Below are 46,118 nucleotides of genomic sequence, written 5' to 3' on the forward strand. Positions count from 1 at the left end.
GTCGCGCAGCGGGTCGAAGAGCGCCTTCGATTCTGCGAGCCCCGGTAGTCCAATTGGTCAGAGACAATGGATTCAAAACCCATCCAGTGTCGGTTCGAGTCCGACTCGGGGCACTTTTCCTTCGATTCCAAGGTCGCCAAGGAATAGCGGAACTTCACATGAACGTGTGAATGCTTGCTTATTCCACCTGCGGGTCGTCGAGACCCGGACAGGATCGGCCCTGTGTACGACCTCGATACGCGCAAGCGTGCTCTGGCACTCCTCGCCCAAGGCTTCAGCCAGAACTCCGTAAGCAAGCAGACCGGCATTTCGCGTGCCGCCCTCCGCTCGTGGCAGACGCGAATAGAACCCCTCGGTTGGAACCGCGCTGCGGACTGTCCGAGGTGCGGCGACGTGCCAAGCGATCCCGAAGACCCCGCCGCGTACGCCTACTTACTGGGCCTCTATCTCGGCGACGGCTGCATCAGCTCCGCCAAAAGGGGCGTGTACTTCCTCCGTATCGCTTGCGCCGATGCCTGGCCGGGCCTCATCGACGCCTGCGCCGAAGCCATGCAGATCGCGCGTCCCGGAAACAAGGTGTTCCGGGTTCAGCGTCAGGGCTGCCAGAACGTCACGTGCCACAGCAAGCACTGGCCCTGCCTCTTCCCCCAGCACGGTCCCGGCAAGAAGCACGACCGCAAGATCGCCCTCGAACCCTGGCAACAGAGGATCGTGGATGCCCATCCATGGGAATTCATCCTGGGCCTCATCCACTCCGATGGATGCCGGATCACCAACTGGACCACGAAGCTCATCGGCGGCGAACGGAAGCGCTACGAGTACCCCCGGTACTTCTTCACCAACAGGTCGGACGACATCCGCAAGCTGTTCAGCGACACACTCACCGCTGTCGGGGTCGAGTGGACGACCCTCGCACGAGGGAGCAACCCGCTCAACATCTCCGTCGCCCGACGGGCGTCCGTAGCCCTCATGGACGCCCACGTCGGGCCGAAGTACTGACGATCGGCTACTTCCCGCCGTCGTCCTCGCCGATGCGGTGCACCCGGACCAGGTTCGTCGAGCCCGGGACGCCCGGCGGGGAGCCGGCCGTGATGACCACGACGTCGCCCTTCTCGCAGCGGCCGATCTTCAGCAGCTCCTCGTCGACCTGGGCCACCATCGCGTCCGTCGATTCGACGTGCGGGCCGAGGAAGGTCTCGACGCCCCAGGTCAGGTTCAGTTGGGAGCGGGTGGCCGGGGCCGGGGTGAAGGCCAGGAGCGGGATGGGTGAGCGGTAGCGGGACAGGCGCCTGACCGTGTCGCCGCTCTGGGTGAAGGCGACCAGGAATTTGGCGCCCAGGAAGTCGCCCATCTCGGCTGCCGCGCGGGCCACCGCGCCGCCCTGGGTGCGGGGCTTGTTGCGGTCGGTCAGGGGTGGGAGGCCCTTGGCGAGGATGTCTTCCTCGGCTGCTTCGACGATGCGGGACATCGTGCGGACCGTCTCGATGGGGTACTTGCCGACGCTGGTCTCGCCGGAGAGCATCACCGCGTCCGTGCCGTCGATGACCGCGTTGGCTACGTCGGAGGCTTCGGCGCGGGTGGGGCGGGAGTTGTCGATCATCGAGTCGAGCATCTGGGTGGCGACGATGACCGGCTTGGCGTTGCGTTTGGCGAGTTTGATGGCGCGCTTCTGGACGATCGGTACTTGTTCCAGGGGCATTTCGACGCCGAGGTCGCCGCGGGCGACCATGATGCCGTCGAAGGCGGCGACGATGTCGTCGATGTTCTCGACGGCCTGGGGTTTCTCCACCTTGGCGATGACGGGGAGGCGGCGGCCTTCTTCGTCCATGATGCGGTGGACGTCCTTGATGTCGCGGCCGCTGCGTACGAAGGAGAGGGCGATGATGTCGGCGCCGGTGCGCAGGGCCCAGCGGAGGTCTTCGATGTCCTTCTCGGAGAGTGCGGGTACGGAGACGGCGACGCCGGGGAGGTTGAGGCCTTTGTGGTCGGAGACCATGCCGCCCTCGATGACGGTGGTGTGGACGCGGGGGCCGTCCACTTCGGTGACTTCGAGGGTGACTCGGCCGTCGTCGACGAGGATGCGTTCGCCTGTGGTGACGTCGGTGGCGAGGCCGTCGTAGGTGGTGCCGCAGGTGTGGCGGTCGCCTTCCATGGGTTCGACGGTGATGGTGAAGTCGTCGCCGCGTTCAAGGAGTACGGGGCCTTCGCGGAAGCGTCCGAGGTGGATCTTCGGGCCTTGGAGGTCGACGAGGATGCCGACGCTGCGTCCGCTCTCGTCGGAGGCCTTGCGTACGTGGTGGTACCGCTGTTCGTGTTCGGCGTAGGTGCCGTGGCTGAGGTTGAGGCGGGCGATGTCCATTCCCGCTTCGACCAAGGTCTTGATCTGGTCGTATGTGTCGGTGGCGGGGCCCAGGGTGCAAACGATTTTGGCTCGGCGCATGGTTTGACCCTAGACCTTACCTACGGGTATCCGTTTGGCGCTGCGTGACTACTCAACAACCTTTGGATGAAGGGTTATTGACAAGTGTTGAATTGTGCGGCGGGGTGCTCGGATGAGCATTCTCTTCATGGTTTTGGCGGTGACATGGTGAGGCGGGTTCGGGGCTGCGTCGGGGTGTGTCGCGCGGCCTCGGTTCCGGGGAGACGGCGGGTGGTCATCAGATCGAAACCTGGGAGGGGTGTTGCCGGGTGTGGCTCCTGGGTCATCATCTACGCGCGTTGTGTACTGCGAGAACTGAGATGTGGGAGACGAAATGCCGCTGAACCGTAGGACGTTCCTGGGCACATCGGCGGCCGCCGGTGCCGGTGTGGCGATCGTGGGTGGCTCTGCCGTTCCTGCCGCTGCCGACGGTCATGGGCACGGCCACGGGCGTCCGCCGAAGCGGTACTCGTTCACTGTGATGGGCACCACGGATCTGCACGGGAACGTCTTCAACTGGGATTACTTCACCGACAAGGAGTTCGACGACAAGGCTCACAACGATGTCGGTCTGGCGAAGATCTCCACCCTGGTGGACCAGGTGCGTCGGGAGAAGGGCCGCCACAACACCCTGTTGATCGATGCGGGTGACACGATCCAGGGCACCCAGTTGTCGTACTACTACGCCAAGGTCGATCCGATCACGGCGAAGCGTGGCCCGGTGCACCCGATGGCGCAGGCGATGAACGCGATCGGCTATGACGCCGCGGCGCTCGGCAACCATGAGTTCAACTACGGGATTCCGGTGCTGCGGAAGTTCGAGGAGCAGTGCGACTTTCCGCTGCTGGGTGCGAACGCGCTGGACGCGAGGACGTTGCGGCCGGCGTTCGCCCCGTATGTCATCAAGAGGATGCGTACCCCGCACGGCCGGGATGTGAAGGTCGCGATTCTGGGTCTGACGAATCCGGGCATCGCTATCTGGGACAAGGCGAATGTCAGTGGGAAGATGGTGTTTCCCGGTCTGGAGGAGCAGGCGGCGAAGTTTGTGCCGCGGCTGCGTTCCATGGGTGCGGATGTCGTGATCGTGTCGGCGCATTCGGGTAGCAGTGGTACGTCGTCGTACGGTGATCAGATTCCGTATGTGGAGAACGCGGCGGGTCTGGTGGCTGAGCAGGTGCCGGGTATTGACGCGATTCTGGTCGGGCATGCGCATCAGGAGATTCCCGAGTATTTCGTGGAGAACAAGCAGACGGGGAAGAAGGTGGTGCTTTCCGAGCCGTTGAAGTGGGGGCAGCGGCTGACGTTGTTCGACTTCGATCTGGTGTGGGAGAAGGGCCGCTGGGTGGTGGAGAGGGCGGGTTCGCGGGTGTTGAACTCCAACACCGTGGCTGAGGACCCGGAGATCACGAAGCTGTTGGTGGATGAGCACGAGAAGGTTGTGGGTTACGTCAATCAGGTGATCGGTACGTCGACGGCGGCGATGTCGACGGCGGAGGCGGCCTGGAAGGACGAGCCGATCATCGATCTGATCAATGTCGTGCAGGCGGAGACGGTGAAGGCGGCGTTGGCGGGTGGTGAGTATGCGGCGCTGCCTGTGCTCTCGCAGGCGTCGTGTTTCTCGCGTACGGCGCGGATCCCGGCCGGGGATGTGACGATCAGGGATGCGGCGGGGCTGTATCCGTTCGAGAACACTCTTGAGGCGCGGTTGCTGACGGGTGCGCAGATCAAGGATTATCTGGAGTTCTCGGCCCGGTATTACGTGCGGATTGCGGCGGGTGCTCCGGTGGATCCGGCGAAGCTGACGAATGCGGATAATATTCCGGATTACAACTACGATGCGGTGTCGGGTTTGACGTATGACATCGATATTGCGAAGCCGAGTGGTTCGCGGATCGTGAATTTGTCGTTCGAGGGCAAGCCGATCGATGCGGGTGCGCAGTTCGTGCTGGCGGTGAACAATTACCGGGCGAGTGGTGGTGGCAATTTCCCGCATGTTCCGGGTGCGAAGCAGTTGTGGGCGAATTCTGAGGAGATTCGTAACACGATCATCTCGTGGGTGAAGGCGAAGGGTTCGGTGGATGGTGCGCAGTTCGCTTCGGTGGACTGGCGTCTGACGCGGGACGGTGTGCCGGTGTTCTAGTGCCGGTCGCGGCAGTGGGTGGTGATCTGCTGGGTGGGCGGCCGTTCTCTCCTTTTCGGAGGGGGCGGCCGCCTTCTGTTGTGCGGGGGGTGGTCAGTTGCCTTGGGTGAGGGGGATGAGGTCGGGGTTCTGGGTGGGGATGGGTGGGGTTCGGGGGGTGAGGCCGAAGGTGGTGAAGGCGGTGCGTTGGGGGAGGGGGTAGGCGTTGGTGCCGGTGAGGTGGTTGAGGATGGTGGCGCTGCGCCAGGCGGCGAGTCCGAGGTCGGGGGCGCCGACGCCGTGGGTGTGGCGTTCGGCGTTCTGTACGTAGATGTTGCCGGTGATGGTGGGGTCGAGGACGAGGCGGAATCGGTCGTCGATGTGGGGGCGTGCGGAGGCGTCGCGTCGGATGTAGGGGTGGAGGCCGGTGAGGATGCGGTCGAGGGGGCGTTCGCGGTAGCCGGTGGCGAGGACGACGGCGTCGGTGGTGAGGCGGGTGCGGGTGTTCTGCTGGGTGTGTTCGAGGTGGAGTTCGATGCGGGTGTCGGCGGTGCGTTCTGCGGTGTGTACGGAGACTCCGGGGGTGAGGGTGGTGTCGGGCCAGCCGCCGTGGAGGGTGCGGCGGTAGAGCTCGTCGTGGATGGCGGCGATGGTGTCGGCGTCGATGCCTTTGTGGAGCTGCCATTGGTGGGGGACGAGTTCGTCGCGTACGGGTTCGGGCAGGGCGTGGAAGTAGCGGCTGTAGTCGGGGGTGAAGTGTTCCAGGCCGAGTTTGGAGTACTCCATGGGTGCGAAGGCCTGGGTGCGGGCGATCCAGTGGAGTTTTTCGTGGCCTGCGGGGCGGGCGCGGAGGAGGTCGAGGAAGATTTCGGCGCCTGATTGTCCGGATCCGATGACGGTGATGTGTTCGGCGTCGAGGAGTGTTTCTCGGTGGTGGAGGTAGTCGGCGGAGTGGATGACGGGGGTGGTTTTGGCTTCGGTGAGTGGTTTGAGGGGGTCGGGGATGTGGGGCTCGGTGCCGATGCCGAGGGCGATGTGGCGGGTGTATGTGCGGCCGAGTGCTTGGGCTTCGCCGTCGGTGTCGAGTTGGGTGAAGTCGACTTCGAAGAGGCCTTGTTCGTTGTTCCAGCGGACGGCGTCGACCTGGTGGCTGTAGTGGAGGCCGGGGAGTTGGTCGCTTACCCAGCGGCAGTAGGCGTCGTATTCGGCGCGTTGGATGTGGAAGCGTTCGGCGAAGTAGAAGGGGAAGAGTCTTTCGCGGCTGCGCAGGTAGTTGAGGAAGGTCCAGGGGCTCGCGGGGTTGGCGAGGGTGACGAGGTCGGCGAGGAAGGGGACTTGGAGGCTGGCTCCGTCGATGAGGAGGCCGGGGTGCCAGTGGAAGGCGGGGCGTTGTTCGTAGAAGGTGGCGGCGAGGGGGTGGGGGCTGTTGGGGATGTCGTGGGCGAGTGCGGCGAGGGAGAGGTTGAAGGGGCCGATGCCGATGCCGACGAGGTCGTGTGGCCGGCCGGTCTCGGGGGTGGGCAGGTCGGTCATCGGGGGGTGCTGCCTTCCGCGGGGTCGTGGGCGAGGTGGTTGACGAGGTCGAGGAGTGTGTGGAGGTCGTCGGGGGTGGTGTGGGGGTTGAGGAGGGTGGCTTTGAGCCAGAGGCGGTTGTCTGTGTGGGCGCGGCCGAGTACGGCGTGGCCGCGGGTGAGGAGGGTGCGGCGGATGGTGGCGACGGTGTTGTCGTCGGCGTCGGTGGGGCGGAAGAGGACGGTGCTGATGGTGGGGTGGTCGTAGAGGTCGAGGGTGGGGGTTTGGGTGATGAGGTCGGCGAGGTGGTGGGCGGTGGCGACTGTGTGGTCGATGAGGTCGGCGAGTCCGGTGCGGCCGAGGGCTTTGAGGGTGACGGCGATCTTGAGGGCGTCGGGGCGGCGGGTGGTGTGCAGGGAGCGGCCGAGGAGGTCGGGGAGGCCGGCTTCGGTGTCGTCGTCTGCGTTGAGGTAGGGGGCGCGGTGGTGGAGTGGCTCGAGGTGGGTGCGGTCGGGGACGGCGAGGATGCCTGCGGGTGCGGGTTGCCAGCCGAGTTTGTGCAGGTCGAGGGTGACGCTGTGGGCGCGGTCGAGGCCGTGGACCTTGCTTCGGTGGGTGGGGCTGAAGAGGAGGGGTCCGCCGTAGGCGGCGTCGATGTGGAGTTCGGCGCCGTGGGTGGTGCAGAGGTCGGCGATGTCGGTGAGTGGGTCGATCTGGCCGGTGTCGGTGGTGCCTGCGGTGGCGGTGACGAGGAGGGCGTGGTGGGGGCTGTGGAGCCGGGTGAGGGCTTCGGCGAGTGCGGTGGGGTTCATGACGCCGGTGGGGGCGGGGATGACGACGGGTTCGGGGAGGCCGAGGAGCCAGGCGGCGCGGGTGATGCTGTGGTGGGCGTTGGCGGCGCAGATGGTCTGTACGGGGCCGTTGCGTTCGCGGGCGAGGAGTAGGGCGAGTTGGTTGGCTTCGGTGCCGCCGGTGGTGAGGAGTGCGTCGGGTGAGGGCTGGTGGGGGTAGATCTCGGTGGCGAGTGCGGTGGTGATGTCGGCTTCGAGGGCGGAGGCTGCGGGGGCCTGGTCCCAGGAGTCCATGGAGGGGTTGAGTGCGGAGGCTGCGAGGTCGGCGGCGGCGGCGAGGGCGAGGGGCGGGGTGTGGAGGTGTGCGGTGCAGAGCGGGTGTGCGGGGTCTGCGGCGCCTTCGGCGAGGGCGCTGACGAGGGTGTGCAGTGCGTTGTGGGGGCCGGTGCCGTGGTCGGGGATGACGGGGTGGGTGGCGGTGCGCATTCGGGGGGTGACGGCGTCGGGTCCGCCTGCGGGGAGGGGGCCGTCGCGTCGGTGGGCGCCGTCGTGGAGTGCGGTGAGGACGGTGTCGATGAGGGGGCGTAGGGCGGTGGGGCCGGTGGTGGAGCCGGCGAGGGGTGGGGTGGGCATGGTGGTGGGGCCCTTCGGGTGCGCATGGGTGGACATGCCAGCTTGTCCGGGTTTTCGGGGGCGCGGCCGCAGAGCTTGGTGATCTGAACTCGAAAGGGGGACGGGTGAAGGGCTGGGGGTCGTTGTCGGGGGTGTCGGTGGTATGGGTGTGGCGTCGGATATGGGTGTGCCCGGCGCCTCCCTGTGTGGTGGGGGTGGCGCCGGGCACGGGTGGTGCCGGGAGGCTCTGAGGGTCAGTGGGCGTTGCGTACGGCGAGGGCGCGGCGCAGGTCGTCGATCTGGTCGATGAGCTGGCGGCGCAGGGCCGGGATGAGGGTCTTGTCGTTCAGTGCTTGTTCGCCGAGGTGGAGGTTGTCGGTGTCGACGGCGTACGCGGGGAAGGCGTACCGGCCGGCGGCTTCGGCGATGGCGGGGCCGCGGCGGGCGGCGAGGCGGGTCGCGTCGGGGTAGTAGCGGGGCACGTAGTCCCGTACGAGGTCGGTCTGTTCGGGTTGCCAGAAGCCTTGGGCGGTGGCGGTGAAGAGGTAGTTGGAGAGGCTGTCGTCGTTGAACAGGGTGTGCCAGGCGGCGGCCTTGGCCTCGGGGGTGGGGAGGGCGGCCCGGCAGCGGGCGGCGCCTTCGTGTCCGGTGGCGCTGGGGTCCTGTTCGAGTTCGGCGGTGATGGCGGTTTCGTCGGTGGCGCCGAGGACGGCGAGGCGGGTGAGGATGCGCCAGCGCAGTTCGGGGTCGAGTTCGGGTCCGCCGGGGACGGTGCCGTTGGTGAGCCAGTCCTGGATGGTGTCGGGCTGGGTGGCGGCGTCGATGAGGTGGCGTACGGCGACGAGGCGCAGGCCGGGGTTGTGGCCGTCCTCGGTGCGGCGGATGATGTCGCGGCACAGGGCGGTGAGGGTGGCGAGGGCGGCGGGGCGGTCGTCGGGGGTGAGGTAGCGGCCGGTGATCTGGGTGTCTGCGAAGGCGAGTACGCCTTGGGCGAGGGCGAGGTCGGTTTCGTGCGGGAGGTGTGCACGGGCCGCTGTGAGGTAGGTGGTGGGGGCGAGGTCGCCGTCGCGGACCATGTCGCGGGCGGTGTTCCAGATGACGGCGCGGGTCAGCGCGTCGGGGATGCCGGACAGGTCGCGTTCGACGGTGTCCCAGGACTTGGTGTCGAGGCGTACTTTGGCGTAGCTGAGGTCGCCGTCGTTGAGGACGACGAGGGCGGGGCGTCGGCCGGGCAGGGCCTTGACCGTGTCGTTCTGGGGGATGTCGATTTCGAAGCGTTCGCGCAGGACGAGGTGGTCGGGGCCGGGGTGGGCGTCCGGTGCGTGGTCGTATGCGCCGATGGCGATGCGGTGGGGGCGGCTGCCGTCGTGGTCGATGGTGAGGGACCACATGCCGTCGGATTCGTCGATCCGGGGGGTGAGGGTGTCGACTCCGGTGGTGCGGAGCCAGGTGTCGGCCCAGGCGTGGACGTCGCGGTCGGTGGCCGATGCGAGGTTGTCGATGAAGTCGGCGAGGGTGGCGTTGGCGAACTTGTGGCGGGCGAAGTGGGTGTTGATGCCGGCCAGGAAGTCCTTCTCGCCGAGCCAGGCGACGAGTTGGCGCAGGGCGGATGCGCCTTTGGCGTAGGAGATGCCGTCGAAGTTGAGCATCGCGGACGCGGTGTCGGGGACGGCTGCCGGGTCGGGGGCGACGGGGTGGGTGGAGGGGCGCTGGTCGGCGTCGTAGCCCCAGCCCTTGCGGGCGACGCCGAAGTCGACCCAGGTGTCGGTGAAGCGGGTGGCTTCGGCGAGGGTCTGGTAGCCCATGTACTCGGCGAAGGACTCGTTGAGCCAGATGTCGTCCCACCAGGCGAGGGTGACGAGGTCGCCGAACCACATGTGGGCCATTTCGTGGGCGATGACCATGCCGCGGGTCTGGCGTTCGGTGTCGGTGACGGCGGAGCGGTAGATGAACTCGTCGCGGAAGGTGACGAGTCCGGGGTTCTCCATGGCGCCGGCGTTGAATTCGGGGACGAATGCCTGGTCGTAGGAGTCGAAGGGGTAGGGCTCGTCGAATTTCTCGTGGAAGCGGTCGAAGCAGGCGCGGGTGATGTCGAGGATCTCGTCGGCGTCCGTGTCGAGGTGCGGGGCCAGGGAGCGGCGGCAGTGGATGCCGAAGGGCAGTCCGGCGTGTTCGGTGGTCACGGAGTGCCAGGGGCCTGCGGCGACGGCGACGAGGTAGGTGGAGATCAGCGGGGTGGCTGCCAGGGTCCATCGGCCGTCGCTCCGGTGCTCGGCGATGCCGTTGCCGAGTACGGTCCAGCCTTCGGGAGCGGTGACGGTGAGTTCGAAGACGGACTTGAGGTCGGGCTGGTCGAACGCGGCGAAGACGCGCTGGACGTCCTCCATGAACAGTTGGGTGTAGACGTACGTCTCGCCGTCGGTCGGGTCGGTGAAGCGGTGCATGCCTTCGCCGGTGCGGGAGTAGCGCATGGCGGCGTCGATGCGCAGTTCGTGTGTGCCGGCGGTGAGTGCGGTGAGCGGGTAGCGGTTCTCGGTGAGGTCGGCGGGGTCGAGGGGCTGTCCGTCGAGGCTGATCGAGCGCAGGGTGGCGGGCTTGAGCTCGACGAATGTGTCTCCGGCCGCGGCTGCGGTGAACTGGATGACGGTGCGGGAGTCGAAGGTCTCTTCCCCTGTGGTCAGATCGAGGTCGATCGTGTACCGGTGTACGTCGAGGAATTGGGCTCGGGTCTGCGCTTCGTCGCGCGTCAGTACGGACATGCGTCCATGCTGCCGTACGGGGTGGGCGGGGCGCAGGAGGGTTCTCGCAGGGCTGAGTGGGGCTGGGCGCCGGTGGTGCCGCTGTGGTCGGCGGTGTTACGGCAGGTGGGAGCGGGGTGGGCCGCTTCCGTGCGCGGGCCGAGGGGCGGCCTGCGCCGGGCAGCCACTCCTGCGTGCCGCGGGGGCCACTGTGCCGACGGGCCGGCCCGGCCGGCGCGCCGTCGGCGGGACGAGCGGCTGGTGCCGGCCGTGGGACGACGGCGCGCGGGTCGGCCTCGTGGTGTCAGTTGCCGGGTGCCGCCTCCTGCGGCGTCTTCGGATTCAGGAGGTCGAGTGCGATGTCGGTGATCATGTCTTCCTGGCCGCCGACCATCTTGCGGCGGCCGGCTTCGACCAGGACCGTTCGGGTGTCGAGCCCGTAGCGGCTTGCCGCGTTCTCGGCGTGCCGCAGGAAGCTGGAGTACACGCCCGCGTAGCCGAGGGTCAGGGTTTCGCGGTCCACGCGGACCTCGCGGTCCTGGAGCGGACGTACGAGGTCGTCGGCGGCGTCCATCAGTGGGAAGAGGTCGCAGCCGTGCTCCCAGCCCATCAGATCGGCGACGGCGATGAACGCCTCGAGTGGGGCGTTGCCCGCGCCTGCGCCCTGGCCGGCCAGGGAGGCATCGACGCGGGTGACTCCGTTCTCGACGGCGACGACGGAGTTGGCCACGCCGAGCGCGAGGTTGTGGTGGGCGTGGATGCCCAGTTCGGTGGTGGGGTTCAGTGCCTCGCGGTAGGCGAGGACCCTTTTCTGTACGCCGTCCATGGTGAGCCGGCCGCCGGAGTCGGTGACGTACACGCATTGTGCGCCGTAGGACTCCATCAGCTTGGCCTGGCGGGCGAGTTCGGCGGGCTCGGCCATGTGGGACATCATCAGGAAGCCTGCCACGTCCATGCCGAGTTCGCGGGCGGCCGCGATGTGCTGTGCGGAGATGTCGGCCTCGGTGCAGTGGGTGGCCACGCGCACCGAGCGGATGCCGAGTGCGTGTGCCTGCCGGAGGTCGTGCAGGGTGCCGATGCCCGGCAGCAGCAGGGTGGTGGGTACGGCGTGCTTCGCGGCGTCGGCGACGGCTTCGATCCATTCCCAGTCGGTGTGCGCGCCGACACCGTATGTGATGGAGGAGCCGGACAGGCCGTCGCCGTGGGCGATCTCGATGGCGCCGACCCCGGCGTTGTCCAGGGCGGTCGCGATGGTTCGGGCCTGCTCGATGCTGTAGCGGTGCCTGACCGCGTGCATGCCGTCGCGCAGGGTCACGTCCTGGATGTACAACGGGCCGCGGGGGCGGGGCTGTCCGGCGGTGGCCGCGGTGGTGGTCTGGTCGGTCATCGGGGTGCCACCTCGCTGGAGCGGTGAGCGGCCATGTGCTCCGCGGTGCGCAGAGCGGCCGAGGTCATGATGTCGAGATTGCCGGCGTAGGCGGGCAAGTAGTGGGCGGCGCCCTCGACTTCGAGGAAGACGGAGACCTTCACGGCTTCCTTTCCGGCGCGTGCGGGCAGCAGCCCGCGCAGCGGGTCGTCGGCGGCGACCCGATCGAACTGGACTTTCTGCTTGAGGCGGTAGCCGGGTACGTATGCCTGGACGCGGGCGGCCATCTCCTCGACGGAGGCGGTCACGGCGGTGTCGTCGCACTCACCGACCAGGCAGTACACGGTGTCGCGCATGATGAGCGGCGGTTCGGCCGGGTTGAGGACGATGATCGCCTTGCCACGGGTGGCGCCGCCGACCTTCTCGATGGCCGAGGAGGTGGTCTCGGTGAATTCGTCGATGTTGGCCCGGGTGCCGGGTCCGGCGGAGCGGGACGAGATGGAGGCGACGATCTCGCCGTAGTGGACCGGGGTGACGGCGTTGATGGCGGCGACCACGGGGATTGTGGCCTGTCCGCCGCAGGTCACCATGTTGACGTTGCCGGCGCCGAGGTGTTCGCCCAGGTTGACCGGGGGAACGACGTAGGGGCCGATCGCGGCCGGGGTGAGGTCGACGACGGTGCGTCCGGCGGCGCGGAGCACCTGGTCGTTGTAGCGGTGCGCGCCCGCGGAGGTGGCGTCGAAGACGATGTGGACCTCGGCGAACTCGTCCATCTTCAGCAGGCCGTCGACGCCTTCGTGGGTGGTGGCGACCTTCAGGCGGCGGGCGCGCGCGAGGCCGTCGGACTCCGGGTCGATGCCGACCATGGCCGCCATCTCCAGGCGGTCCGAGAGCCGTAGGACCTTGATCATGAGGTCGGTGCCGATGTTCCCGGAGCCGATCACCGCGACCTTGGTGCGGCCGCCGTCCGAAACTGCGCTGCTCAACTCAGGTCTCCCTGCTCGGGGGCGGCGAAGCCGACCCGTACGGAACCGAGGCCCGTGATCCGGGCCTCGAAGGTGTCACCCGGCGCCGCGGTGGCCATCGGGCCGAGGGCTCCGGTGAGGACGATGTCTCCGGCTCGCAGCGGGTCCCCCATCTCGGCGAGTGTGGAGGCCAGCCAGACGGCGGCGTTCAGCGGGCCGTCGAGGCAGTCCGAGCCGCTGCCCTCGGAGACCTTCTCGCCGGCGCGGGTCATCGTCATCCGGACCCCGCGCAGATCCACGGCGGTCAACGGCACGGGAGTGCCTCCGAGGACGAACAGCCCGGAGGAGGCGTTGTCGGCGATGGTGTCGACGAGGCTGATGTCCCAGTCGGCGATCCGGCTGTCGACGATCTCCAGGGCGGGCAGGGCGAAGTCGACCGCGCGGATCACGTCGGCGACCGTCGTCTGCGGGTGCGGGAGATCGGCGCCCAGCACCAGTGCCACCTCGGCCTCCACCTTGGGCTGGAGGAGCCGGTCCGCGGGCACGGTCCCGCCGTCGGGAACGGCCATGTCGGACAGGAGTGCGCCGAAGTCCGGCCGGTCGACGCCGAGCTGGCGCTGGACGGCCGGCGAGGTCAGGCCGATCTTGCGGCCCACGATGCGGCGGTCGCCGGTGAGGCGCGACTCGATGGTGCGGCGCTGCACGGCGTACGCGGAGGCCACGTCCCCGACGGCGAAGAGATCGCGTACGGGCGGACAGGGGATGCCGGACTGCGCGGCCTCGGTCAGAGCCTCGGCCGCATCGGTGACGGCGGCGAACGGTGCGGCGGTCACGGGGGTACCTCCGGGTGAGAGGAGAAGGAGAGGAAGGGGCGAGCGAGAACGGTCGGCGGCGCGGCGCATGTGCCGCCGGGACTCCGGTATAGACGCCCCGGCGGCGCCCGCGCCAAGGGTCGTTCCGCGACATGGAACAGCGTCGGTGAAATGCGACGCCGCTTCCCCCATTTGCCGGCGGGTCTATGGTGGTGCGGTGTCAAGAGGAAACGACGTGGTCGCGCGGAACCTTCGCGTTCTCAGGGAGCAGCGTGGGCTTTCGCTGGCCGAACTCGCCCGGCAGGCCGGTCTGTCGAAGCAGAATCTGTCCAAGGTCGAGCAGGGCACGGGCAACCCCACTGTCGAGACGCTGTTCGCGGTGGCGTTGGCTCTTGGCGTGCCGGTGACGCGGTTGGTGGCGGAACGCGAGCAGGTCATGACGGTACGCCCGGGTGACGAGGCCGTCTGGCAGCAGCACGAGGGGTACGAGAGCCGCAGTCTGGACCATGTCTACGGTTCGGGTGTCATCGAGAACTACGTCCTGCGCGTTCGCGGCACGGGTCGTTCCGGGCCGCATCCGGCGGGCACGCTGGAGCATCTGTATGTGATCAGCGGGCGGGTCAGGGTCGGCCCCGAGGACGGCCCGGTGGAGCTGGGTGCGGGCGATTTCGTCCGGTTCCCCGGCGACCGTCCGCATCTTTACGCCGCCCTCGAGGAGGAGAGCCTGGTGCACATCGTGGTCAGTGTGCCCCGCGTCCAGCCGGGCACCGGCGGCGGTGCGCGGGGCGGCACGCACGGAGCCGAGAGGGGCACCCCGCCCTCCTGAGACACCGCCCGAGTCCCTCCCGGCGTATCGCCCGGGCCCGTGGCGGCCTGCCGTATCCGCCGGGCAGGCCGCATGGGCTCGGAGCGGGGGGACAGTTCAGGCGGCGGCCGATTCCTGGCTCGTCCCGGGCTTCCTGCGGGCCCGCAGGCGCGTCGAGGCTCCGAGTTCCCTGGCGGCCTCGAACGCGACCCGGCGCAGTTCGGGCGCGACGCGTGCGGGTTCGAAACGTCCTGTCGCACCGGAGACGGAGACGGCGGCCACGGGACGCCCTCCGGCCCCCATGACAGGAACCGCGACGCAGGAGACGCCGGGCAGGATCTCCTCCCGGTCGTAGGCGATCCCTTCACGGCGGATGCGGGCCAGTTCGGCCCGGAAGTCCTCCGGATCGGTCACCGAGTTCTCCATCGGTGCGGGCAGTCCGCCGGCGATGGCCTGCTCGGCCGCGTCGTGGTCGAAGGCGAGCAGTGCCTTGCCGACGGCGGTGCAGGAGGCGGGCATCCGCGAGCCGATCCGGGTGGGCGTACGGGCGCGGCGGTGGCCGTGCAGCTTGTTGACGTACATGACGTCCGTGCGGTGCAGCACGGCCAGGTGCACGGTCTCCTGGGTGAGGACGTACAGCTCGGTGAGGAAGGGCAGCAGCCGTTCCTGAAGCATCAGCGGGGTCGGGCCGTAGACGCGGCGGCCGATGTCGAAGAGCTGGGGTCCCAGCCGGTAGCTGCTGCCCACTCGCTCGACGACGTCGTTGCGCTGAAGAATGCCGAGCAGCCGGAACGCGGTCGACTTGGTCAGCCGGGTGCGGCGGGCGAGTTCGCTGACGCCGACCTCGCGGTCCTCCTCGGCCAGCGACATCAGCAGGGTGAGTGCCTTGTCCACGGCGGTCTGCTGCTCACGGGAGGTGTCCGCCCCCGTCGGGCCGGTGTCATCGGTGATCGGGGTACGGTCGAGCATGTTCGCCTCCGCGCATTCCTGGGCGACCACTTCAGTGGACGTGCGTCCACCGTAGAGGACCGTCGCGCGTGTGTGAACAGTCAAGCCCGGGCAAAACCGAAATCTCGGTGCCTCGTACATCACAGTCGGGCCGTACGAGCCACCGTGACCGGCATGCCCCGATGCGCCAAGTCCGAGACCCGGACGTCACGGCTTGACGATCACCTTCCCGGTGACCTCGCCGGCGATCACGGCCCGGAAGCCGTCATGGATGGCGGACAGCGGGATCTCCCGGTCGATCCGGGGCCGTATCCCGGCGCTCTCCATGAACCGCAGCAGCGAGACGAACTCCTGACGGGTTCCGCCCGTGGAGCCCAGCACCCGCTGCTGGAGGTAGAAGATCCGGTTCAGGTCGGCCGGCGGATTGGCCCCGCTGGTCGCCCCGGCGACCACGACCGTGCCGCCCGGACGCAGCGACCGCAGCGAATGCGGCCAGGTTGCCTCCCCGACGGTCTCCACGACCACGTCGACCTTCTCCGGCAGCCTCTCCCCCGTCGCCAACGCCAGGTGCGCGCCCATCTCCAGGGCTGCCGTGCGCTTGTGTTCCGACCGGCTGGTCGCGATCACCCTGGCCCCGGCGGCGCGGGCCAGGGTGATCGCCGCCGAGGCCACCCCGCCGCCCGCGCCCTGCACCAGCACCCGGTCACCCGGCCGTATCCGGGCCTGGGTGAACAGCATCCGGTACGCCGTCAGCCAGGCGACCGGCAGACATGCGGCCTGGGCGAAGGACAGCGACGCCGGCTTGGGGATGAGGTTGCGGCGCGGCACGCACAGCAGTTCGGCGAATGCCCCGTCGTGCCGCTCCGACAGCAGCGCCCGTCCGGGGTCGAGGGTCTCGTCGCCTCCGCCCGCCCGCGGATCGCCGATCACCGGGTGGATCACGACCTCGTTGCCGTCCTCGTCGTACCCCGCCGCGTCGCAGCCCAGCACCATCGGCAGCCGTTCGGCGGGGTGACCGACACCGCGCAGCGTCCAGATGTCGTGGTGGTTCAGCGCCGCCGCGACGACCTTGACCACGGTCCAGCCGGGCGGTGCCACCGGCGCGGGCACCTCGCGCAGTTCGAGCCCGCTCAGCGGGTCGGCGGGGTCCTGGCGTACGGCGACGGCGGCGAGCATCGGTCCTCCGGGCGTGAGGGGGTACGAGACGGCGTGCGACAGCGCACGGCGGTCACGGTCTGCGGCTGCGGCCCTTCGGGGCAAGTGGCTGTGCCATGACGCGGCACACCGAAGCCGCCCCGTATCCACGGTTCCGCAGACCGGAAGCATCGCGTCGGAACGTGACGCGGGCGTGTTCCACAGGGCGGCACAGCACGTGGCATTACCCGGTCCCGAGGCGGTCTGCTGTGAAATGCCCGAACGGACCGCCGAGCCGTCCGGCCCTCACCCGTACTCCCCGAACACACCTGAAGGGACGGCCCGTCATGCAACTCAGCGGACTGGGATACTTCGGACTCCGAACCCGGCGCGTCAACGAGTGGCGTACCTTCGCCGAGGATGTGCTCGGCCTGTCGGCGCAGACCACCGAGGACGGGCTGCGGCTGCGCGCCGACGACCGCGCCTGGCGGATCGCCCTGCACGAGGCCGACTGCGAGGAGTTCGGCTACGTCGGCTGGGAAGTTCCGGGACCCGCCGAACTCGCCGCGGCAGCCGACGAGTTGACGGCGGCCGGCGTCGATGTCAACTATGCGGACGAGCAGACGCTCCGCGAGCGGGACGTTCTGGGGCTCTTCCACATCGAGGACCCCAACGGCGTACGCGTGGAGATCTTCTACGGTGCCCGCACCGCGACCACTCCGTTCGTCTCACCGACCGGCGCCCGCTTCGTCACGGGTGAACAGGGCCTGGGCCACGTGGTGTTCTCCGTCGAGGACTACGCGGCGACACTGCGGTTCTACACCGAGCTGCTCGGCTTCCGGCTCTCCGACTTCTGCGACCTCGGCCGCAAGCGGATCGCGTTCCTGCACACCAACCCCCGCCACCACTCGCTGGCGTTCGCCGGGCTGGTCATCGATCCCGAACGCAAGCCGCGCAAGGACGTGGAGCCGGGCGAGCTCTTCCACTTCATGCTGGAGGCCGACGCACTGGACACGGTCGGGTACGCGTACGACCGCTGCCTGGACGGTGCGGCGCCGCTGGCCCTGACGATCGGACGGCACAGCAACGACCGGATGCTGTCCTTCTACGCGGTCACACCGTCCGGCTTCGAAGTGGAGTACGGGTACGGCGCCATCACCGTCGACGACCCCTGGACCGCGACCCGGGTCGACGGCACCAGCCTGTGGGGGCACCACCGTACGGCGCGCCCCGCCACCCCGGCCGGCCAGGAAGGAACGAAGGCATGAGCCACCTCCACCGCACCCCCGCCCCGGCGGTCGACGTCACCGAGTACTTCGACATCGACAACGGTCTCGTCGACCGCGGGATCTTCGGCGACAGCGCCCTCTACCAGCAGGAGCTGCGCCGCGTCTTCGCACCGAGCTGGCTCTTCCTCGCCCACGCCTCGCAGTTCCGCAAGCCGGGCGACTTCTTCACCACGTACATGGGCGAGGACCCGGTCATCGTGACCATGGACAAGGACCGGCGGATCCGCGCCTTCCTCAACGCCTGCCGTCACCGCGGCATGCGGGTCTGCCGGGCGGACGCCGGCGCGACCAAGGCGTTCACGTGCAGCTACCACGGCTGGGCGTACGACACCTCCGGCAAACTGATCAACGTCCCCAACCGCGAGGGATATCCGGAGAGCTTCGACGAGAACCGCTGGGGTCTGACGGAGGTCGCCCAGCTGGACACGTACCGGGGGCTGGTCTTCGCGACCTGGAATCCGGACGCCCCCGCGCTCACCGAGGCGCTCGGCGGGATGACCTGGTACATGGACGCCATGCTGGACCGTGACCCGGAGGGCACGGAGGTCGTCGGCGGTGTCCACAAGTGGGTCCTGGAGGGCAACTGGAAGCTCGCCGCCGAGCAGTTCTCCTCCGACTGGTACCACGTGAACATCTCGCACGCCTCCGCGCTGATGGTCATGTCGCCCAGCGGCAAGGGCCCCAAGGCCGGGATCGCCCAGACCCCGGGACGCCAGTACACCGACCCGAACGGTCACGGTGCCGGCTTCCCGACCCACCCCAAGAGCCGTTTCGACGACCGGGTGGTGCACCAGTACTACGACTACGACCGGCTGCGCGAGCGCCTGGGCGACGCCCGTGCCGAGGGTCCGATGACGACCGGGCACGCCAACATCTTCCCCAACTTCTCGTATCTGCCGGTCAACGGCAGCATCCGGGTCTGGCACCCGAAGGGGCCGGACAAGATGGAGGTCTGGGCCTGGACCGTCGTCGACAAGTCGATGCCCGACGAGGTCAAGAACGCCCAGCGCCTGTACAACCTGCGCACCTTCGGGCCGACCGGCATCTTCGAGCAGGACGACGGCGAGAACTGGAGCGAGTGCCAGGCCACCGCGCACGGTTTCATGGCCGGCGGCATGACCCTCAACTACCAGATGGGCATCGGTATGAGCGCCGAGGACGGCGTCCACCCCGGTACCACCGGACACCTGTACTCCGACGGGGCCGCGCGAGGCTTCTACACCCGCTGGCGCGACCTGATGAACACCCCCGCCTGGCACGAGAAGGCAGCTGACGAACGATGACCACCGCCGAAACCACCGACACCGCTCACACCGCCGTACTCGTCGCCGATGCCGGCGGCATCGAGGAGGGCGAAGCCCTCCGGGTGCCCGCCGAACGGACCGGGCACCACGACGCCATCTCCGTCTTCCACGACGACGGGAAGTACTACGCCCTCGACGACACCTGCTCGCACGGCCAGGCGTCCCTCGCCGACGGCTGGATCGAGAACGGTGAGGTCGAGTGCCCCCTGCACAGCGCCCGCTTCTGCCTCAGGTCCGGTGAGCCGCAGTGCATGCCCGCCACCCTCGCGGCCCGGACCCACCGGGTCGAGGTCGTCGACGGCGCGATCTGGCTGCACCCCGGCCAGGAGCCGACGTCATGACGAGGATCGCCGTGGTCGGCGCCGGGATCTCCGCCGTGTCGGCCTGCGACGCCCTGCGCGGCGGCGGCTTCGACGGCGAGATCGTCCTGCTGAGCGGCGAGGACGGGCTGCCCTACGACCGTCCTCCGCTGAGCAAGGACGTCCTGACCGGTGCCGTGACCGCACAGCACGGCATCGCCCTGCGACCGGCCGACTGGTACGAGAAACAGCGCGTCGAACTCCGGACGGGCGCCGTCGTCACCGCCCTGCGCCCCGACGAGGGCGTGCTGGAACTGGCCGACGGAACGGAACTGACCGCCGACCGCATCGTGCTGGCCACCGGCGGCACCGCCCGAACCCTCCCGGTACCCGGTGCCGAAGACCCGGCCGTGCACACCCTGCGCACCTGGGAGGAGGCGCAGCGGCTGCGGGCCCGGCTCATGCCGGGCGCCAGGATCGCCGTCATCGGGGCCGGGCTCATCGGCGCCGAGACCGCGGCGGTCGCCACCGCGCTGGGCTGCTCCGTCACCTTGATCGACCCGGTGCCGGTGCCGCTGACCGCCGTCGTCGGCCCGGACGTCGCCGGGGCACTGCACAAGCGGCACCGCGCCGAGGGCATCGAAGTCATCACCGGCGGTGTGGAGCGCATCGACCGCGCGCCCGGCGCCGAGGAGGTCACCGTCACCGTGGGCGGGCGCCCCGAGCCCGTCACCGCCGACACCGTGGTCGTCGGCATCGGCATCCGCCCGGCGACCGCGCTGGCCGAGGCCGCGGGGCTCACCGTCGACAACGGCATCGTCGTCGACGCGGCGCAGCGCACCTCGCACCCGCGGGTGTACGCGATCGGGGACGTCGCCCGGCGGGACGGTGACCCGGTGCGGCACGAACACTGGGATGCCGCCCAGAGCGGCGGCCGGGCCGCCGCCGCCGGACTGCTCGGAGCGGCCCCGCCCGACCGGGGCGCCTCGTGGTTCTGGTCCGACCGGTACGGCAGCCGGCTGGAAGGGGTCGGTTCGATGGCCGACGCCGAGGAGACGGTCGTACGGGGTGATGTCGCCTCGGGTTCCTTCACGGTGCTCGGGCTGCGCGGATCGGTGGTGATCGCGGCCGCCGCGATCGACCGGCCCAAGGACATCAAGGCCGCCCAGCGGCTGATCGCCCGTGCGGTGCCCGTCTCCGCGGACCGGCTCGCCGACCCGGCCACCGAGCTGCGCGCCCTGCTGCGCGGCTGAACCGGCCCCGCCCCGTACCCCTGCGCCCTTCTCCCCCGGCCCCGTCATGGTGTGTGCCGCCCACCGGCACACCCGCTCCCCGCACCCGCCGCCGTGCGATGGGATGGCCGACACAGCGCGGCACGCAAGGAGGATCCATGAGCATCCACACCACGGAATCCGCCGCCGCCCCCGCGGGCGGGCCGGCCCTGGACGATCTGCTGCTCCACTTCGAGGTACAGCGCTTCTACACCCTCGAAGCCCATCTGCTCGACCAGCACCGGTACGCCGACTGGCTGGAACTGCTCGCCGACGACCTGCACTACTGGGCGCCCGTACGCACCAACCGGCTGCGCCGCCAGCAGTCGCTCGCCGACGGCACCCCGGGCGAGGTGGCGATCTTCGACGAGACGAAGGACAGCCTCGCCTGGCGCATCCGGCGCTTCGACTCCGGCATGGCCTGGTCCGAGGACCCGCCGTCGCGCACCCGGCACCTGGTCACCAACGTGGCGGTGCGCCCCGGCGACGAGGACGGCACGTACATCGCCGAGTCCGCCTTCCTGGTCTACCGCAACCGGCTGGAACGCGAGGTCGATCTGTACGCGGGTGGACGCACCGACCTGCTGCGCCGGGCCGCGGACGGTTCGTTGAAGGTTGTGCGCCGCCACATCCTGCTCGACCAGAACGTGCTGCTCGCCAAGAACATCAGCACCTTCCTCTGACACATCGGCGCCTCGCTGACACATCGGCGCCCGGCTCCGACAGGCGCGCCCGATCCTCCGCCCCCGTACACCGAAATCCCCCGCACCCCCTGGAGTTCCCCGTGACCTCTGCCCGCGACAACGACGCCGCACAGCCCGAGATCGTCACCCACACCGTTCAGACTTCGCTGGGCCCGATCTCGGTCAGCGAGGCGGGCGAAGGCCCGGTGCTCGTGATGCTGCACGGCGGCGGACCGGGGGCCGACGGCCTGGCCAACTACCGGCACAACCTTGCCGCGCTCGCCCCGCACCACCGGGTCGTCCTGCCCGACCAGCCGGGCTTCGGCGGCAGCTACCGCCCGACCGAGAACGATCTCGACGCCCGTTCCATCACCGAGATCACCGTCGACGCCGTCCTGCAGGCCCTGGACGCCCTCGGCATCGAGAGCTTCCATCTGCTGGGCAACAGCCTCGGCGGCGCAGCCGCGATCGCCCTCGCCCTCGCGGCCCCCGAGCGGGTCGAGAAGCTGGTGCTGATGGCACCCGGCGGCGGTTGGCTGCCCTTCGGCCCCACCCCCACCGAGGGGCAGAAGGCGATGTTCCGGTATTACAACGGCGAAGGCCCGACGGTGAAGAAGATGCGGGACTTCGTCCGCGTCATGACGGCCGAGCCCAAGCGGTGGGAGGACACCGTCCAGGCCCGCTACGAGGCATCTCTGGACCCGAGCCACATCGAGTTCTACCACCGCTACAACGCGGCGTTCGGCAAGCGGCACGGCATGGACCCGCTCTGGCGCGACGTACACCGGATCAAGGCCCCGACCCTGCTGTTGTGGGGCCGCGACGACCGGACCATAACCCTGGACGGCGCGCAGCTCATGCTCAAGCAGATCCGAGATGTCCAGCTTCATGTCTTCGGCGGCTGCGGCCACTGGGTGCAGCTGGAGCGGCAGGCCGAGTTCGAGCGTCTCGTCACCGACTTCCTCCAGGAGCGCTGAGTCATGGCCGAGTCCGTACCGAACACCGCGACCGCCCCGACCGCGGGCTGGCTCGACGGAGACGTCGCGCTGATCACGGGTGGCGCGAGCGGCCTGGGCCGCGCCATCACGCTGCGCTACCTCGCCGAAGGCGCGTCGGTCGTCGTCCTGGACCGGGACGCCGCGCAGCTCGCGGCCCTGGTCGAGGCCGCGGGCGGGCACGCGGACCGCGTACTGACCGTCACCGGTGACGTACGCTCGACAGAGGATCTGCACGGAGCGGTCGCGGGGGCCGTCGAGCGGTTCGGCAGGCTGGACGTCCTGGTGCCCAATGCCGGGATCTGGGACTACCACCGCAGCCTCACCCGGCTCTCGGGCGGGGAGCTGGCCGAGGCGTTCGACGAGATCTTCTCCGTCAATGTCAAGGGCTATCTGCTCGCCGTGGAAGCGGCCTGGCGGGAGCTGGTCAGGACCAGAGGCAGCATCATCATGACGCTCTCCAATTCCTCCTTCCATACCAACGGCGGGGGCCCGGTCTACACCGCGAGCAAGCACGCCTGTCTCGGCCTGGTCCGCGAGTTCGCCTATGAACTCGCCCCCAAGGTCCGGGTCAATGGCGTCGCCTGCGGCGGTATGCGCACCCAGCTGCGCGGTCCGGAGAGCCTGGGGCTGGAGGAGCGCAGGATCGAGGACTCGTTCGCCCGCGCCGAGGCCGCCGGCGCCCGTCCGCAGGTGCCGCTGTACGAGGCGAGCGTGGAGCCGGAGGACTTCACCGGGACCTACGTCCTGCTGGCTTCCCGCCGCAACAGCGGCAACATCACCGGTGCCGTGGTGCCCGTCGACGGCGGTATCGCCGTTCGCGGATTCCGCAGCGCGGCCGGTGGCACCGACCTCTGAGCCGAGCTCCGAGGCGACACCACCTGTCTCCCCCATCCACGCCCACCTGCCGACAGCCACCGAAGGAGCCGCTCGGGTCATGGTCGACATCAGTCCCGCTGCCGCCGTGCAGCGCAGAGCCCGGTACGACGCAGCCGCCACTGCCCTCGTCTACGAGGGCAGGACCATCACTGCGGGCACCCTCGCCACCACGGTGAGCCGACTGGCCGCGGGCCTCGCGGCACGGGGATTGCGACGTGGCGACCGGGTGGCATATCTGGGGCTCAACAGCGCCACCCTGTTCGAGGCGCTGCTGGCCGCCGGCCATCTCGGCGCGGTGTTCGTGCCGGTCAACCACCGCCTCGCGGCCGACGAGGTGCGGCACATCCTCGCCGACTCCGGCGTCCATACACTGATCGTCGAGGAGAACCACCGCGCGCTGGCCGAGTCGATCCTCGCCGAGATTCCGGTACGTCGGCCCGTCCTCGTCGACACGGACCCCTCGTGCCCGGCCGCACCCGCTCCACCCGCCGTATGGACACTGCTGTCGGAGCTGCTGTCGGCCGACGCGAAGCGGCCGGCCGCGGTGCCGCTGAGCGACGACGACCTGGCCGCTCTGATGTACACGTCGGGAACGACCGGCCGTCCCAAGGGCGTCATGCTCACGCACGGCAATCTGTGGTGGAACGCGGTCAACGTCGACTCCATGGTCGACACCCGCCCCGATGACGTGAACCTGGCCGTCGCCCCGCTGTTCCACATCGGCGGGCTGAACGCCCTCACGTTGCGCACCCTGACCCGTGGCGGCACCGTCGTCGTGCGCCGCGCCTTCGACCCCGCGCAGTGCCTGGCCGACCTGGTGGAGCACCGGGTGACCAGCATCTTCGCAGTGCCTGCCATGTTCGCGGCGCTCGCCCGCGTACCGGGGTTCACCGAGGCGGACCTTTCCGCGCTGCGTGCCGTCATCGTGGCGGGCGCGGCCGTACCGCCGCGGCTCATCGAGGACTACGCGCACACCCACAGGGTCCTGCTCCAGCAGGCGTGGGGCCTCACCGAGACCGCCCCGTTCGCCACCTACCTCCCGGCAGCGCTCACCCTGGAGAAGACCGGTTCGGCAGGGCTTCCCATGCCGTACACGGAGGTGTGCCTGATGGATCCGGAACGGGGCGGTGTCATCGAGCAGCCGGACGTGCGCGGTGAGATCTGCGTCCGCGGGCCCAATGTCGTCAGCGGTTACTGGAACAACCAGACCGCCACCCAGGAGGCCTTCGACGATGCGGGCTGGTTCCACAGCGGCGATGTCGGCTACCGGGACAGGGACGGCCACTACTTCATCGTCGACCGCCTCAAGGACATGATCATCAGCGGTGGGGAGAACATCTACCCCGCCGAGGTCGAGCGGGTACTCAGTGCCTTTCCCGGAATCCTTGAGGTCGCGGTCGTGGGGATACCCGACCCCAAATGGGGAGAGACCGTCGTCGCGGTCCTGGTCTGCGAGGCGGGAGTCGAGCCGTTGCTGGACGAGGTACGTGACTTCGCAAGCCGTCAGCTCGCCCGGTACAAGCTGCCCACCCGTCTGGTGGTCGCCCCGGAACTTCCCCGCAACGCGGGCGGCAAGCTGCTCAAGGGCAGGGTGCGCGACGTCGTCGTCAAGCAGGTCACGGTGGTTTCGGACTAAGGGCTGTCCCGTAAGTGGCGTTGTCCGCCCACTCCCCCTCGTACCCCCGTCGTCGCGGAAGGCCGCCGATGTCCCCCCACACCACGAGTCACGGCCCACAGCCTGTCCCCGCTCTCCCCGGCGCTGTCGGCGCGTGGACCCTGCGACCCGCACCGGCCGCCCCCGTGGAAGGCGGCCTCACTCTCCCTGCCCCCGCTGCCGGCACCGCCCGTGCGTACACGGCGCTGCGCGGCGGGTGCGCTCCCGCGTTCCAGGTGGAGATCCAGCGGGTGCTGAGCCACCCGCTGCGCGGCTGTTACCCGGTGGGTGCCCATGACCTGCTCCTCGCTGTCATTCCGCTCGCCCCGCAGCCCGAGCCGGATGCCGTTGCCCTGCTCGATGCGCTCACCCAGGCCCTCTTCGGCGCCGATCCGCGCTGCCGCCGCGTCATGGCGGCCCCGGACGTCGCGGATGTTCCCGCCTTGGAGCGGTACACAGCCGGGCGCTTCCGTACGGTCGCCGAGGCCGATCTGCACGAACGCACCGTGACTCTGATGGTGGTGGAACCTCCGCAGGTCATGGAGGTCTCCACCGCCTTGGACGACATGCCGCACTGAACCACCGCGCGCACCGAACTGCCGCGCGCCGGACCTTTTTCGTTCAGTCCCCGGCCGCCGCCTGCCCGTTCGCCGACTCCTCCGCGATCCGCTCGTGGTGGCGGATGACCTCCGCCACGATGAAGTTCAGCAGTTTCTCCGCGAAGGCCGGATCCAGATGGGCGCTCTGGGCCAGTTGCCTCAGGCGGGCGATCTGCCGGCTCTCGCGGGCCGGGTCGGCCGGGGGCAGGTGGTGGGCGGCCTTGAGGTGGCCGACCTGCTGGGTGCACTTGAAGCGCTCGGCGAGCATATGGACAACAGCGGCGTCAATGTTGTCGATGCTCTCGCGCAGCCGGTTCAGTTCCGCGCTCACGGACTCGTCGATGTCCTTCGTGGTCATGGTCAGCGAGCTTACGGCCTCACCCACGATTGGCAGCGGGAGAAGGAGCGGGGCCGGGTGCGGAGGCACCCCCGGTTGTGCCCGTCCGGACGGGCACAACCGGGGGTGCTCAGGGCTGATGCGGTGGGGCCGGTCGGGGCGTCAGAGCGTGGCCGCCGCGGAGGCGATGTTGGCGGCGAACGTCGAGACCTCGCTGTACACACCCGGGTAGCCGGGCCGGGCGCAGCCCTGGCCCCAGCTGACGATGCCGACCTGGATCCAGGCGCCGGTGTTGTCCTTGCGGAACATGGGGCCGCCGGAGTCGCCCTGGCAGGTGTCCACGCCGCCCGTGTCGATCAGCCCGGCACAGATCTCCTCGCCGGGGACGAGGTCGCTGCCGTACGCGCCCTGACAGTCGGCGTCGGAGACGAACGGCACGGTGGCCTTCAGCAGATACCGCTGCTGGCTTCCGCCCTCGGTGGCGGCGCCCCAGCCGGCGACGGTGAAGGTGCCGTTGTTGTACGTGGTGTTGGTGGCGATCTTCAGGGTGGGCAGATCGATGGGTTTGGCGAGCTTGATCAGTGCCCAGTCCTTGCCCTTGCCGTTGTAGCCGGGGGCCTGGAGGACCTTGGTGGACTTGACCTTGATCGCGCTGGAGGACTGGAGGTCGACGACGCCCGCGGTGGCGGTGATGGAGGTGTTGTTGCCCGAACCGTTCACACAGTGCGCGGCGGTGAGGACGATGTCCTTGGCGTAGAGAGCGCCGCCACAGCCCATCGACAGCCGGACCATGAACGGGAATTCACCCTGGGCGGCGCGGGTTCCGCCGACAACCGGGTTGGGGGCCGCGGACGCTCCGGCGGGCTGGAGGCTGACGGCCGCGAGGACCACGGCGGCTATGACGGAGCATCTCTTCACGGCGCGCAGAAGCTGCTTCAACGGAGTGCCTTCCTTCGTGGGGGGGGTCTTGTGGGGGGTTGTACGTGGGGGTGCGTGCCCTCGCTCGGGGTCCTGGCCACGGGCAGCGAAGCCCGATTGGTCATGCTCCCGACAAAGACATGGTCGGATTATCGGGAAACAATCACGGCCCCCACAAGGTGAACTTTTCGGCCAAGATCACCCACATCGCTGCGGCTACAGTGGAAACCGGTCGAGCGTCGCGGATGGGGGCGTGAACGTGAGGGACAGCAGCCGGGACAACAGCCAGGACCACGGGCGGGACCACGGCCGGGGCGGCGGAAGTCCGGTCGTCCACGGCTTCCCTCATCTCGACACCGTCCGGTCCGCGATCACGGCGCTGTACCGGAGGCTGTCGTACGACGGTGTCCGCGGTTACGCCACGAGCCTCGCCCCCGCCGACGCCGCCTTCTGCGACCAGGACGATCTGTACCTCGGCGCCCAGCGGGTGGCGCGGGCCATGGTCCAGCATCTGCATCTGCCGGACGCCCGCATGATCGTCGCCTTCCGGACGATGGAACACGCCGCCGGTGTCGAACTCGACGCGGGTTCCGAGTACTTCATCGAACTCAACGACCGCTTCCGCACCCATCGCAGGGACATCGGCGCCGCGCTCTCGCACGAGGTCATGCATGTGCTGCTGCACCGCCTCGGCCTGGAGTTCCCCGGCACGCGCGACAACGAGATCCTCACGGACACCGCGACGACGTACCTGGGCGCGGGCTGGCTGCTGCTGGACGCCTTCCGTGAGGACGCCGTCTCCAGCCAGAAGCTCGGCTATCTCACCCCGGAGGAGTTCGGATACGTCCTCGCCAAGCGGGCGTTCGCCTTCGACGAGGACCCCTCCCCGTGGTTCACGAGTCCGCAGGCGTACACGGCGTACACGAAGGGACGTGACCAGGCCCTCCGCGACTCCCGGCAGCCACCCCTCGCGGCGGCCGGCTGGGCGGGCCGTCACCGCTACGCCAAGGACCGGCGGTATGCCGCGGACCATCCGGGCGCGGAGGCGGCCCCGGGCTCCGACGCCCCGTACGCCTTCGAGAACGGCCCGAAAGGACTCCGGGTCTCCTTCGCCTACCCCACCTGCCACCAGCGCATCCGCGTTCCGGTGCGCGGCCGGGTACGGGCCCGGTGCGGGCTGTGCCGGACGGTCCTGGACTGCAGCACCTGACAGCCTGTCGGCGCGGCGGCCAGGGGGCGTCCGGCAGGCATCGTCGCCCCCTACCTCGCCCCGTACACCGGCTGCGCCGGCTCCGCCTCCGACAGCAGCTTCCGCGCCGCTTCCCCCGCATCCGCCGGGTCCCACCGCGCCCCCCGGTCCGCCGTGGGACCCGGACGCCAGCCCTCCATGACCGTGATCCGGCCGGCCTCCGCCTCGAAGACCCGCCCGGTCACCCCGTCGCACGCGGCCGAGCCGAGCCACACCACCAGCGGGGACACGTTCTCGGGCGCCATCGCGTCGAACTCCCCTTCCCCCGGCGCCGCCATCGTCTCCGCGAACGTCCGCTCGGTCATCCGGGTCCGGGCCGCCGGGGCGATCACGTTGACCTGGACCCCGTACCGCCCCATCTCCGCGGCCGCGACGAGCGTCAGACCCACAATGCCCGCCTTCGCGGCGGAGTAATTGCCCTGTCCCACGCTCCCGAGCAGCCCCGCACCAGAGCTCGTGTTGACCACCCGGGCCACCGGCGTGCGACCCGCCTTCGCCTCGGCCCGCCAGTGCGCGGCCGCGTGCCTCAGTGGCAGGAAATGGCCCTTCAGATGGACCCTCATCACCGCGTCCCAGTCGTCCTCATCCAGATTCACCAGCATCCGGTCGCGCAGGAATCCGGCGTTGTTGACCAGTGTGTCCAGCCTTCCGAAGTTCTCCAGCGCGGCGGTGACCAGCGACGCCGCCCCCTCCGTGGTGGCGATGTCGCCCCCGTGGGCGACCGCTTCGCCGCCCGTCGCCACGATCTCGTCGGCCACCTGCCGGGCCGGACCGGCCGAGCCCCCGTCGCCGTCCGGGCCGACACCGAGGTCGTTGACCACGACCTTCGCCCCCTCGGCGGCGAAGGCGAGCGCGTGGGCGCGGCCGAGCCCGCGCCCGGCACCCGTCACGATCACCACACGGCCCGCGCAGAGCCCCGTGCCGTGTCCGTCACTGCTTGAGGTCATCACACATCTCCTTGTTGGCGATGCGGGGGCAGGCTGCTACCTTCCACACCTAACAAATGTTTGGTGGAAAGGTAGCTGATTCGCCCATGGGTGTCTCCACCGCAAGTCCGGACAAGGGCATCTGCCTCGTCACGGTCGACTACCCGCCCGTCAACGCCCTGCCCGTGCAGGGCTGGTACGACCTCGCCGATGCCCTCCGTGCGGCGGGCCGTGATCCCGGGGTCCGCTGTGTCGTGCTGGCCGCCGCCGGGCGTGGATTCAACGCGGGCGTCGACATCAAGGAGCTGCAGCGCGACACGGGACATGACGCCCTGATCGGCGCCAACCGCGGCTGCTACGAGGCGTTTTCCGCCGTGTACGAGTGCGAGGTCCCGGTCGTCGCCGCGGTGAACGGCTTCTGCCTCGGCGGTGGCATCGGCCTCGTCGGCAACGCGGACGTGATCGTGGCGAGCGACGACGCGACGTTCGGCCTGCCCGAGCTGGACCGGGGGGCGCTCGGCGCCGCCACCCATCTCGCCCGGCTCGTGCCGCAGCACCTGATGCGCGCGCTGTACTACACCTCGCGCACCGTCACGGCCGCCGAGCTGCACGCCCACGGTTCGGTCTGGAAGGTCGTCCCGCGCGCCGGACTCCAGGACGCGGCACTGGAACTGGCGGGCGAGATCGCCCGTAAGGACGGGTATCTGACCCGGCTCGCCAAGGCCGCCATCAACGGCATCGACCCGGTCGACGTCCGCCGCAGCTACCGCTTCGAGCAGGGCTTCACCTTCGAGGCCAACCTCAGCGGAGCCGCCGACCGCGTCCGTAACACCTTCGGCAAGGAGGCATGACGGTGACCGACAAGACCATGACGGCCGACGAGGTCGTCTCCCGGCTCAGCAGCGGTATGACGATCGGCATCGGCGGCTGGGGCTCGCGCCGCAAGCCGATGGCACTGGTCCGGGCGCTGCTCCGTTCCCCGATCACCGATCTCACCGTGGTCGCGTACGGCGGCCCCGACGTCGGGCTGCTCGCCGCCGCCGGCAAGATCCGCAAGTTGGTCGCGGCCTTCGTCACACTCGACTCGATCCCGCTCGAACCCCACTTCAGGGCGGCCCGCCAGCGCGGCGCGTTCGAACTGACGGAGGTCGACGAGGCCATGTTCATGTGGGGGCTGCACGCCGCCGCGAACCGGCTGCCGTTCCTCCCCGTCCGCGCCGGTATCGGTTCGGACGTGATGCGGGTCAACCCGGGCCTGCGTACGGTCAGTTCGCCGTACGCGGACGGCGAGGAGTTCGTCGCGATGCCCGCCCTGCGGATGGACGCGGCGCTGGTCCACATGAACCGCGCCGACCGGCTCGGCAACGGCCAGTACCTGGGCCCCGACCCGTACTTCGACGACCTGTTCTGCGAAGCCGCCGACACTGCGTACGTATCCTGCGAACGCCTCGTGGAGACTGCCGAGTTGACCGAGAAGGCCGCCCCGCAGACCCTCCTCGTCAAGCGGCACTCCGTCACCGGCGTCGTCGAGACCCCGAACGGCGCGCACTTCACCTCCTGCGTCCCCGACCACCCGCGCGACGAGGCGTTCCAGAAGGCCTACGCCACCGCGGCCGCCGCCCCCGACACCTGGGCGGCCTTCAGCGACCGCTTCCTGCCCGCACAGGGCGACGAGAAGAGCTACCAGTTGGCCGTCCAGGCCTGGCACGAGGAGCAGAAGTGAGCAACCGGACCGTGTCCCGGGCCGAGTACTGCGTCGTCGCCTGCGCCGATGCCTGGCGCGGCAACGGGGAGGTGCTCGCCAGCCCGATGGGGCTCATCCCGTCCATCGGCGCCCGGCTCGCCAAGCGCACCTTCTCACCCGATCTGCTGCTCACCGACGGCGAGGCGCTGATCGTCGGCCCGGACGGCACGACGGAGGGCTGGCTGCCGTACCGCCAGCACCTCACCATGGTCACCGGCGGCAGGCGTCACGTGATGATGGGGGCGAGCCAGATCGACCGGTTCGGCAACCAGAACATCTCCTGCATCGGCGACTGGGAACAGCCCGCCCGCCAGCTCCTGGGCGTACGCGGCGCCCCGGTCAACACCCTGAACAACCCGGTCAGTTACTGGGTTCCCAAGCACTCCACCCGGGTCTTCGTCGAGCACGTCGACATGATCTGCGGGGTCGGTTACGACAGCGCCGCGGCGGCCGGTCCGTCGGCGACCCGCTACCACCGGATCCCGCGCGTCGTCACCGATCTCGGCGTCCTCGACTTCGCGACCCCGGACCGTTCGATGCGCCTCGCCTCGGTGCACCCGGGCGTCACCGCCGACGAGATCCGCGAGGCCACCGGCTTCGCACTCACGATCGCGGACGACGTCCCGTACACCCGGGAACCGACCGCCGAGGAGCTGGGCCTGATCCGCGAGGTCATCGACCCGAACAGCACCCGGAACCGCGAGGTCAGGATCTGATGCGGACCGCACTCACGGAACTCGTCGGCGTCCGTCACCCCATCGTCCAGACCGGCATGGGCTGGGTCGCGGGCCCCCGCCTGGTCTCCGCAACGGCCCGCGCCGGCGCGCTCGGCATCCTGGCCTCCGCGACAATGACCACGGAGCAGCTGCGGGCAGCCGTGCGGGAGGTCAAGTCCCGTACGGACGAACCGTTCGGCGTCAATCTGCGCGCCGACGCCGGGGATGCGCGCGAACGGGTACGGATCATCGTCGACGAGGGCGTGAAGGTGGCGTCCTTCGCGCTGGCCCCTTCGAAGGAGCTCATCGCCGAGCTGAAGGACGCGGGTGTGGTGGTGATCCCGTCGGCAGGTGCCCGGCGCCATGCCGAGAAGGTCGCGGCGTGGGGCGCGGACGCGGTGATCGTGCAGGGCGGCGAGGGCGGCGGGCACACGGGTGATGTGGCAACCTCCGTGCTGCTGCCCCAGGTTGTCGACGCGGTGGATATTCCGGTGATCGCGGCGGGAGGCTTCCACGACGGCCGGGGCCTGGTCGCCGCTCTGGCATACGGGGCGGCGGGCATCGCGATGGGTACGCGGTTTCTGCTGACGTCGGACTCGACCGTGCCGGACACGGTGAAGGCCCGCTACCTGGCGGCGGGCGTCAAGGACATCACGGTCACCACGGCGGTGGACGGGCTCCCGCACCGGATGCTGCGTACGGAGATGGTCGCCGCGCTGGAGAACGCGGGCCGGGCCCGGGCATTGGCCCAGGCGGTGCGCAGGGCGGCGGGATTCAAGCGGATCTCCGGGATCGGCTGGTCCCGGATGGTGCGCGACGGTCTCGCGATGAAACACGGCAGGGACCTGTCCTGGAGCCAGGTCCTGCTGGCCGCCAACACCCCGATGCTTCTGAAGGCGTCCATGGTCGACGGCCGCACGGATCTGGGCGTGATGGCATCGGGCCAGGTGGCGGGCCTGATCAAGGACCTGCCCAGCTGTGCGGAGCTGGTGGAGCGGGTGATGGAGGAGGCCTGTGCGGCGCTGGGCACGGTGTCGGGCGCGTTGAGCCCGCCCGACGCATAGCGACCTCGCCCACGATTGTCAGTGGGAGAAGGAGCGGTGTCTGGGGCCTTCGAATCCAAGGCGGAGGAGGGAGTCGACGCGGAGCGTCGGGGACTGACGACAACGCCGGAGGCGGAGGTCCCAGACACCGCGACGCCACTGCCAATCGTGGGCGAGGTCGTAAGGAGCACGCAGCGGTGACCGGACGAATCCGGTCACCGCACGTCGTCCGTATCGCTACGCGGCCCTGCGGCCACGCCCCGCCGCTGCGCCACCGCGTCCGGCCCCGGCACCGGAACGCCCGGCCCCGGCACCGCGCGCCTCGCCATTGCCACGGCGGGTACCGGCACCGGAACCGGCGCCACGGGCGGAGGAACCCCCCGTACTCCGGCCTTCACCGCCGCCGCCCTGCTGGGCACCACCGCGCCGGCCCCGCCCTCGGCTGCCCGAGCGGAAGCCCGGGCCACCGGCCGCGGCCCCGCCGGACCGCGTGCGCGGCTTCGGCGGCGCAGGCTGCGGGACCTCGATGACGATCGCGATGCCGGACGGCTCACGGGCCCCGGTGATCCGGGTGAGTTCCTCGTCGCCGGACTTGATCCGGGTGGTCCGCGGAGCGATGCCCGCATCGGCCATCAGCCGGGTCATCTCCCGCTTCTCCTCGGGCAGCACCAGGGTGACGACACTGCCGGACTCCCCGGCACGCGCCGTGCGTCCGCCGCGGTGGAGGTAGTCCTTGTGGTCGGTCGGCGGGTCCACGTTCACCACCAGGTCGAGGTCGTCGACATGGATGCCGCGCGCCGCCACATTCGTCGCGACGAGCGCGGTGACCTGGCCGTTCTTGAACTGGTCCAGCGTCCGGTTGCGCTGCGGCTGCGAACGCCCGCCGTGCAGGGCGGCAGCCCGTACACCGCTGGCGAGCAGCCGCTTGGCGAAGCGGTCGGCGGCACGCTTGGTGTCCACGAACATGATCACCCGGCCGTCGCGGGCGGCGATCCTGGTGGCGACCGCCTTCTTGTCGGTCTCGTCGGCCACGTGCAGCACATGGTGCTCCATGGTGGTGACCGCGCCCGCGGACGGGTCGACCGAGTGCACGACGGGGTCGGTCAGGAACATCTTGACCAGCCGGTCGATGTTCTTGTCGAGCGTCGCGGAGAAGAGCATCCGCTGACCGTCCGGCTCGACCTGCTTGAGCAGGGCGACGACCTGCGGCATGAAGCCCATGTCGGCCATCTGGTCGGCCTCGTCGAGGACGGTGATGGCGACCTGGTCGAGGCGGCAGTCGCCGCGCTCGATGAGGTCCTTCAGCCGGCCGGGCGTGGCGACGAGCACCTCGGCGCCGCGGCGCAGCGTGGCGGACTGCCTGGTGATCGACATGCCGCCGACGACGGTGGCCAGTCGCAGGTGCACGGACGTCGCATACGGCGTCAGCGCGTCGGTGACCTGCTGGGCGAGCTCACGGGTCGGGACGAGGACCAGTGCGAGCGGGGCGCGCGGCTCGGCGCGCCGTCCGCCGGTGCGGGCCAGCAGGGCGAGGCCGAAGGCGAGGGTCTTGCCGGAGCCGGTGCGGCCGCGGCCGAGGATGTCCCGGCCGGCGAGCGAGTTCGGCAGGGTGGCGCCCTGGATCGGGAACGGATCGGTGACGCCCTGCGCGGCAAGGGTCTTCAGCAGGGCGGCGGGCATGTCCAGCTCGGCGAACGCCTCGACTGCGGGCAGTGCGGGGGTCATGGTTTCGGGCAGGGCGAATTCGCCCTGCGGCGGCGTGGCCCTGCGACGGGGCGACGCCTTGCCGGATCCCTTGCCGGAACCCTTGGCGGTTGCCTTTGCCGGGGCCGCGCCGCGCCCCCTCGACGGGCGGTTGCGGGCGGGTCGGTCCTGGCGTTCGGAGCGGGTCATACGGAATTGCCCTCCTGGGGGATTCCTGAGGATTGCTTGGGATTCCTGGGAACTGCGGGGGACTTGCTGGGGGGGGAGCGCTGCGGGACGGCGCGCTTCGTCGCCATGTCCCCGGGACAGCACAAGCCGGGACCCGCACCTTCACGGTGCGGGCCCCGGCTGCGAGGTACGCGTCCGGCAATCAGGCCGGGACGATGTTCTCCGCCTGCGGGCCCTTCTGGCCCTGCGTGACGTCGAAGGAGACCTTCTGGCCCTCCTGGAGCTCACGGAAGCCCGAGGTGGCGATGTTGGAGTAGTGGGCGAAGACGTCGGCGCCGCCGCCGTCCTGCTCGATGAAGCCGAAGCCCTTTTCCGAGTTGAACCACTTCACGGTTCCAGTAGCCATGTCATTCTCCTAAAAGAGGTGCAGTGCCGGAAATCCGCACTTTACGAATTCCAAGTCGCCGCATTGAGCCCCATCCGGAGAAAGCCGGAAAACAATAATGCGCCTGAGGAAGCATTCCCGTCAGGCGCACATAAAGTTCATGGGTACCAAAACTGCAACTGGGCAACCGTAGCACGTCCTGCCGACCGGTGGTGGAACACGCCACGCCGCCGGCCGGCAGATTTTTGCCCGGTGCCCTTGGGACAACCGGCCCGGAGCGAGCTCGGAACTCTGCCGGAACTTCTCCCGGAGCCCTGCCGGAACGGTTCGGTGACCTGGTCAGGGGCCGGGGCGGAGGTCAGAGCCGTTCGATGATCGTCACGTTCGCCTGGCCGCCGCCCTCACACATGGTCTGCAGCCCGTAGCGGCCGCCGGTGCGCTCCAGCTCGTGCAGCAGCGTCGTCATCAATTTTGTACCGGTTGCGCCGAGCGGGTGACCCAGGGCGATCGCGCCGCCGTTGACGTTGACCTTGTCGGGGTCGGCTCCGGTCTCTTTCAACCAGGCCAGGACGACCGGGGCGAATGCCTCGTTGATCTCGACCAAATCAATGTCGTCGATGGTCATTCCGGTCTTTTTGAGCGCGTACGCCGTGGCCGGGATCGGCGCCGAAAGCATGCGGATCGGGTCCTCGCCGCGCACCGACAGGTGGTGGATGCGGGCGCGCGGGGTGAGACCGTGCTCGGCCACGGCGCGCTCGGAGGCGATGAGCATGGCGGCGGCCCCGTCGGAGACCTGCGAGGAGCAGGCGGCGGTGATGGTGCCGCCGTCCAGGACCGGTTTGAGGCCCGCCATCTTCTCCAGGGTGGTGTCGCGGCGCGGCCCCTCGTCGGTGGTGACGTCACCGTAGGCGACGGTCTCCCGCGCGAAGCGGCCCTCGTCGATGGCGCGGATCGCACGCCGGTGGGAGCGGAGGGCGAACTCCTCCATGTCCGTGCGGCTGATGCCCCACTTCTCGGCGATCAGCTGGGCGCCGTGGAACTGGTTGACCGGTGCGTCGCCGTACCGGGCGCGCCAGCCCTCGCTGCCGGCGTACGGGCCTCCCGTCAGGCCGAGGGGCTCGGCGGCCTGGCGGGAGGCGAAAGCGATCGGGATCTGCGTCATGTTCTGGGTGCCGCCCGCGACGACGAGGTCCTGGGTGCCGGACAGGACGCCCTGGGCGGCGAAGTGCACGGCCTGCTGGGAGGAGCCGCACTGGCGGTCGACGGTGACGCCGGGGACCTCCTCGGGCAGACCGGCCGCCAGCCAGCAGGTCCGGGCGATGTCACCGGCCTGCGGTCCGACGGTGTCGAGGCAGCCGAAGACCACGTCCTCGACGGCCGCCGGGTCGATTCCGGTCCGCTCGACGAGGGCCTTGATGACATGGGCGCCGAGGTCGGCGGGGTGGACCGAGCCGAGCCCTCCCTTGCGCCGGCCGACCGGAGTGCGTACCGCTTCGACGATGTATGCCTCGGCCATGACTTCTGCTCCTCAGTGAGCTCGGGTGGGGTCAGGTGTCGAGGGCGATGCCGTCCAGAACCATCGAGAGGTACTGGCGGGCGATCTCCTCGGGGCTGTGCTGTCCGCCCGGCCGGTACCAGGACGCCGCGACCCACACGGTGTCGCGGACGAAGCGGTAGGTGAGGCGGATGTCGAGGTCGGCGCGGAAGGTCTTGTCGGCGACACCGCGTTCCAGCGTGCCGAGCCAGGCCTTCTCGAACTTCCGCTGGGAGTCGACGAGGTACTGGAAGCGCGGCTGGGTTGCCAGGTGCTTGGACTCCTTCTGATAGATGGCGACGGCGGCGCGGTGCCGGTCGATCTCCCGGAAGGACTCGGTGACGAGGGCCTCGATGGTCTCCCGGGGTCCGAGTCCGGCGGCGAGCACCGCGTCGTACCTCTCCCAGAGTTCGGTGAGGAAGGCCGAGAGGATCTCGTCGATCATCGATTCCTTGGAATCGAAGTGGTAGTAGAGGCTGCCCGCGAGCATCCCGGCCGCGTCCGCGATCTTGCGGACGGTGGTGGCGTTGTATCCCTGCGCGGCGAACACCTCGGCGGCGGTGGCGAGCAGTTCGCGGCGACGCTCGGGTGAGGGGGTCGCCTGGGGCTTCTTCTTGGTAGGCACCCGCCCATTCTCCGTCCGGCCGTCCTCCCGTCAGGCATGCCTGTTGCTGACGGAGACGACCTCGCCCGTCATGTACGAGGAGTAGCCGCTGGCGAGGAAGACGATGACGTTGGCGATCTCCCACGGCTCGGCGTAGCGGCCGAATGCCTCCTTCTCGGTCAGTTCGTCGAGGAGTTCGGCGGAGGTGACCTTCACCAGGTGCGGGTGCATGGCGAGGCTGGGAGCGACGGCGTTGACGCGTACGCCGTACTCGGCGGCCTCGATCGCGGCGCACCGGGTGAGCGCCATGACGCCCGCCTTGGCCGCGGCGTAGTGGGCCTGGCCGCTCTGGGCGCGCCAGCCGACGACGGAGGCGTTGTTGACGACGATGCCGCCGCGGCCCGCCGCCTTGAGCGAGCGCAGGGCGGCCCGGGTGCAGCGGAAAGTGCCGTTCAGGGTGACATCGAGGACCTTGGTCCATTGCTCGTCGGTCATCTCGGTGAGTTCGGCGGTGCCGCCGAGGCCGGCGTTGTTGACGACGATGTCGAGGCCGCCGTGGACCTGCTCGGCGAGCGCGAAGAGTGCCTGGACCTGGGTCTCGTCGGTGACGTCGCAGGGCAGTGACGAGACATGGTCCGCGCCGAACTCCTCGGCGAACGCCTGCTCGGTCTCCTTCAGCCGGCGGGCGTGTGCGTCGCCGATGACGATGCGGGCACCCTCCTCGAGGAATTTACGGGCGGTGGCGCCGCCGATTCCGGCGCCCGCGGCTGCGGTGACGACGGCGGTGCGGCCGGCCAGCAGACCGTGTCCGGGTACGTACTGCGGTGCGCTCATGCCCGCGCCTCCTCGGTCTCGGCCCGCGGTTCCTCGACGGTGCTCATGCTCGTACGTTAACCTACCAAACACTTGTTAGGGAAGGATGAGCCGATGCCCGCTGTCCACGACACATCTGCCGGTGACCTCCAGTCCGATCCCGTGCTGTACGAACGCCGGGGCCCGGTCGCGTACGTGACTTTGAACCGCCCGCGCTACCGCAACGCCCAGAACTCGGCGATGACCTACGCCCTGGACGACGCGTTCTACCGGGCCGCCGAGGACTCCGAGGTCAAGGTGGTCGTACTGGCGGGCGCCGGGGAGCACTTCTCCGCGGGCCACGACATCGGCACGCCCGGACGCGATGCGCATCTGCCCTTCGAACGCAGGGCCGGTCTGTGGTGGGACCACTCCGACAAGACCGGCGCGGAGAGCCGCTTCGCCCGTGAGTCGGAGGTCTATCTCGGCATGTGCAGACGCTGGCGCGAGCTGCCGAAGCCGGTTGTCGCCTCCGTCCAGGGGGCATGTGTGGCCGGCGGGCTGATGCTCGCCTGGATCTGCGATCTGATCGTGGCGAGCGAGGACGCCTTCTTCGCCGATCCGGTGGTGCGGATGGGCATCCCCGGCGTCGAGTACTTCGCACACCCCTGGGTGATGCCGCCCCGGATCGCGAAGGAGTTCCTGTTCACCGGCGACCGGATGAGCGCCCGCCGGGCGTACGAGGTCGGCATGGTGAACAAGGTGGTGGAACGCGGCGAACTCGCCGAACGGACCCATGAACTGGCGTTGCGGATCGCCGGAATGCCACGGCTGGGGCTGGCGCTCACCAAGCGGGCGGTCAACCAGGCCGAGGACCTTCAGGGGCTGCACACCGGCATGGACTCGGCCTTCGGGCTGCACCACCTCGCCCATGCGCACAACGCGGAGACGGCGGCCGACCCGCTCGGCGGCATGGACATCGCCTCGATGAAGAAGGCGGGCGCCTGATGGATCTGTCGTGCACGGCCGAGGAGGAGGCGTTCCGGGCCGAGGCGCGGCAGTGGCTGCGGGCCAACGTACCCGCCGAGCCACTGCCGTCGCTGGAGACCGCCGAGGGCTTCGCCGCGCACCGGGAGTGGGAGGCACGGCTGCACGCGGACCGCTGGTCGGTCGTCTCCTGGCCGGCCGAGTACGGCGGCCGGGGTGCCGACATCTTCCGGTGGCTGATGTTCGAGGAGGAGTACTACGCGGCGGGCGGCCCCGGCAGGGTCTCGCAGAACGGCATCAGCCTTCTCGCCCCGACTCTCTTCGACCACGCCACGGACGAGCAGCGGGCCCGGGTGCTGCCGTCGATGGCGAGCGGCGAGGTGATCTGGGCGCAGGCCTGGTCCGAGCCGGAGTCGGGCTCGGACCTCGCGTCGCTGCGCTCGCGAGCGGTACGCACGGACGGCGGCTGGCTGCTCTCGGGACAGAAGACCTGGTCCTCGCGGGCCGCGTTCGCGGACCGGGCGTTCGGCATCTTCCGTACGGATCCCGAGGCCGCGAAGCCGCACCACGGGCTGACGTATCTGATGTTCGACCTGTCGGCGCCGGGGGTGTCGGTCCGGCCGATCGGGCGCCTCGACGGCAAGCCCGCCTTCGCCGAACTGTTCCTGGACGAGGTGTTCGTACCGGACGAGGACATCATCGGGGAGCCCGGACAGGGCTGGCGTATCGCCATGTCGACAACGGGCAACGAGCGTGGACTGACGCTCCGCTCCCCCGGCCGCTTCCTGGCCGCCGCGGACCGGCTGGCCGAGCTGTGGCGCACCCACGGCGACCCCTGCGACACGGCGCTGCGGGACCGGGTGGCGGACGCGGCGATCGGAGCGCGCGCGTATCAGCTCTTCACCTGCACCAATGCCTCGCGCTTCGCGGCGGGGGCGGACATCGGCGCGGAGTCCAGCCTGAACAAGGTGTTCTGGTCCGAGTACGACATCGCGCTGCACGAGACGGCGCTCGATCTGCTGGGGCCGGACGCGGAGCTGGCGGAGTCCGAGTGGGCCGAGGGGTACGTCTTCTCCCTCGCGGGCCCCATCTACGCCGGTACGAACGAGATCCAGCGCGACATCATCGCCGAGCGGCTGCTCGGCCTGCCGAAGGGACGGCGCTGATGCGTTTCCTCCTCGACGACGAGCAGCGGGAGTTCGCCCGCTCGCTGGACACGATGCTGACCGCTTCGGACACTCCTGCGGTGGTACGCGCCTGGGCCGCCGGTGACCATGGACCGGGCCGGAACCTGTGGGCGCGGCTGGCGCAGGCGGGGGTGTTCGCCCTCGCGGTACCGGAGGCGTACGAGGGTGTCGGGCCCCTGCCGGTCGAACTCGCGGTCGCCTTCATCGAGTTGGGGCGGCATGCGGTGCCGGGGCCGGTGGTGGAGACGGTCGCGGCCGGGGTGCTGCTGGAAGGTGTGGGCGGCGCGGTGGCCAAGGAGTGGCTGCCGCGACTGGCGTCCGGTGCGGCATCGGCGACGCTCCGGACGGACGAATACGGGCCCTATGCGCTGGACGCGGATGCCGTGGACGCCGTGTTCACGGTGACCGGTGACGAGCTGTGGCTCTCGCCCGGACCCGGCGCGCTCAGCGTGTCGTCCGACCCGGCCCGACGGCTGTGGCGCCGCGAACCGGGCGGAGAGCTGCTCGCGTCCGGGCCCAGGGTGGCGGAGTCGGCGGCGCGGGCCGCCCGGTGGGCGGCGTTCGCGACGGCGGCGCAGGCGCTCGGCACGGGCGAGGCACTGCTGCGGGCCACGGTCGGGTATGTGAAGCAGCGCACCCAGTTCGGTACGGCCATCGGCTCCTTCCAGGCGGTCAAGCACCGGCTCGCGGACACCCTGATCGGGCTGGAGTTCGCCCGCCCGCTGCTGTACGGGGCAGCCCTCGCCCTCGCCGAGGACGCGCCGGGCTCCGGTGCCGAGGTGGCGGCGGCCAAGGTGGCGGCGGGCGAGGCCGCGTACGCGGCGGCACGGACGGCACTGCAGTTGCACGGTGCGGTGGGGTACACGCAGGAGCTGGACCTGTCGCTGTGGCTGCGCAAGGCACGCCCCCTGCGGAATGCGTGGGGAACGCCGGGGGCGTGCCGGGCGCTGGTGCTGGCAGGAACAAGCCCGCTCGGCGCCTCAGCCACCGTCCACCTGGGCTCACGGTAGGCGTACAGCACAGGCCGGCGGCCGTGTCACGGGACGGACACAGCCACCGGCGCGGGGATGGTCGAAGGAGGGTCGGACGGCAGCGGTTTCGCCGCCCCTGCGGGTGCGACGGTGGCCGGCCCTGTGCCTGGCCGGGTGCGCTATTCCTGCGCGGGGCGGCCGAGCTGGCGCACGGTCCATCCGGCCATGCGCCAGCTGTCGGCGTGGAGGAGGTTGCGGAGGTCCACAAGGACCGGGCTGGCGACCAGGGTTGCGAGGGCCTTGGGGTCGGCGTCGCGGAACTGCGGCCATTCGGTGGCGAGCACGATCAGCTCGGCACCCATGGCGGAATCGTTCAGGTCTTCGGTGTAGTCGAGTTCGGGGCTGCGCCGCAGTGCGGCGGTGACGGCGTGGGGGTCATGGACGGTGACGGCCGCGCCACGCTGGTGCATGAGGGTGGCGATGGCCAGAGCCGGGGATTCGCGTACGTCATCGGTGCCGGCCTTGAAAGAGGCGCCCCAAACGGTGATGCGGACGCCGTCGACCGGTCGGCCGAGGGTCTTCTCGATGAGCGCCAGTGTGGCGGCGGGACGAGACTCGTTGACCTGCTCGGCGGACCGTAGCAGGGTGGCGGCGTCGAGGGCGCCGAGGGCCTGAGCGGAGGCGGTGAAGGCGCGCACGTCCTTGGGCAGGCAGCCGCCGCCGTAGCCGGGCCCGGCGTTGAGGCCGCCGCGACCGATGCGTGGATCGACACCGATGGCTTCGGTGAGCTGATGGACATCAGCACCGGCGGCAGCGCACATGTCAGCGACGCCGTTGATGAAGGAGATTTTCATGCCGAGGTAGGCGTTGGCGGCGCCCTTGATGAGTTCGGCGGTGGTGGGGTCGGTGACAAAAAGCGGGACCTGGTCGCGGAGGAGGGGTGCGTAGACCTGCCGTACGACGTCTTCGGCGTGTGGGGAGGGCACGCCGACGACGATGCGGTCGGGGCGCAAGGTGTCTTCGATGGCGTGACCTTCGCGGAGGAACTCCGGGTTCCAGACGACCTCGACGTCTTCCCCTGCGGGCGAGAGCCGGTCCAGGAGCGCTGCGAGGTCGCGGGTGGTGCCGACGGTAACCGTGGACTTGCCGACGATGACGGTGGGGCGGTTCAGGTACGGGGCGAGGGCGCGCGCGGCGCCGAAGACCTGGCCGGTGTCATAGCTACGGCCGTCGGCGTCGATCGGCGTGCCGACCGCGAGGAAGTGAACGTCGGCGAAGGCGGCAGCCTCGGCAAGGTCGGTGGTGAATCGAAGCTGTCCGGACGCGGTGTGGGTGGCCAGAAGTTCGGGCAGGCCCTCCTCGTAGATGGGGCACTCACCGGCGTTCAACCGGTCGATCTTCGACTGGTCGAGGTCCACGCCGATAACTTCGTGGCCGATCTCGGCCATCGCCGCAGCGTGCGGGATGCCCAGATGACCGCAGCCGATGACGGATACGCGCATGGCACCGACGCCCCTTTCCTTCTTGCCGCCCGGTTGGTCCGGGTCGGTCGCGGCGCCACGCTAGCGCCCGCAACCGGCCCGGACCTCATCGTGCAGGTGAATCAACCAGCATGGATTTTCAGCAGGTTGACGAGTTCCGGCAGAGCATGGGCAGCTGTGGCGCGGCACACCCGGTCCCCATCCTGTGGCCCTTCCAGCAGGTATGGCATGAACGTGCCGTCGTGCCAGAAGCCCTCGGGGTCCAAATAGACGATCTCCATGCCGCGCTCACGGGCCCGGGCCTGGACCTTCCGGCGGTCGGCATGCAGCCCGATGACAAGGAGAGCCTTGGCACCGTCGATGAACTCCACGTCGGGTACGGCCTGGTCGTAGCGGCGCATGAAGCACTCGTCGAGGCCGGCGCGGGCGGCCAGGACGTCGAAGTTGTTGGTGATGACCGGCCCGACGAGGTGGCCGGTGTCCTGGAGTTCCTTCAGCGCCCACATGGCCGGGGTCGGCTCGGCAAGGAAGCAGGCACGGAACATTTCGACGAACTCCGCTGTCTTCTCCTCCGGCTCGGTCAGCACCTCCCGCAGCAGCGGGTCGTCGGCCGGGGAGAGGGTGAAGCGGTGCTCGCGCGGCTCGTGGCCTTGGCGGTCGGTGACCCGGTAGATCTCATGAAGCCGATGCAGCGGTGGGATGCCTGCTTCAACGGAGATGCCGCAGCCGATCTCTACCTGGAAGGGCAGGAAGTCGGCCAGGACGGACAGGTCGGGAATCACAGTGGGCTTGCCGGCCCGATCCTTGGTGCGGATGCCGGTGGAGAGCACGCTCCACGGGAGTTGCGGGACCGAGGGCGGAGGTGAGTAGGTGGCTGAGGTGATCTGGACATCGACGGTCCGGTAGTTCGGTGGGAGGGTGCGCCCGGCTGCGGCATCCTGCGGGTGTGTGTCGTACGGGGTGATCCGGCACTTCAGGTCGCGGCGCATCCACAGCCCTCCGCCGGGGCACTCCTTCCAGCCACCGACCGCGAGCGAGGCCCGGAGGCTGTCGTGGTGGGTGGCAATCTCCTCGGCCGGTGCGGTCGCGGAGTGGTAGAGGTACAGGTCTGTCAGCCCGATTGCCGGGGCAGCTGTAGTCGGCACGAGGCCGTACCGATAGCGGTAGTGGATGATGCGTCGGCGCGCATCGTCCCTGGTGGACCAGCCGGACTGCCGGGCGGTCGCTTGCTCCTGAGTTCGGCGCCAGACGCCCTCCTCAATGTAGCGGGGCCGGTCGGCATCGCCGAAGTGTGTCTTCCACACCCACTGCTGATCGGGGTCGAGCTGGTCGATGACGATGTACGGGATGTCCATGGTGTTCCTCCCTGTGGCGTGGTCCACCTCCAGGCAGGGCTGGCGGACCCGTCGTGTTGTGCGACGCGTACTGCTGTGAGTGCCGTCCCGACGGTGCTCCGAGCCGCTGGCCTGCCGGGCGGCTCTGCACTGCGGGTGGACAGGCGTGCGCGGGTCGCTCCACCGGCGCGGCACGTCGAAGCCTGGCTGCTCTGGCATGCCTACGCGGGGATGAAGCCGGCCGCACACCGGAGCGTTCTAAATGCGGGGCTCGCAGGTCTCCGGCCTGGATATCGGCGTAGGCCGTTCGACCGACAGCAGGTGGGCCGCTTGGTGCCGCAAGGCCCAGGAAGGGCCGGCGAGACCGAGCAGTGCGAGAACGGCCAGGGCCACGCTGCTGGCGGAGTCGCTACGTTCTGCGGCGACTCGGCGGCCCATGCGGTGTTGGCCGGATCGCGTCACGGCGAGTCTCCGAGCGAGCGCTCACGCTTGGCGAGGATGCGCTCGGTCTGGGCATTCAGCCTCTCCATGTCGGCCGACGTCAGGATCAGCACCGACTCACTGCTGCTGCCGTCTTCGTGGTGCACTCGGATGGCCAGTGAGCCCTGGCTGGCGCGTTGGTCGTAGACCGCGTCGCGGGGCAGCAGAGTGGCATGGGTGACTTTGGCAGGCACGGGCCGCAGGGTCGTGCCGTCGGCGGGCGTGGACCATACTTCGCCTCCGCTCGGTGGGCGGAGGTGGTAGGTGTTCGCGCCGTCGCGGGGGAGGAGCACGACAACGCCGACGCGGCCCCCTTTGGCGGTGTCGGCAGCGAGGTCGCCGAGCTGGGGGTAGAAGGGGGCCGCCGTGCCTAACCCGGCCCCCTGCGACGGCAAATGGGGAGTTGGTCGTCCTGTCATGCCTCGAAGCTAGAGATGAGGCAGCGGGCGAATATGAACCGGAGGAATACGACCTCTATCCATCCAGGTGGAAGCGGGCGGACATGCGCCGCAACTTCTCGCGCGTGACGGCCCGTTCGGCATAGACGATGCTGCGCAGTGTCGAGCGTGCGATGGGATGGTTGCGGACAAGTTGTGGCGCGATCCGCTCCGCGGTCTCCAGCTCGCCGAGCGCCTTGTCCCGGTTTCCGTCCCATAGCCAGGCGCGCGCAACGTCCATGTGGTGGTGGCCCTGGCGGGAGTTGGGCAGCGCGCCGACCAGCTCCGGGCTGGTGCGCCGGTTTATCTCCAGGGCCTTGCTCTGCTGACCCATCTCCAGGGCCACACTGATTGCGTGGATCTGCACGTTCCCGGCCGAGAAGGTCAGCGAGTGCCGGTCGTAGACCGGCGCCCCCGTATAGATGTCCATCTGCGCGGCGGCGTCCTTCGCGTGTCCGATCCGGTCCTCGGCCTCGATACTCCGCCCGGCCCGTGCTGCTGATACGGCGGCGCGTAGCTGAAGCGTTCCCCAGGCGCGTACGGCCAATGGATCACCGTGCTCGTACGCCTGTTGCACCGTCCCGATCGCCTTGTCCGAGAGCGTCAACGCATCGGCCCAGTCGGCGGTGGCCCACATGTCCCACACCCGCATCCAATCCGCGACCGCCGGCAACACCGGATCCCCGGACAGACGGGCAGACCAGGCGGCTCGCTCGCAGGCCATCGCGACCAGTTCCGGGTGGCCGAGCGCGTGGGCGGCGGTGTGCGCGAACTTGCAGCACACCGCGTAGACCGCGTACGCCTCTTCCCGCTCGTGACCGTCGGAGACCTCTGCCAGAGCCCGGGCTTCGCGAAAGAGATCCGGCAACACACGGAGGATGGCGGTGTTGGACGCTGTGTCCCGCAGCCGGTGCAGGCGCGTTACCTCCCGCCACAGTTGCGGCGCGGGCCTCGGCACCCCGTCGAACACGGGAGTGAGGTCGTACCGGCGCAACTCCCGCAGGATCGACGAAGCCGCGACCTGCCACTGGTTGTCGTCGGGGGAGCTCGCGTACGGGCGGCCGATCAGGTCGTTCGGGTGGATGTGCAGCTCGGCGGCCACCTGGTTGAGCAGCCCGACCCGGTCCAGCTCGATCAGACCGCGCTCCATCTTCGACACCCAGCCCTGAGACTTACCGAGAGCAGCGGCCAGGTCCGCCTGCGGCATCCCGAGCCGCAGCCTTGCCCTCCGTGCACGACGACCGATCTCCTCGGCTTCCTCCAGCATCAGGGCACCTCCCAGGCGCCGGACGAACCACGGTGCGCTGGGCGTTACCGGTTCGTCCGTACAGAGTTCGTCCACAGCACGGTACCGACCTGGACGGTGGCCGGGTCACTCCGTAGCGAAAATGGGGCGGCTGGGGGTGGCAAATGCTGGCGGACACCCTGATCGGGCTGGAGTTCGCCCGCCCGCTGCTGTACGGGGCGGCCCTCGCCCTCGCCAAGGACGCGCCGGGCTCCGGTGCCGAGGTGGCGGCGGCCAAGGTGGCGGCAGGCAAGGCCGGGTACGCGGCGGCACGGACGGCACTGCAGTTGCACGGCGCGGTGGGGTACACGCAGGAGCTGGACCTGTCGCTGTGGCTGCGCAAGGCACGCCCCCTGCGGGATGCGTGGGGAACGCCGGCGGCATGCCGGGCGCTGGTTCTCGCCGACGGGCCGGCCGCGTCTGCCGCCCGGCCCCGTGTGTGTTGTGTGTGCAGGAGGTTTCGCTCATTGACTGCTCCCCTCCCTGAAGGAAGGGGATTCCCTCCTTCGGGGCTGAGTGGGGATTTCTAGCTCACGCTGCCTGGCCAGGCAGCGCCTGGTCAGGTCTTCCACGATCAGCACCAGCCGGGTCCAGACCAGCCCGGACAAGCATCACACCTGCGGAGTTCTTGTCCCTCGGGGA

At 69.6% G+C, this 46,118-nt stretch carries 41 protein-coding genes, 1 tRNA gene and 2 pseudogenes; 22 read left to right on the plus strand and 22 right to left on the minus strand.

The annotated features are described in order from the left end of the window. Positions 1–38 precede the first annotated feature (38 nt). Together ACH4EW_RS23925 and ACH4EW_RS23930 are read left to right on the plus strand one after the other, a co-directional pair. Positions 39–113, plus strand: a tRNA-Leu gene (locus ACH4EW_RS23925). Between the two features lie 109 nt (positions 114–222). Next, a complete protein-coding gene (locus ACH4EW_RS23930) occupies positions 223–999 on the plus strand; it encodes a transcriptional regulator (protein ID WP_398260043.1) in 777 nt (258 codons plus the stop codon). 7 nt (positions 1,000–1,006) lie between these two features. Here the strand turns inward: ACH4EW_RS23930 and pyk are convergent, their stop codons facing one another. After that, on the minus strand, positions 1,007–2,440 hold the full coding sequence (gene pyk, locus ACH4EW_RS23935) for a pyruvate kinase (RefSeq protein WP_398260045.1): 1,434 nt from the start codon (positions 2,438–2,440) through the stop codon (positions 1,007–1,009). Positions 2,441–2,753: 313 nt separating this feature from the next. Here pyk and ACH4EW_RS23940 point away from each other — a divergent pair, with 313 nt between their 5' ends. Then, positions 2,754–4,559: a bifunctional metallophosphatase/5'-nucleotidase gene (locus tag ACH4EW_RS23940; protein WP_398260047.1), complete on the plus strand. Its 1,806-nt coding sequence runs from the start codon at positions 2,754–2,756 to the stop codon at positions 4,557–4,559. A gap of 93 nt (positions 4,560–4,652) precedes the next feature. Here the strand turns inward: ACH4EW_RS23940 and ACH4EW_RS23945 are convergent, their stop codons facing one another. The 6 genes from ACH4EW_RS23945 to ACH4EW_RS23970 all read right to left on the minus strand — a co-directional run bounded on the left by ACH4EW_RS23945 (position 4,653) and on the right by ACH4EW_RS23970 (position 13,355). Beyond that, on the minus strand, positions 4,653–6,071 hold the full coding sequence (locus ACH4EW_RS23945; RefSeq protein WP_398260049.1) for a lysine N(6)-hydroxylase/L-ornithine N(5)-oxygenase family protein: 1,419 nt from the start codon (positions 6,069–6,071) through the stop codon (positions 4,653–4,655). Then, the gene (locus tag ACH4EW_RS23950; protein WP_398260131.1) at positions 6,068–7,474 is read right to left on the minus strand and encodes a pyridoxal phosphate-dependent decarboxylase family protein; all 1,407 of its coding nucleotides are present in this window, start codon (positions 7,472–7,474) and stop codon (positions 6,068–6,070) included. The genes ACH4EW_RS23945 and ACH4EW_RS23950 overlap by 4 nt, the downstream gene beginning before the upstream one ends. Before the next feature lie 233 nt (positions 7,475–7,707). After that, positions 7,708–10,212, minus strand: a complete 2,505-nt coding sequence (gene pepN / locus ACH4EW_RS23955) for an aminopeptidase N (RefSeq protein ID WP_398260051.1) — start codon at positions 10,210–10,212, stop codon at positions 7,708–7,710. A gap of 283 nt (positions 10,213–10,495) precedes the next feature. Then, a complete protein-coding gene (gene dmpG / locus ACH4EW_RS23960) occupies positions 10,496–11,578 on the minus strand; it encodes a 4-hydroxy-2-oxovalerate aldolase (RefSeq protein WP_398260053.1) in 1,083 nt (360 codons plus the stop codon). After that, positions 11,575–12,543, minus strand: a complete 969-nt coding sequence (locus ACH4EW_RS23965) for an acetaldehyde dehydrogenase (acetylating) (RefSeq protein WP_398260055.1) — start codon at positions 12,541–12,543, stop codon at positions 11,575–11,577. Before ACH4EW_RS23965 ends, dmpG begins: the two co-directional genes overlap by 4 nt. After that, positions 12,540–13,355, minus strand: coding sequence for a 2-keto-4-pentenoate hydratase (locus tag ACH4EW_RS23970; protein WP_398260057.1), 816 nt, complete (start codon positions 13,353–13,355; stop codon positions 12,540–12,542). The genes ACH4EW_RS23965 and ACH4EW_RS23970 overlap by 4 nt, the downstream gene beginning before the upstream one ends. Before the next feature lie 196 nt (positions 13,356–13,551). On the opposite strand from ACH4EW_RS23970, the gene ACH4EW_RS23975 reads away from it, so the two are divergent. After that, positions 13,552–14,160, plus strand: a complete 609-nt coding sequence (locus ACH4EW_RS23975) for a helix-turn-helix domain-containing protein (protein WP_398260059.1) — start codon at positions 13,552–13,554, stop codon at positions 14,158–14,160. A 96-nt stretch (positions 14,161–14,256) separates the two neighbouring features. Here the strand turns inward: ACH4EW_RS23975 and ACH4EW_RS23980 are convergent, their stop codons facing one another. Together ACH4EW_RS23980 and ACH4EW_RS23985 are read right to left on the minus strand one after the other, a co-directional pair. Next, the gene (locus ACH4EW_RS23980) at positions 14,257–15,108 is read right to left on the minus strand and encodes an IclR family transcriptional regulator (protein ID WP_398260061.1); all 852 of its coding nucleotides are present in this window, start codon (positions 15,106–15,108) and stop codon (positions 14,257–14,259) included. 186 nt (positions 15,109–15,294) lie between these two features. Beyond that, positions 15,295–16,263 (minus strand): zinc-binding dehydrogenase, encoded by a 969-nt coding sequence (locus ACH4EW_RS23985; RefSeq protein WP_398260063.1) that lies wholly within the window; start codon positions 16,261–16,263, stop codon positions 15,295–15,297. A 305-nt stretch (positions 16,264–16,568) separates the two neighbouring features. On the opposite strand from ACH4EW_RS23985, the gene ACH4EW_RS23990 reads away from it, so the two are divergent. The 9 genes from ACH4EW_RS23990 (at position 16,569) to ACH4EW_RS24030 (ending at position 25,173) form a co-directional block, all read left to right on the plus strand. After that, complete coding sequence (locus ACH4EW_RS23990) at positions 16,569–17,489, plus strand: VOC family protein (protein ID WP_398260065.1); 921 nt, start codon at positions 16,569–16,571, stop codon at positions 17,487–17,489. After that, positions 17,486–18,793 (plus strand): aromatic ring-hydroxylating dioxygenase subunit alpha, encoded by a 1,308-nt coding sequence (locus tag ACH4EW_RS23995; protein ID WP_398260067.1) that lies wholly within the window; start codon positions 17,486–17,488, stop codon positions 18,791–18,793. The genes ACH4EW_RS23990 and ACH4EW_RS23995 overlap by 4 nt, the downstream gene beginning before the upstream one ends. Further along, the gene (locus ACH4EW_RS24000) at positions 18,790–19,155 is read left to right on the plus strand and encodes a bifunctional 3-phenylpropionate/cinnamic acid dioxygenase ferredoxin subunit (RefSeq protein ID WP_398260069.1); all 366 of its coding nucleotides are present in this window, start codon (positions 18,790–18,792) and stop codon (positions 19,153–19,155) included. The genes ACH4EW_RS23995 and ACH4EW_RS24000 overlap by 4 nt, the downstream gene beginning before the upstream one ends. Further along, entirely contained in the window at positions 19,152–20,366 is a 1,215-nt protein-coding gene (locus tag ACH4EW_RS24005) for an NAD(P)/FAD-dependent oxidoreductase (RefSeq protein WP_398260071.1), read from the plus strand. Before ACH4EW_RS24000 ends, ACH4EW_RS24005 begins: the two co-directional genes overlap by 4 nt. 137 nt (positions 20,367–20,503) lie before the next feature. Continuing rightward, complete coding sequence (locus ACH4EW_RS24010) at positions 20,504–21,067, plus strand: 3-phenylpropionate/cinnamic acid dioxygenase subunit beta (protein WP_398260073.1); 564 nt, start codon at positions 20,504–20,506, stop codon at positions 21,065–21,067. A 101-nt stretch (positions 21,068–21,168) separates the two neighbouring features. Further along, positions 21,169–22,044 carry an alpha/beta fold hydrolase gene (locus ACH4EW_RS24015; protein ID WP_398260075.1) on the plus strand — a complete coding sequence of 292 codons (876 nt, stop codon included), beginning with the start codon at positions 21,169–21,171 and terminating at the stop codon, positions 22,042–22,044. A 3-nt stretch (positions 22,045–22,047) separates the two neighbouring features. Continuing rightward, positions 22,048–22,920 (plus strand): 3-(cis-5,6-dihydroxycyclohexa-1,3-dien-1-yl)propanoate dehydrogenase, encoded by an 873-nt coding sequence (gene hcaB, locus ACH4EW_RS24020; protein WP_398260077.1) that lies wholly within the window; start codon positions 22,048–22,050, stop codon positions 22,918–22,920. 79 nt (positions 22,921–22,999) lie between these two features. Continuing rightward, positions 23,000–24,577, plus strand: coding sequence for a long-chain fatty acid--CoA ligase (locus ACH4EW_RS24025; protein WP_398260079.1), 1,578 nt, complete (start codon positions 23,000–23,002; stop codon positions 24,575–24,577). Positions 24,578–24,645: 68 nt separating this feature from the next. Continuing rightward, positions 24,646–25,173, plus strand: a complete 528-nt coding sequence (locus ACH4EW_RS24030; RefSeq protein ID WP_398260081.1) for a GNAT family N-acetyltransferase — start codon at positions 24,646–24,648, stop codon at positions 25,171–25,173. A 43-nt stretch (positions 25,174–25,216) separates the two neighbouring features. On the opposite strand, the gene ACH4EW_RS24035 is transcribed toward ACH4EW_RS24030, so the two are convergent. Both ACH4EW_RS24035 and ACH4EW_RS24040 read right to left on the minus strand, forming a co-directional pair. Then, complete coding sequence (locus ACH4EW_RS24035; protein ID WP_398260083.1) at positions 25,217–25,552, minus strand: chorismate mutase; 336 nt, start codon at positions 25,550–25,552, stop codon at positions 25,217–25,219. Between the two features lie 141 nt (positions 25,553–25,693). Then, a complete protein-coding gene (locus tag ACH4EW_RS24040; protein ID WP_398260085.1) occupies positions 25,694–26,470 on the minus strand; it encodes a S1 family peptidase in 777 nt (258 codons plus the stop codon). Positions 26,471–26,708: 238 nt separating this feature from the next. On the opposite strand from ACH4EW_RS24040, the gene ACH4EW_RS24045 reads away from it, so the two are divergent. Beyond that, complete coding sequence (locus tag ACH4EW_RS24045; protein WP_398260133.1) at positions 26,709–27,659, plus strand: hypothetical protein; 951 nt, start codon at positions 26,709–26,711, stop codon at positions 27,657–27,659. A gap of 50 nt (positions 27,660–27,709) precedes the next feature. Here the strand turns inward: ACH4EW_RS24045 and ACH4EW_RS24050 are convergent, their stop codons facing one another. Next, complete coding sequence (locus ACH4EW_RS24050) at positions 27,710–28,645, minus strand: SDR family oxidoreductase (protein ID WP_398260087.1); 936 nt, start codon at positions 28,643–28,645, stop codon at positions 27,710–27,712. A gap of 86 nt (positions 28,646–28,731) precedes the next feature. Here ACH4EW_RS24050 and ACH4EW_RS24055 point away from each other — a divergent pair, with 86 nt between their 5' ends. The 4 genes from ACH4EW_RS24055 to ACH4EW_RS24070 are packed head-to-tail and all read left to right on the plus strand — an operon-like array spanning position 28,732 to position 32,148. Beyond that, positions 28,732–29,475, plus strand: a complete 744-nt coding sequence (locus tag ACH4EW_RS24055) for an enoyl-CoA hydratase family protein (protein WP_398260089.1) — start codon at positions 28,732–28,734, stop codon at positions 29,473–29,475. Then, positions 29,472–30,347 carry a CoA transferase subunit A gene (locus ACH4EW_RS24060; protein ID WP_398260091.1) on the plus strand — a complete coding sequence of 292 codons (876 nt, stop codon included), beginning with the start codon at positions 29,472–29,474 and terminating at the stop codon, positions 30,345–30,347. The genes ACH4EW_RS24055 and ACH4EW_RS24060 overlap by 4 nt, the downstream gene beginning before the upstream one ends. Beyond that, positions 30,344–31,084 (plus strand): CoA-transferase subunit beta, encoded by a 741-nt coding sequence (locus tag ACH4EW_RS24065; RefSeq protein WP_398260093.1) that lies wholly within the window; start codon positions 30,344–30,346, stop codon positions 31,082–31,084. The genes ACH4EW_RS24060 and ACH4EW_RS24065 overlap by 4 nt, the downstream gene beginning before the upstream one ends. Beyond that, positions 31,084–32,148 carry an NAD(P)H-dependent flavin oxidoreductase gene (locus tag ACH4EW_RS24070; protein ID WP_398260095.1) on the plus strand — a complete coding sequence of 355 codons (1,065 nt, stop codon included), beginning with the start codon at positions 31,084–31,086 and terminating at the stop codon, positions 32,146–32,148. The genes ACH4EW_RS24065 and ACH4EW_RS24070 overlap by 1 nt, the downstream gene beginning before the upstream one ends. A 216-nt stretch (positions 32,149–32,364) precedes the next feature. Here ACH4EW_RS24070 and ACH4EW_RS24075 read toward each other — a convergent pair whose 3' ends face one another. The 5 genes from ACH4EW_RS24075 to ACH4EW_RS24095 all read right to left on the minus strand — a co-directional run bounded on the left by ACH4EW_RS24075 (position 32,365) and on the right by ACH4EW_RS24095 (position 37,356). After that, on the minus strand, positions 32,365–34,020 hold the full coding sequence (locus ACH4EW_RS24075; RefSeq protein WP_398260097.1) for a DEAD/DEAH box helicase: 1,656 nt from the start codon (positions 34,018–34,020) through the stop codon (positions 32,365–32,367). Between the two features lie 181 nt (positions 34,021–34,201). Beyond that, positions 34,202–34,405: a cold-shock protein gene (locus tag ACH4EW_RS24080; RefSeq protein ID WP_003969786.1), complete on the minus strand. Its 204-nt coding sequence runs from the start codon at positions 34,403–34,405 to the stop codon at positions 34,202–34,204. Between the two features lie 337 nt (positions 34,406–34,742). Further along, a complete protein-coding gene (locus ACH4EW_RS24085) occupies positions 34,743–35,900 on the minus strand; it encodes an acetyl-CoA C-acetyltransferase (protein WP_398260099.1) in 1,158 nt (385 codons plus the stop codon). 31 nt (positions 35,901–35,931) lie between these two features. Beyond that, complete coding sequence (locus tag ACH4EW_RS24090) at positions 35,932–36,543, minus strand: TetR/AcrR family transcriptional regulator (RefSeq protein ID WP_398260101.1); 612 nt, start codon at positions 36,541–36,543, stop codon at positions 35,932–35,934. A 30-nt stretch (positions 36,544–36,573) separates the two neighbouring features. Then, the gene (locus ACH4EW_RS24095) at positions 36,574–37,356 is read right to left on the minus strand and encodes an SDR family oxidoreductase (RefSeq protein WP_398260103.1); all 783 of its coding nucleotides are present in this window, start codon (positions 37,354–37,356) and stop codon (positions 36,574–36,576) included. A gap of 93 nt (positions 37,357–37,449) precedes the next feature. On the opposite strand from ACH4EW_RS24095, the gene ACH4EW_RS24100 reads away from it, so the two are divergent. Genes ACH4EW_RS24100 through ACH4EW_RS24110 form a run of 3 tightly spaced genes read left to right on the plus strand, consistent with a single transcriptional unit; the run spans position 37,450 to position 40,498 of the window. Then, complete coding sequence (locus tag ACH4EW_RS24100) at positions 37,450–38,322, plus strand: enoyl-CoA hydratase (protein WP_398260105.1); 873 nt, start codon at positions 37,450–37,452, stop codon at positions 38,320–38,322. Then, positions 38,322–39,467, plus strand: a complete 1,146-nt coding sequence (locus tag ACH4EW_RS24105) for an acyl-CoA dehydrogenase family protein (RefSeq protein ID WP_398260107.1) — start codon at positions 38,322–38,324, stop codon at positions 39,465–39,467. The genes ACH4EW_RS24100 and ACH4EW_RS24105 overlap by 1 nt, the downstream gene beginning before the upstream one ends. Next, positions 39,467–40,498: an acyl-CoA dehydrogenase family protein gene (locus ACH4EW_RS24110; RefSeq protein WP_398260109.1), complete on the plus strand. Its 1,032-nt coding sequence runs from the start codon at positions 39,467–39,469 to the stop codon at positions 40,496–40,498. The genes ACH4EW_RS24105 and ACH4EW_RS24110 overlap by 1 nt, the downstream gene beginning before the upstream one ends. A 140-nt stretch (positions 40,499–40,638) precedes the next feature. Here the strand turns inward: ACH4EW_RS24110 and ACH4EW_RS24115 are convergent, their stop codons facing one another. From ACH4EW_RS24115 to ACH4EW_RS24130, 4 genes are all read right to left on the minus strand, one after another. Continuing rightward, complete coding sequence (locus ACH4EW_RS24115) at positions 40,639–41,961, minus strand: UDP-glucose dehydrogenase family protein (RefSeq protein WP_398260111.1); 1,323 nt, start codon at positions 41,959–41,961, stop codon at positions 40,639–40,641. Between the two features lie 101 nt (positions 41,962–42,062). Further along, positions 42,063–43,295: a hypothetical protein gene (locus ACH4EW_RS24120; protein WP_398260113.1), complete on the minus strand. Its 1,233-nt coding sequence runs from the start codon at positions 43,293–43,295 to the stop codon at positions 42,063–42,065. Positions 43,296–43,732: 437 nt separating this feature from the next. Further along, positions 43,733–44,173, minus strand: a complete 441-nt coding sequence (locus tag ACH4EW_RS24125) for a hypothetical protein (RefSeq protein ID WP_398260115.1) — start codon at positions 44,171–44,173, stop codon at positions 43,733–43,735. Positions 44,174–44,228: 55 nt separating this feature from the next. Further along, on the minus strand, positions 44,229–45,458 hold the full coding sequence (locus tag ACH4EW_RS24130; protein ID WP_398260117.1) for a helix-turn-helix domain-containing protein: 1,230 nt from the start codon (positions 45,456–45,458) through the stop codon (positions 44,229–44,231). 146 nt (positions 45,459–45,604) lie between these two features. Between ACH4EW_RS24130 and ACH4EW_RS24135 the strand changes: the two are divergent. Next, positions 45,605–45,880 (plus strand): annotated as a pseudogene (locus tag ACH4EW_RS24135) (acyl-CoA dehydrogenase family protein); the annotation flags it as partial. Between the two features lie 127 nt (positions 45,881–46,007). On the opposite strand, the pseudogene ACH4EW_RS24140 reads toward ACH4EW_RS24135, so the two are convergent. Next, positions 46,008–46,118 (minus strand): annotated as a pseudogene (locus ACH4EW_RS24140) (RNA-guided endonuclease TnpB family protein); the annotation flags it as partial.

Origin of the sequence: Streptomyces sp. NPDC018000, from assembly GCF_044328025.1 — a bacterium.
In the GTDB taxonomy this organism is placed as follows: domain Bacteria; phylum Actinomycetota; class Actinomycetes; order Streptomycetales; family Streptomycetaceae; genus Streptomyces.

Coding starts and splice junctions, on each gene's coding strand:
- ACH4EW_RS24115 (WP_398260111.1), bottom strand. CDS start 41,961: ATGCGCGTATCCGTCATCGGCTGCGGTCATCTGGGCATCCCGCACGCT.
- ACH4EW_RS23995 (WP_398260067.1), top strand. CDS start 17,486: ATGAGCCACCTCCACCGCACCCCCGCCCCGGCGGTCGACGTCACCGAG.
- ACH4EW_RS24025 (WP_398260079.1), top strand. CDS start 23,000: ATGGTCGACATCAGTCCCGCTGCCGCCGTGCAGCGCAGAGCCCGGTAC.
- ACH4EW_RS24125 (WP_398260115.1), bottom strand. CDS start 44,173: ATGACAGGACGACCAACTCCCCATTTGCCGTCGCAGGGGGCCGGGTTA.
- ACH4EW_RS24100 (WP_398260105.1), top strand. CDS start 37,450: ATGCCCGCTGTCCACGACACATCTGCCGGTGACCTCCAGTCCGATCCC.
- ACH4EW_RS24055 (WP_398260089.1), top strand. CDS start 28,732: ATGGGTGTCTCCACCGCAAGTCCGGACAAGGGCATCTGCCTCGTCACG.
- ACH4EW_RS24095 (WP_398260103.1), bottom strand. CDS start 37,356: ATGAGCGCACCGCAGTACGTACCCGGACACGGTCTGCTGGCCGGCCGC.
- pyk (WP_398260045.1), bottom strand. CDS start 2,440: ATGCGCCGAGCCAAAATCGTTTGCACCCTGGGCCCCGCCACCGACACA.
- ACH4EW_RS24110 (WP_398260109.1), top strand. CDS start 39,467: ATGCGTTTCCTCCTCGACGACGAGCAGCGGGAGTTCGCCCGCTCGCTG.
- ACH4EW_RS24005 (WP_398260071.1), top strand. CDS start 19,152: ATGACGAGGATCGCCGTGGTCGGCGCCGGGATCTCCGCCGTGTCGGCC.
- ACH4EW_RS24120 (WP_398260113.1), bottom strand. CDS start 43,295: ATGGACATCCCGTACATCGTCATCGACCAGCTCGACCCCGATCAGCAG.
- ACH4EW_RS23940 (WP_398260047.1), top strand. CDS start 2,754: ATGCCGCTGAACCGTAGGACGTTCCTGGGCACATCGGCGGCCGCCGGT.
- ACH4EW_RS24050 (WP_398260087.1), bottom strand. CDS start 28,645: ATGACCTCAAGCAGTGACGGACACGGCACGGGGCTCTGCGCGGGCCGT.
- pepN (WP_398260051.1), bottom strand. CDS start 10,212: ATGTCCGTACTGACGCGCGACGAAGCGCAGACCCGAGCCCAATTCCTC.
- ACH4EW_RS24130 (WP_398260117.1), bottom strand. CDS start 45,458: ATGCTGGAGGAAGCCGAGGAGATCGGTCGTCGTGCACGGAGGGCAAGG.
- ACH4EW_RS24010 (WP_398260073.1), top strand. CDS start 20,504: ATGAGCATCCACACCACGGAATCCGCCGCCGCCCCCGCGGGCGGGCCG.
- dmpG (WP_398260053.1), bottom strand. CDS start 11,578: ATGACCGACCAGACCACCACCGCGGCCACCGCCGGACAGCCCCGCCCC.
- ACH4EW_RS24030 (WP_398260081.1), top strand. CDS start 24,646: ATGTCCCCCCACACCACGAGTCACGGCCCACAGCCTGTCCCCGCTCTC.
- ACH4EW_RS24085 (WP_398260099.1), bottom strand. CDS start 35,900: ATGGCCGAGGCATACATCGTCGAAGCGGTACGCACTCCGGTCGGCCGG.
- ACH4EW_RS24080 (WP_003969786.1), bottom strand. CDS start 34,405: ATGGCTACTGGAACCGTGAAGTGGTTCAACTCGGAAAAGGGCTTCGGC.
- ACH4EW_RS24035 (WP_398260083.1), bottom strand. CDS start 25,552: ATGACCACGAAGGACATCGACGAGTCCGTGAGCGCGGAACTGAACCGG.
- ACH4EW_RS23950 (WP_398260131.1), bottom strand. CDS start 7,474: ATGCCCACCCCACCCCTCGCCGGCTCCACCACCGGCCCCACCGCCCTA.
- ACH4EW_RS23945 (WP_398260049.1), bottom strand. CDS start 6,071: ATGACCGACCTGCCCACCCCCGAGACCGGCCGGCCACACGACCTCGTC.
- ACH4EW_RS23980 (WP_398260061.1), bottom strand. CDS start 15,108: ATGCTCGACCGTACCCCGATCACCGATGACACCGGCCCGACGGGGGCG.
- ACH4EW_RS23990 (WP_398260065.1), top strand. CDS start 16,569: ATGCAACTCAGCGGACTGGGATACTTCGGACTCCGAACCCGGCGCGTC.
- ACH4EW_RS24105 (WP_398260107.1), top strand. CDS start 38,322: ATGGATCTGTCGTGCACGGCCGAGGAGGAGGCGTTCCGGGCCGAGGCG.
- ACH4EW_RS24070 (WP_398260095.1), top strand. CDS start 31,084: ATGCGGACCGCACTCACGGAACTCGTCGGCGTCCGTCACCCCATCGTC.
- ACH4EW_RS24075 (WP_398260097.1), bottom strand. CDS start 34,020: ATGACCCGCTCCGAACGCCAGGACCGACCCGCCCGCAACCGCCCGTCG.
- ACH4EW_RS23985 (WP_398260063.1), bottom strand. CDS start 16,263: ATGCTCGCCGCCGTCGCCGTACGCCAGGACCCCGCCGACCCGCTGAGC.
- ACH4EW_RS24000 (WP_398260069.1), top strand. CDS start 18,790: ATGACCACCGCCGAAACCACCGACACCGCTCACACCGCCGTACTCGTC.
- ACH4EW_RS24060 (WP_398260091.1), top strand. CDS start 29,472: ATGACGGTGACCGACAAGACCATGACGGCCGACGAGGTCGTCTCCCGG.
- hcaB (WP_398260077.1), top strand. CDS start 22,048: ATGGCCGAGTCCGTACCGAACACCGCGACCGCCCCGACCGCGGGCTGG.